A 57671-nucleotide genomic window follows, 5' to 3' on the forward strand; every position below is an offset into this window, starting at 1 on the left:
CGTCGCCACCGAGCAATTGCTGCACGGCGACTTCGCTGAATGCGTACGGCTGGTGCTGGAGGACAACGACCTGCCACCGGAGCGCCTGGAGCTCGATCTCGACGAGAAAGTGCTCGAAAGCGAGAGCCCGGGCCTGCTGGCCGCCTTGAAAGCGCTGTCGGCAATGGGCGTCCGCCTTGCCATCGACGACTTCGGCCGCGGCCTGTCATCGATCCCGCGGCTGCGCCGCTATCCGCTGAACGCCGTCAAGCTGACGCCCGGGCTCGTCCAGGGCGTGGGCCACAGCGAAGACAGCGAGGCCGTCGTCGAGGCGATCGTGAGCCTTGCAGGCACGCTGGGGCTCGAAGTATTTGCCCGCGGCGTGGAAACGCCCGCCCAGCGCGATTTTCTGAGCGCCCTCGCCTGCCACCTGCAACAAGGCCCCTTGTTCGGCCAGCCGATGACGGCCCACGAATTCTCGCGCTTTTCCGCCTGATACCGACCTGCGTTCGAAGCGGGATTCAGTAGTCGAGCAGCGTCCGGCAGTCTTCGTCGCGCCCGGTCATGGCACTGAAGCGGTTCAGCCGCTCGCGCACGAAATCGTCCGGCACGCGCACATTGGCGCAGAACTCCCGCAACTGCATCGCATAAGCGAGGTTCTGCATGTCCTCGACCGTCTTTGCCACGGCGGGAAAGCGGTAGCCGTCGGTTTTGCGCCATTCGGGCACTTCCGGCTTCGCCGCGGCGGACGCCGGCGCGCCTTCACTCGCCACGGCCGCCGGCTGCTGCGCGGCGGCCGGCAGCAGGACGAAAAACAGGCTCAGGAAAAGCAATGCACGCATGAAGGACATCGGGCCGCAAGCAGGGGTACATTCTCCTGCTTACGGCCCGATGAAGCCAGGCTTTAGCCGGCCGGCGGCTGCCGGCCGGAAACCGCCCGGATCAGGACTCCAGCGCCTTGACGTGTGTGATGACCTGGGCGATCGCTTCCTGCGCGCTGCCGTAGAGCATGCGGCAGTTGTCCTTGTAGAACAGCGCGTTCTCGATGCCCGAGTAGCCCGCGCCCTTGCCGCGCTTGACGACGATGACGTTGTGCGCCATATCGACGTTCAGGATCGGCATGCCGTAGATCGGGCTGCTCTTGTCGGTGCGGGCGACCGGATTGACCACGTCGTTGGCACCGATGACCAGCGCCACGTCGATCTGCGGGAAGTCGGCGTTGATCTCTTCGAGGTCGAAGATCTTGTCGTAGGGCACCCCGGCTTCGGCCAGCAGCACGTTCATGTGGCCCGGCATGCGGCCCGCCACCGGATGGATCGCGAACACCACCTCGACGCCGCCCTCTTCGAGCAACTGCGCCATTTCCCACACCTTGTGCTGCGCGCCGGCCACCGCCATGCCGTAGCCCGGCACGATGGCGACCTTGCTGGCGTAGCGCATCACCGAAGCGGCATCGAGCGCGGAGAACTCCTTCATCGTGCCTTCGATCGCCTCACCCTCGCCACCGGCCGCGCCGCCGCTGAGCGGGGTGAAGATGACGTTGGTAATCGGACGGTTCATCGCCTTGGCCATCAGCTGCGTCAGCAGCGTGCCCGAGGCGCCCACCACGATGCCGGCGACGATCAGCGCCGGATTGCCCAGCACGTAGCCCTCGAAGCCCACCGCCAGGCCGGTGAAGGCGTTCAGCAGCGAGATCACCACCGGCATGTCGGCACCGCCGATCGGGCTGGTCAGGATCGCACCCAGCGCCAGCGCCAGCACGAAGAACAGCACGATCAGGGTCGAGGACGGCGCATCGGCGACGACGATCGCCAGCCCCAGCACCGCGGTCAGCACGGCCAGGCCGATGTTGACCAGGTTCTGGTTGGGCAGCCGGAAGGCGTTCTTCATGATGCCCTGCAGCTTGGCGTAGGCGATGCACGAACCGGAGAAGGCCACCGAGCCGATCAGCGCACCGAGCACCGCCAGCGTCGCCACCACCGGATCGTTGATTTCGCCGCGGGCGAACTCCAGCGCCGCGATCGCCGCCGCCGCGCCCCCGCCCATGCCGTTGTAGATGGCGACCATCTGCGGCATGTCGGTCATCTTGACCGTCTTGCCGCTCCACCATGCCACTGCGCCGCCGGACACGATGGCCAGCACCATCAGGCCGACGTTGTGCAGATCGGGCGTGAAGAAGGTGACGACGGTGGCCGCGACCATCGCGTAGCCCGCCCACACGATGCCCTTGCGCGCCGTCACCGGCGAGCTCATCGCCTTCAGGCCGAGGATGAACACCACGGCAACGATGAAATAGGACGCCTGAATGAACCAGTTCGCCATTTATGCGCCTCCTTCCTTCTTGTTGCCACCCTTGAACATCGCCAGCATGCGCTCGGTGACGACGTAGCCGCCGGCCGCGTTGGCCGCGCCGAGGAACACGGCGACGAAGCCGATCACCAGTTGCACCGGTTCTTCCGGGTCGGCGTGGCCGAGCACGACCATCGCGCCGACCAGCACGACGCCGTGCACGAAGTTCGAGCCCGACATCAGCGGCGTATGCAGGATCACCGGCACGCGCGAGATCACCTCGTAACCGGTGAATGCGGCCAGCATGAAAATGTACAGTGCTGCGTATCCTTCCATCGTGGTCTCCTTACAGCCCCAGGATCTGCTTCACCCCGGCGTGGCGCACTTCGCCCGCATGGGTCAGGCAGGTGCCGGCCACCACCTCGTCTTCCCAGTCCAGCGTCAGCGCGCCGTCCTCGATGAAGGGCGAAATGAAGTTGAACAGGTTCTTGGCATACATCTCCGACGCATGCACCGGCATGCGGCTGGGGATGTTGACCGGGCCGATGACGAGCACGTCGCCGACCCAGCTCTTCTCGCCCGCCACCGTGCCTTCGACGTTGCCGCCGGTCTCGGCCGCCATGTCGACGACCACCGCGCCCGGCTTCATCCTCGCGACCATGTCGGCGGTGACGATGCGCGGCGCGCGCTTGCCGGGAATGGCCGCGGTGGTGATCAGCGCGTCGCACTGCGCCACCGCCTTGGCCAGGCGCTCGGCCTGCCGGGCCTTTTCCTCGTCGGTCAGTTCGCGCGCATAGCCGCCCGTGCCCGCCGCCGACACGCCGGTGTCGACGAACTTGGCGCCCAGCGACTCGATCTGCTCGCGCGTTTCGGGGCGCACGTCGTAGGCCTCGACCATGGCGCCGATGCGCCGCGCGGTGGCGATGGCCTGCAGGCCGGCAACGCCCGCGCCGATCACCAGCACCTTGGCCGGACGGATCGTGCCCGCGGCATAGGTCATCATCGGGAAGAACTTCGGACTGTGGTCGGCCGCGATCAGCGCACATTCGTAGCCCGCCACCGCGCCCTGCGAGGACAGCACGTCCATGCTCTGCGCACGCGAGATGCGCGGCAGCAGTTCGAGCGCGAATGCGGTGATCTGCTTCTCCTGGAGCTGGCGCACGCGCTCGGCGCTGGACCACGGCTGCAGCAGGCCCAGCAGCACGCTGCCCGGCTTGATCGCCGCGATCGTCTCTTCGCTCGGCGGCTGAACGCAGAACACCACGTCGGCCTGCCCGCAGACTTCGGCCGCAGTGTCGGCGAAACTCACGTCGGAGAAGACTTCATCGGGGAAATGCGCAGGCACCCCCGCCCCTTTCTGCAACACTACCTGGGCGCCCTGGCTCAGGTATCTCTTGACCACGTCCGGCACGACAGACAAGCGTCGTTCGCCCGCAGCGGTCTCCGCTAGCACTCCGATCGTCAGAGGCATAGGCCGATCCTCCCTGTTGTTTGACCACATTGCACATTCCGCCGGGCTCACCCGTCGTTATCCTTGTCCTGCAACCTTTCGTTGCAACACCGGCGAACCCCGGACATTAGACGGATTTGCTGCACCACAGCAACAAGGGTGAACCCGAAGTCGACGGGAAATGCGGTGCGGAATTCATCCGCATGCTTTCACCGCGAAGCGTCTGCGGCAGGCGGAACGAGTTTGACGATGGCCAGGGAGATGTTGTCGCCCGCGCCGCCGGCACGCTCCCGCGCCAGCTGGATCAGGCGTTCGGCAGCGATCCGGGGCGGATGCGCCTGGATGGTCGAAGCCATTTCGAAATCGGTGAAGTAGGACCACAACCCATCCGAGCACAGCAGGAAGCTGTCCCCGGCATCGGGCGATTCCGCCACGCCATATTCGATATGCGGCTCGCGTTCGCTGCCCAGGCAGGACAGCAGCACGTTGCGTTGCGGATGCCTGAGCGCGCCCGCCTCGTCGAGCCGCCCCTTGCGCATCAACTCGGCAACCAGCGAATGGTCGCGGCTGCGCGACGCCGTGTCGGTACCGCGGAACCAGTAAAGCCTCGAATCGCCACAATGCGCCCAGTAGGCCTTGCCCTGCTGCAGCAGGAATGCGACGGCGGTGCTGTGCGGGTCCTTTTCGCTGGTGAAGCGGGTGAGCTTGATGACGGTATGCGCTTCGTCGATCACGCTCGCCAGCAGATCCCGCGGCGTCTCGTGCAGCGGCGCGTAGGTTTCGAGGTTCTGCCGGGCGCGCATGATCACCTGTTCGGCGGCCACCGCGCCTCCGCTGTGCCCGCCCATGCCATCGGCCAGCACCGCCAACATGATGCCCGGCCGCTTCGGATGCGCGAAAAGGCCGACGCGGTCCTGCTGTTCCAGGCGGTCGCCGATATGCATGGCGACACAGGTTTCGGCGGAGAAGGGCATTGCGGGCATGCTTGCGGAAGAGACGCTGATCATAGCAACCGCTTTATCACCGCCGCGCGGCACTTCTGCCGGAAACGGCCATTGCCGGCGCATGCTGCGTGACAAAGATCACGCTGGCACGTACGGCGCTGATTGGCATTGACTTTTCCCGCCCGAAAAGCCAGAATGCGCGATTCTTTGCAAACCCATCAACTGGAGCAGCACCATGTACGCGGTGATAAAAACCGGTGGCAAGCAGTATCGCGTTGCCGCTGGCGAAAAGATCAAGGTAGAACAGATACCGGCCGACGTGGGTTCCGAAATCACCCTCGACCAGGTTTTCATGGTCGGCGAAGGCGAGTCCGTGAAGATCGGCACGCCGGTGGTGGCCGGGGCTTCCGTCAAGGCGACCGTGGTTTCGCACGGCCGTCACGACAAGATCAAAATCTTCAAGATGCGCCGTCGCAAGCACTACCAGAAGCATCAGGGGCATCGTCAGAACTACACCGAGCTTCGCATCGAAGCGATCTCGGCCTAAGGCGCAGGAGGTAATCCGACATGGCACACAAAAAAGCTGGCGGCAGTTCGCGTAACGGTCGCGACTCGGAATCGAAACGCCTCGGCGTGAAGCGCTACGGTGGCCAGTTCGTGCTCGCCGGCAACATCATCGTTCGCCAGCGCGGCACCGAATACCACCCGGGCGACAACGTCGGCATCGGCAAGGACCACACCCTGTTCGCGCTGAAGAACGGCACCGTCCAGTTCGCGGTCAAGGGGCCGTCCAAGCGCCGCACCGTGATCATCGTGCCCGAAGCGGCCTGATCGACGGCAGCACGCGCCTTGCAGCATCGAAGCCCTATCCTTGCGGTAGGGCTTTTTCATTTTTGGATCAAGGTTGATCAGGCATGAAGTTTTTTGACGAAGCCCGCATCGAAGTCTTCGCCGGCGACGGCGGCAACGGCGCCGCCACCTTCCGCCGCGAGAAGTTCATTCCCAAGGGCGGCCCCAGCGGCGGCGACGGCGGACGCGGCGGCAGCGTCTATGCGGTGGCCGACCGCAACCTCAACACCCTGATCGACTACCGCTACACCCGCAGCTTCCGCGCCCAGCGCGGCGAAAACGGCGGCAGCCGCGACTGCTACGGCAAGGGCGGCGACGACATCACGCTGCGCTTTCCGGTCGGCACCGTGATCCGCAACCTCGAGACCGAGGAACTGATCGCCGACCTCGACGAAGACGGCAAGAAAGTGCTGATCGCCCGCGGCGGCCGCGGCGGCCTGGGCAACATCCACTTCAAGTCCAGCGTCAACCGCGCGCCGCGCAAGAAGACCATGGGCCAGGAAGGCGAACGCTTCAGCCTGCATCTCGAGCTCAAGGTGCTGGCCGACGTCGGCCTGCTCGGCATGCCCAATGCCGGCAAATCCACCTTCATCCGCAGCGTGTCGGCGGCCAAGCCCAAGGTGGCCGACTACCCCTTCACGACGCTGGCGCCCAACCTGGGCGTGGTGCGCACCGCCGAGAACCGCAGCTTCGTCATCGCCGACATTCCCGGCCTGATCGAAGGCGCTGCCGAAGGTGCCGGCCTGGGCCACCAGTTCCTGCGCCACCTGCAGCGCACCCATGTGCTGCTGCACCTGGTCGACCTCGCACCCTTCGACCCCGAAGCCGATCCTGCCGCCGACGCCAAGGCCATCGTCGAAGAGCTGCGCAAGTACGACGACGCGCTGCATGCCAAGCCGCGCTGGCTGGTGCTGAACAAGCTCGACCTGGTTACGGAAGAAGAACGCGCCGAACGCATCGCTACCTTCCTCGAGGCCTACGGTCCGGTCGAACGCCATTTCGAGATTTCGGCGCTCAAGAGCGAAGGCACGCAGGCGCTGATCTTTGCGCTGCAGGATTTCCTCGACGCCGAACGTGCCCGCATCGAGGCCGAACGCGCCGAACGCCAGGCGGCCGAAGCCGAACGCCTGGCCGCGCTCGATGCCCAGCGCGCCGCTGCCGATGCAGCCTATGCCGCCGAGAGCCTGGATGGTGAAGATGAGGGTGAAGAGGGCGGCCCCATCGACGGCGCTGCGCGCTGACCGCATTCCACCCATCCCATCGTTCTGCCGATCTTTCCCGCCGACCTTTTTCCTTCCGCCGCGACACCATGAGAACCAAGATCCGCAACGCCCGCCGCCTGGTGGTGAAGGTCGGCAGCGCCCTCGTCACCAACAATGGCGCCGGTCTCGACAAGACCGCACTCGACGACTGGGCGCGGCAGATCGCCGCATTGCGTGCCCAGGGGCGCGAAGTCCTGCTCGTCTCCTCCGGCTCCATCGCCGCCGGCATCCAGCGGCTGGGCTGGAACAAGCGGCCGCACGAAATCAGCAAACTCCAGGCCGCCGCCGCCGTCGGCCAGATGGGGCTGGTCGAAGCCTACGAAGAAGCCTTCTCGCGCCACGGCCTGCAGACGGCGCAGATCCTGCTGACGCACGAAGACCTCACCGACCGCACCCGCTATCTCAACGCCCGCAGCACGCTGACCACGCTGCTCGAACTCGGCGTCGTGCCGATCATCAACGAGAACGACACCGTCGTCACCGACGAGATCAAGTTCGGCGACAACGACACCCTCGGCGCCCTGGTCGCCAACCTGATCGAAGCCGACGCGCTGATCATCCTGACCGACCAGCAAGGCCTGTACACCGCCGACCCGCGCCGCGACACCGACGCCACGCTGATCTCGGAAGGACGCGCCGAAGACCGCCAGTACGAAGCCATGGCCGGCGGCGCCGGCAGCGGCATCAGCAAGGGCGGCATGATCACCAAGATCCGTGCCGCCCAGCGCGCCGCCCGCAGCGGCGCCCACACCTGCATCGCCAGCGGACGCGAGCACGACCCGCTGCTGCGCCTGGGCGCGGGCGAAGCCGTCGGCACCCTGCTCTACGCCAGCAGCACCCCGCTGCAGGCCCGCAAGCAATGGCTGGCCGACCACCTGCAACTGGCCGGCGACCTGATCATCGACGACGGTGCCATCGCCGCGCTCCGGAGTGGCCGCAGCCTGCTGCCGGTGGGCGTCATCGCGGTACGCGGCGATTTCGTCCGCGGCGCCGCCGTGGCCTGCCGCAGCGCCGCCGGCGAGGAAATCGCACGCGGCCTGGTGAACTACAGCGCCGCCGAATGCCGCAGGATCGCCCGCAAGCCGAGCGCCGAAATCGAGAAGCTGCTGGGCTACGTCGACGAACCCGAGCTGATCCACCGGGACAACATGGTCGGCCGCTGAAAGCCCCGCGCGCGGCCCACCGGGCCCGGCGAACCCGCCGGGCTCACTTTCGCACGGGATATCCTCCCTGAATAGCGTCTCGTCAGCTAATATTCCCTTTGGCTCGGGGAGCACATCGGCACGCCCTGGCCGGATATCGCGCAAACGCTCCGGCGTGCGCGTGGACAAGCGCCAGCGAGAGAGCAATGCAGAGGACGTCAACCAACTTCGAAGCCCAGGTTTCGAACCCTGGAACCACGCAACACCATCGCCAGCCGGACGGAGCGATCAGCGCCCCCGACGGTGCCCACACCCAGCTTCGGCAAGTCCAGACGCTACCGGCCCTGCTCGACGCACGGGCAGGATCGAACCCGTCCGCGATCGGCTACGTCCATCGCACCGGCAGCGCATCCACGACATTCACCTGGGCAGACATCCAGGCAAGAGTGCGAGCCCTGCAGGGCGGCTTTCAGCATCTGGGCATCGGGCGAGGCGACCGCGCCGCCGTCATGCTGCCCACCACCCCGGAATGGGAGCTCGTCCATCTGGCAATACTGGGACTCGGTGCGGCCATCATCGGGCTCGACGCTCACGACACCTCACGCAACCTCGGACACATCCTGGCGATCGCCCGGCCCCGCATCGTCATCACAGCCGATGCGGCCCAACTCGACAGGCTCGACGCACTCTACCCGGGCTTCGCCATACGGGTCATCGCAGCACCGGATGCCCCTCCGGGCACGCATGCGCTCGGTCCGCTCCATGCATCGCACCCCGCGCCGGCACCCGCCCCCCCACTGCCGACGGATGTCGCAACCATCATCTTCACCTCGGGCAGCACCGGCGAACCCAAGGGCATCGCCTACACCCATGCCCAGATCCTGCTGGCCTGCCGCGTCACCTGCGACGGCTTCCCGTCGATAGGCGTCGGCGATCGCATGGTCTGCTGGCTCCCGCCATCGAGCATGTTCCAGCGCGTTCTCAATCTGTGCGCCATCCTTTTCGGCGCCGAGACGCATTTCGTCGAGCGGCCCGAACAGATCGTGCAACGGCTGCCGGAAATACAGCCCAGCCTCTTCGTGGCGGTGCCGAGGTTCTTCGAGAAACTCCATGCCGGCATGCTCGAGCGCATCGACGCGCAGCCCGCTCCCGTCCGGGTGGGGCTGCGCGCCGCCTGGTCCATCGAAGAACGGATCGCCAAGGCCCGCAGCCTCGGTACCGAAGCGCCGCTGCACCTCCGCCTGCTCCATCCGTTCACCAAGCGGGCCCTGACCCCCCTGAGACGCGTGATGGGCAGCAAACTACGCTTCCTGGTCAGCGGCTCGGCGCCCCTCCCCATCTGGCTGATCGAACGCTTCGGCGCACTCGGCTGGCCGATTCTCGAAGCCTACGGCGTCAGCGAGGACATCGTCCCCATCGCCTTCAACACGCTCGAAGCCTCGCGGCCAGGCAGCGTCGGCCGCCCCCACCCCTCGAACGAGGTGCGCATCGCCGAAGACGGCGAACTGCTCGTGCGCGGCCCTGGCGTCTGCAGCCGATACGAACCCTGCACGCAGGCAGTGTCGCTCAAGATGAGCAAGGATGGTTTCCTCCATACCGGAGACTATGCCCGCCTGGACGAAGACGGATACCTCTGGCTGCTCGGCCGCAAGAGCGAAATCTTCAAGACATCGACCGGACGCCGCGTCACACCTCACCCGATCGAGGCGGAGATCAAGCGCCTGGAGTACGTCGAGCATGCCATCGTCACCGGCAAGGGCCACCCCTTCCCGGTCGTCGTCATCACCCTCGCACAAGGGAAGCCAAGCGGCGCCGGAGCACCGTCTGCCCCGCCCCCGGAGCAGATCGCCGGCGACATCCAGACCGCCTGTGCGCCGCTTCCCGGCCACCAGCGTCCGGCCGCCGTCATCGTCACATCGACACCGCTGAGCATCGAGAACGGCGAGCTCACGGCAAATCTCAAGCTGCGCCGAAAAGTCGTGGAGTTGCGTTTCACCGGCAGCATCGAAGAAGCCTACCGCCGCATCGAAGCCACGCCGGACCACGGCCCCGACTCTCCCCCCATCGTCGTCATCGCGCCATGAACACTTATTTCATCACCGGCGCATCCGGCGCCGTCGGCAGCACCATCGTGCCCATGCTGCTGCAGAACCGGGACACCCGCATCCGCATCCTGCTGCGCGCCGAATCGGACGAACATCTCGCCCAGCGGCTCGAGGCGCTCCACGACTTCTGGCAACTCCCACCCGGCGACGAAACCCGCCAGCGCGTGGAGGCACTGCGCGGCGACGCCACGCTACCGAAGCTCGGTCTGGACGAAACCACCTATGCCCGCCTGTGCGACGACACCACCCACCTCGTCCATTCGGCCGCCAGCGTCAGGATGAACGACCCACTGGACCACGCCCGGCGCTCGGCAGTCGGCTCCGCCGAAGTCATGCTCGGACTCGCACGCACCCTGGCCAGACGGAATACCCTGCAGAAGATGGAGTTCGTCAGCACGGTCGGCATCGCCGGCAAACGGCCGGGCATCCTGCCCGAAACCTGGATCGACGAAGCCCGTGCCTTCCACAACACCTACGAACGATCCAAGGCCGAAGCCGAAACCCTGGTCCGCGCGGCCATCGAGAAAGAAGGACTGCCGATCACGGTCCATCGGCCCAGCATGGTGATCGGCGACTCACGCGACGGCCGCATCATCCACTTCCAGATCTTCTACTACATCTGCGAAATCCTGTCGGGACGCAAGACATCCGGCCTGCTGCCGGATTTCGGCGACGCGAAGCTCGACATCATTCCGGTCGACCATGTCGCGGCGGCCATCGTGGCATCGAGCCAGGGGCGATCGCCCCGGGGACACATCCTGAACCTGTGCTCAGGCCCCGAACGCTCCCCGCGCATTGCAGCGCTGGTCATGCTCGTGCGCCAGATCCTGCAGGAGCGCGGCCAGGAGCTCCCACGCGGCAGGAGCATTCCGCGTGCATGGTTTGCCGCCCTGCCCCGCCTGCTGCGCCCGTTTCTCCCCGCGCCGCAAAAACGCCTGCTGGCGACCTTTCCGATGTACATGGACTATCTTTCGGACCATCAGGCATTCGGCAACGACGTCTATATGAGCTGGCTCAAGGTACGCAACGTACCTCTGCCCGAAAGAGCGGACGAATACGCCCGGCGCGCACTCGACTACTACCTGGGCAGGATTGCAGCACCCAGGAGCCGCAAGCCGTAGGGTCGTTACGGCTCCTCTGTCCGGCACGCTGGATGGACATCGATGATGACCGCGGCGAGCAGCCGGCGGCAGCGAAACCCATGCGCCGAATCCCGGAAGCGCTGGCGCAGCAAACCGATCGAGACGCCATCGCCTCCGAACATATCCAGCGCCGGGGGCTTTTGCGTACCATGCGTGCATTCCTATCGTCACCGCTGTTGCCATGAGCCTGCCCGTCGATGCCGCCTCGGTCACCCACAGCGTCCAGTTGGCGGTGACACCCGTGTCCTTTCTGACGGCGGTGGCCGGCATGATCGGAGCCGTGGCCGGGCGGCTGGCCCGCATCATCGACCGAGCCCGCGTGCTGGACGAGCGTGTGCGAACCAGCGCCGATCAGGAACTCACCAAGCGCTTGCTGGTGGAGCTGACGATCCTGCGCAAGGGGGCATATCGCGAACTTTTCCATCGGCTGTCTGGCGCTGTGCGGCTTTTGCATCGGCATCACCACCGCGCCCCTGCTCCTTGGGCAGGCATGGGAAACACAGTGGCAACTGGTGGTAATGGTGTGCTTCCTGATGGGCGTGCTGTCCTTCCTGGTGGCGCTCGGCTGTTCAGTTGACCACCCACCTGCTGATTCAAAGTGCTGATTCAGGCCACCTCGGCCATGGAGGCCTGTTTGATCATTTATCAGCGCTTCTAAAACGAAACCCCCGTCCAACACGAACATTGGACGGGGGTTTGAACGGTCACTCGATTACAGCCCCTAACAGCGAACCACTTCGAGCTGGTCCGTAAGAGATATCATGCCTTACGGCGACGCATGCTAGCGCCCAAGCCAATCAAACCAAGGCCGAGCAGGCCCAGCACAGCGGGCTCCGGAACCTGCTGCACGATATAGGCATCGCCTGCAGATGCAACGCTGAACAGCGAGCAGGTCGCGCCAGCCTTGAACGAGCACTCACTCAGCCCAAAGCTGTCCGTTACGTTGTTGTTCGTCACAGCTTCGAACAGATACTCACCAGTGGCAAAACCGGGGTTCAACAATCCACCCCCGTTATCATAAAAATTCATGATGCCAGCAGTGCTCAGGATCTGGGCCAGCAGCGTGGAGTCACCATTGGTTCCGCCAATGACGGCAGTGCTGGCTGCATTACCGCCGATCCCGATGATGCTGCCAGAGGCGCTACCGCCGCCAACAGCTTGAATCGTGAAATCGCCGCTGGTGAACGAGTACGCGAAGCCGCCACCGGAGTTCAAGGCAGTCACTTGACCACCCACATTGCTGAAGCTGATCGTGAGCATCGCATGCAGGGGCGACGGCGCGCCTGTATCGCCAGCGCCGACCGTGTTTTCGGCCGTATAGGTGACCGAATAGATGGAGCCCTGTTCCCGGAAGAGTGCCCCAACAAACACGTTGCCGGCGGCATCCGTTTCCTGCTCCACTGTGGCAGTACCGGACACCAGATTCAGTCGCCCGATGTTCGAGGTAATACCGTTCGTCGTCTCGAGCGCCCAGCCATCGAGAACGACGGCAGCCTGGGCTGCACCGCTAGCGGCGACAGTGGCACCAACCGCTGCAATGGCAAGAGCAATTTGCTTGAATTTCATGACCATCTCCTAGGTTTTCTTGAGTAAAACACGCTCTCGCCGAGAGCAGTTCAATTTGGCAGATGCCGCACGGAGACTTAAGCATGTAGTGTGCCAGTCACCGATCAAAACCATAAGCCCATGAAATTAAAGAAGTAGAACCCATACCCGAGAAAGCAGACCACCCACACATAGCCCGGCATGTAAAAAAAATCGACACCGTCATCCTCAAGCGAGCGGGAACATACTCTCTCGCTCCAGCCAATACGGCCTGGTTCAAAGGCCGCTAAACCATCAACTCCGCCAGCTCCTTGCGGATCGACCTCGACACCGGAACGGCGGACTCCCCGACCCGACAGAAAAACACCCCCTTATTACCGAGCATCCGGTCGACCTGCGTACCCACTTCATGCATCGCCGCATTGACATGCTCGTCGGCCGAAACCGGCTGTTCAGCCTGTGCATACCAACCGAAAATCAGTGGCGTCATCTGCGGCTGGAGATGCAAGCCTTGGGCCGCTGCCGTTAGCCATACCCGCTGCATCGCCCGTCCCGCATCCACGAACTCGGGCAAACTTGCCGGAAAAACGTCTCGCTCGACAAGCACGTGCGCGGCGCAGGCCCAGGCCGGCAGAAAATCGAGCATCACTCGCGGCGCAACCGTACCGAAGGCATAGCGGTTCAGCGCATCGACACGTGCCCAGCTTTTCATCGCCCACTGCATCAAACGGGCGGTGAGCGGATCGACGCCGACTGCTCGTTCGGGAATGCGGTCCTTGCTGAACGTGGCGCCCCACTCGATGATCTCCCGGTGCACTTCAAAGGCTTCGGGACATGTCAGGCGGACACGGGCGCTCGTCCACAGCAGGCCTGCTATTTTCAACCGCTCTCCGACAGGCTCGACGAGTCTGACCGAGTAGCCATCTCCCGGCGCAAGACGCAGCGCCTTCGCGGCAGACGGCGCCAATGGCGTGCGGCGCATCATCCTGCGCTGCACCGTGCGTGTGGTGATGAAGGGATGCAACGGATCGACCGCGAGATCGGCTTCAGGCACCAGCTTTACGTCATAGATCGGCGCATGCTCGGGGGTTTCGGCCCGCCAGTTCCATTCTGCACGCAAGCCGAATCGGGTCGCGGCAATCCTCAGGGTTTCGAGCAAGGCGCCATGCGCCATCTGACTCGCCCTCCCGTCCATGTCATAGAGGCACCAGTCCCGGGTGTCATGGCCGTGCACGGCGACATGATCGTCGGCAAGTATTTCGAATTTCCAGGGCTGGGTGTTGTCGCCGCTGGGCGCCCAGCGGGCGAGATTCAGGATTTCCAACAGTGTTTCGCGATTACTCACTTCATGCTCCCGTGGATTTCATTCGGCTCAGTTGCCAACGTGCAATCATCAACCCGAGCCGCTGCAGGGGATTACGGTTGCCACCAGGCCGCCATGTCCGCACGAACCGGTTACGATAGGCATCGAACTGATATCCGCGCGGTGCGGCAATCACCTCCCCTCGCCCCAGCAGTATCTTGGCTGCCTCCGTTGCCGCGACACCCGCGCACAGCTGGCACGCCATGATGGTGGAGGGGCCGCGGCGCTCGGTCAGATTCACCCGGGATGGATCCGCCAGATAGCTTCGCTGCAGCATGGCAGGCGACAAACCGAGCAGGAAGCGAACAGCCATTTCCTCTTCGTCGCATCCTTCCAGGCAGAAATACTCCTCGAACGACATCTGCCCCGGCAGAAATACCAACACAGCAGTTCCCATCCCCAGGGGAGCAGCGGTCACGGCGGGAATCCCCAGGCGATGGCAGGCCGCGAAGGTCGAGCAGCGGGCTTTGAACGAGAAAAAATCCAGGCCATCGACGTAGAGATCGACGCCCGAGAGAAAGTCGTCGAGGTTGTCGTCCGAGACCCCCTGCGGAAATGTCCTGACCTCCACCGTCGGATTGATTTCCGCCGCCATTTTTGCCAGCACGTCCACCTTGGGCTGCCCCAGCGAACCCACTACCGCGCCAGCCTGGCGATTGAAATTGACTATGTCGAAATCATCGAAATCGGAAATGTTGAAACGCCCGATACCCAGACGCGCCAGAGTGAGCAGATGGACTCCACCAACCCCTCCCATACCGGCGATGGCGATGCGCTTGCCACGCAAAGCAGCCTGCTCTTCGGACGTCACCCAGCCGATGTTCCGCGAAAACGCGGCGGTGTAGTCGAAGTCCTCTGTCACCCCTTTCCCCTTCAGTTTCTGCTGGTTCGGCCGCTATCATAGAGAGAGAACCCTGATACGCGAACCCCCAATGAGCCTCCGCGGCATGAGCCACACCCTGACCCTTTCCGCACGGAACCTGCTTCGGCAACGGCGGCGCGCCTTGCTGGCCCTGACCATCGTGGCGGGTGGAGTCGTGGCGTTTCTGCTCGCTAGCGGCTTCATCAACTGGATTTTCCAGGACATGCGGGAGGCGACCATTCATTCTCAGTTGGGGCATGTCCAGGTGACCCGGCCAGGATACTTGCGTGAAGGACTGGGAGATCCATACCAGTACCTGCTGCCAGCCGATACGTCTCCCGTCGCCGGCATCGTCGGGCAGCAGGCCCGCACGGTGACGCCACGGCTGGCCTTCAGCGGCCTGCTCAGCAAGGACGAAGCCACGGTCTCCTTCGTCGGCGAAGGTATCTCGCCGGAACAGGAACAGCCCATCGCGCGCGCGATCACGATCGTCGCCGGCAAGGATCTGACCGAAAGTCCGCCCGACTCCGTATTGCTGGGCGAGGGCCTGGCCGCCAACCTCGATGCCTCTCCAGGGGACCGCGTGGTCCTGCTGGCCACCACGGCCAGCGGTGGCATCAATGCCGTCGAGCTCACCGTCGCAGGCCTCTTCGCCACGATCACCAAGGCCTACGACGATACCGTGCTGCGGGCGCCGATCGATGTCGCGCGCAAGCTGATGCGCGTGGAGGGCGCGACAAGCTGGGTCGTGCTGCTGAACGAGACCGGCGACACCGACAAGGTCGTGGCCGCGTTGCGCGAGCAATTGCCGACGGCCGGATTCGAGATCATCCCCTGGTCCGACCTGGCCGACTTCTACAACAAGACTGTCGAACTGTTCTCGCGTCAGGTCGGCGTCGTCCAGTTGCTGATCGCACTGATCGTCATCCTCAGCATTTCGAATACCCTGTCGATGACCGTCGTCGAACGCACCGGAGAAATTGGCACCTCGATGGCGCTGGGGGTGCGCCGGCACGAAATTCTCAAGCTCTTCGTGACCGAAGGCATCCTGCTCGGCCTTGTCAGCGGCGTGGTCGGCATCCTGCTCGGCCAGTTGCTGGCCCAGTTGATCTCGGCAATCGGCATCCCCATGCCTCCGCCTCCCGGGATGGCACGGGGCTATACGGGAGAAATCGCGATCTCTCCTGCCCTGGCGCTCGAGGCCTTCATGCTCGCCTTCTTCACGACCTTGCTCGCCAGCCTGTTTCCGGCCTGGAAAGCGTCGCGCATGAACATTGTCGACGCGCTGCGCCACCAGCGGTAAAAGCCATGCTCTTCAAACTCGCCTTCCGCAACGTGTTCCGCCAGAAGATCCGCACGGCAATGACGCTCGTGGCGATCGTCTTCGGCGTTTCCAGCCTGATCCTCAGCGGCGGCTTCGTGCAGGACATCTTCGTCCAGCTGGGCGAAGCCATCATCCACTCACAGACTGGGCACATTCAGGTTTTTCGTCAGGACTTCATCGAGAAGGGAAGCCGCCAGCCCGACCGCTTCATCATCGACGATCCAGACGCCGTCGCGCGCGGCATTCTCAGCCAGAACGGCGTGACCGACGTGACTGCGCGGCTGAACTTCTCGGGCTTGCTGAACAACGGCAAGCGGGATCTGGCCATCATCGGCGAAGGCATCGAGCCCGACAAGGAAGCGCGGCTGGGCACCTACGTAAACATCACCGCAGGGCGCCAACTGACGGACGCCGACCACACCGGCATCGTCGTCGGTCAGGGCGTCGCGCACTCGCTCAGCCTGAAACCGGGCGACTTCGTGACGCTGGTCATGAATACCGCGGACGGTGCGCTGAACACGCTCGACTTCGAGATCATCGGCGTTTTCCAGAGCTTTTCGAAGGACTTCGACGCGCGCGCAGTCCGTATTCCACTCGACGCGGCACGGGAACTGATCGGGACGGCCGGCGCGAACCTGCTGGTGGTCTCCCTGGAACGAACGAAAGACACCGACACGGTTCAGGCCCGTATCGACGAAGCGCTCCCCCCTGGCACCGATTCCCGCAACTGGCACCAGCTGTCCGACTTCTACGACAAGACCCTGCAGCTCTATGACCGGCAGTTCGGCATACTCAAGCTGATCATCCTGATCATGGTCCTGCTGTCCGTCGCCAACACCGTGAACATGAGCGCCTTCGAGCGCCTGGGCGAGTTCGGCACCCTGCAGGCTCTGGGCAATACCCGGCGCCAGGTCTTCCGCCTGATTCTGGTGGAAAACCTCGTGCTGGGCCTGATCGGGGCGATACTCGGCGCGGCCATCGGTATTGCGCTGGCCCTGCTGATCTCGGCAATCGGAATTCCGATGCCGCCACCGCCGAACGCCAATCTGGGTTATACCGCTTTCATCCGGATCGACGCGACCACGGTCGCCGTGTCCTGCCTGATCGGCCTGGGAGCAACCGTGCTTGCATCGGTGTTCCCGGCAACCCGCATATCCGCCACTCCCGTCGTGGATGCGCTGCGACAGGGCAACTGACTACCTGGGAGCCACACCATATGTCACTCCTCGACCGCATCAATCTCGGCTACGGCTTCCGGAAATACTTCCGCATCGATGCGGCACATGATGAAGCGCTCCGCGACCAGGTTTACCGCGTCCGCCACGAAGTCTATTGCGAAGAGCTCAAGTTCGAACCAGAACGCCCCGATCGGCGGGAGATCGACGCTTACGATGCCCATAGCCTCCATTGCCTGCTGCGCGGCGTCGACGAACCGCACACACTGGTCGGCTGCACACGCCTCGTTCTGGTCAATCCGGACGATCCCGATGCACCGCTGCCCTTCGAACGCACCTGCGCCGCAACGCTCGACCGCAGCATCATCGACCCGGCCAAAATGCCGAGGGGCCGCATCGCGGAAGTCTCCCGGCTCGCCGTATGCGCACGGTACCGCCGCCGGAAAGGCGAAACCAGGAGGCCCGCCGACATCCAGGACGAGGATTTCGGCAGCAAGGGCCAGCCCCGTTTCCCGTATATCCCGGTGGGTTTGTACATGGGCGCCATCTCGCTGGCCATTCGCCACGACATCGATACCCTGTTCGTGCTGACCGAGCCTCGCCTGGCCAGCCACTTTGCCCGTCTCGGCGTCGATATCAGGCAGATCGGCGGCCCCATCGAACATCGCGGCACACGCGTCCCCTCTGTCATGGACGTGCAGAGCATCGTCCGCAACATGCGCATGATCATGCGCCCGCTATGGCGCACGATCGACGGGGAAATCGCCCGCAGCCTCGAACAAGGTTGAAAGCAGGCGGCCCCACCTGGGTGGGGCCGTCCAGACTGCCGACAGGACCAGGTTATCCTGGTCTTGTCGGTTTTTCAGCAAGAGCGCAGCAGCATCAGCTCTTCAAGGCCTCCTTGATCTGATCCAGCGTGCTCGGATCGTCGATCGTCGTCAGGTCGCCTGCATCGCGGCCTTCGGCCAGGGCCTGGATCGAGCGGCGCAGCATCTTGCCCGAACGCGTCTTGGGCAGCCCGCCGATGAAGTGGACACGGGCCGGACGCGCGATGGCACCCAGGCTTTCGTCGACCTTCTTCATTACTTCCTTCTCCAGCGCAGCGCGCTTTTCGGGCGTATCGACGTCGGCGGCATTCTTCACCACCGCGAAGGCCATCGGCATCTGGCCCTTGACCTCGTCCGCCACGCCGACCACGGCGACCTCGGCGATCGCCGGGTGCGACTGCACGGCTTCCTCGATCTCGCGCGTGCCGAGGCGGTGGCCGGCGACGTTGATGACGTCGTCCATGCGGCCGAGGATGGTGTGATAGCCGTTCTCGTCCCTGATGCCCCAGTCGGACGAGGAATACACCACCGGGTCGGAGAAAGTGCTGAAATAGGTCGACACGAAGCGGTCGTCCTGGCCCCACACGGTGGACAGGCAGCCCGGCGGCAGCGGCGGGACGATGCCGACGATGCCTTTCTCGTTGGCGCCGCATTCGCTGCCGTCCTCGCGGAAGATGCGCAGGTCGTAGCCATACACCGGGAAGGCGGGCGAACCGAGCTTGATCGGGCTCTGCTCGACGCCGCGGCAGATCGCCAGCATCGGCCAGCCGGTTTCGGTCTGCCAGTAGTTGTCGATGACCGGGATGCCCAGTTCTTCCATGATCCACCGGTGCGAGGTTTCGTCCAGCGGCTCGCCGGCCAGGAACAGGTGCTTGAGCGAGGACAGGTCGTACTTCTTGAGGAAGGCCGGGTCCTGCTTCTTCAGCACGCGCACGGCGGTGGGCGCGGAGAACATCACGCTGACCTTGTACTTCTCGACGATCTGCCACCAGATGCCGGCATCCGGGCGCAGCGGCGTGCCTTCGTACATGATCGTGGCCACGCCGGCGATCAGCGGGCCGTAGACGATGTAGCTGTGGCCGACCACCCAGCCGATGTCGGAGGTCGAGAACATGGTCTCGCCGGCCTCGCCGGTGAAGATGTGCTTCATCGACGCCGCCAGCGCCACCGTGTAGCCGCCGGTGTCGCGCTGCACGCCCTTCGGCTTGCCGGTGGTGCCGGAGGTGTAGAGGATGTAGCTCGGCTCGGACGATTCGAGCCATTCGACCGGCACCTGGTCGTCCATGTGCCTGGCGCGCAATTCGGCGTAATCGACGTCGCGGCCTTCGACACGCGGGAAGTCCTTGTCCAGGCCACGGTCGACGATCAGCACCTTGGCCGGCGGGAACTCGGCCAGTTTGCAGGCCTCGTCGACGAGGTGCTTGTAGGGCACCGGCCTGCCATTGCGCATGCCGGCATCCGAGCTGACCATCAGCACCGGCTTGGCGTCGTCGATGCGGGTGGCGAGCGAGCCGGCGGCGAAACCACCGAACACCACCGAATGGATGGCACCGATTCGCGCGCACGCCAGCATGGCGAACGCGGCCTCGGCGATCATCGGCATGTAGATCAGCACGCGGTCGCCGCGCTTGACGCCGAGCTCCTTGTAGATGGCCGCCATGCGCTCGACTTCGCGCTGCAGCTCGGCAAAGGTGTAGACCTTTTCCTCGTTGGTCTCGGTCGAGATATAGACCAGTGCGCGGTCGTTCGGCCGCGCGGCGGCATGGCGATCCACCGCGTTGTAGCAAAGGTTGGTTTCCCCCCCCTTGAACCACTTGACGAACGGTGGCCTCGAAAAGTCGCAGATCTGTTCGGCCGGCTTGTTCCAGTGGATGAGCTGGGCCTGTTCGGCCCAGAACCCGTCACGATCCTCGATCGAGCGGCGGTGAAATTGCTGGTAATCCGTCATTGCTTCCTCTCCCTCTCATTCCCTCATTGGCGGATGACAAGCCGCCCATGCCGACGCGCCGGGAAAGCGCCTTCGCCACGAGCGGCAATTTACGACTCAGATGGTGGTTTGGATGCCATCCATCCCGCCACTGCCAGCGTCCGATCCATGTTGGTATCGTTCGAGCTGCTCGATCGGCAACCCGCAGTGGAGTCGAGATTCTATCAATTCGAATAGCGGCATAAGCGCGCCGATGATGTCGGGCAGGCGCGCCTCGACTTCCCCGATCGCGCCGGCACGCAGTTGACGCAGCGCTGCATCGACACTGCAAATCCGCTTGGCATGGCGCTCCACCCATCCGGGCTCGACCTTGCCGTGGTCCGCGAAGACGCAGTTGCCGCCCGCTTCGTGTCCCTGTCGCACGCGCTCCTGGGCAATGTCCAGCAACTCGCTGACCTTGCCATGGCCATCGACCGCGGAGTTGGCCACGCCGATCGTCACGGTCACGCGGATGTGCTCTTCACGATAGGCGAGCACCAGCTTTTCGAAACTGCTCCGCAGACGGAGCGCGAAAGCGCAGCTCGACACCACGTCGATGCCAGGCGACAACAGCGCAAACTGCGTCGCCGAATGTTGCGACACGCTGTCTTCGGTGCGAATCCGCGCCGTGACCATCTTGGTCAACCTGCGCACGATCAGTTGAACGACATGCAGACCATGGCGCCCGAGCAAGGTTTCGTAGTCGTCGAGTTCGATCAGCATCACCGCGATGCCGGTCTGTCGCCGCTGGGCTTCGGCCAATGCCTGCTCGCCATGGTGCTCGAGATAGGCCCGGCTGACCAGGCCGCTTTCCGGATCCTTCGGGCTGTTGCTCGCGAGCGCTTCCCGGCTGCGCTCGAGTTCGGTCTGCGTCTGCGACAGACGTACCAGTGAATCGAGCGTCGCCAGCAGTTCCACGCTGCCCATGCCCTTGGCGATGAAACCATTCGCGCCGAGCGCGAGGGCGCGTTCGCGCGCATGCTCGTCCTCATCGCCCGAAATGATCACGACCGGCAGGCCGCGCACTCGTGCCACTTTGGACGAGCGGATCCGTTCGAGCAGGCCGAAGCCGTCGAGGCGCGGCATGCCGATGTCGGTCAGGACCAGATCGATCGCGGGGTCGACCAGCAAGGCCTCCCAGCCCGCTTCGCCATCAACCTCTTCGCGCGCCTCGAAGCGGCCCCGGACACTCTTCAGGATGGACGCCCGCACCATGCGCGAATCGTCCACCACGAGAATCCGGGGGAGTTTGCCGTCCACGGTCATTCCCGGAACGCCATCGCCCCGCAAGCGGGCCTGACGCCCGCCTGCCGGTCGATCACAAAAGCGTTGAAAAGCTTCACTCGGGCTTCTCCTGCCGGTGGAATGTCACAGACCGTCTCAGTGTGATTCGCCATAATTATAGCGCCATAGAAAGAAAGGCCGCCCCGGCAGGTGGCTTCAGTTTGAACGACACCGGCCGATAGCCATTCCGAACCCCGGATTTCCAAGCATGCCCATGAGCACCCTGCATTCCCCTCTGCCCTCGGTGGACGCCTACGTGGCGTACTTCACGCAACGGCCGCTGCCAGTGCTGCGCCAGACGGCACGCGAGTTGGAGGCGCTGCACCGTGACCCGGAGCATGCCGGGAGCCGCCGGCTTGCCGCCACCGTGCTGGCCGATCCGCTGATGACGATGCGCCTGCTCACGCACCTGGAAACGCATCGCCGACAGTCCCAGAATCACGATGTCACCACGATCGAACACGCGCTGATGATGATCGGTATCGAGCCATTCTTCCGCCTGTTCGGCACGCTGCCGACCGTGGAGGACACGCTCGGACAGAATCCGCGTGCGCTGGTCGGCGTGCTGCGGGTCATCGTCCGCGCCCGCCGCATCGCCGGGCTGGCGCGGGAGTTCGCGATCGTGCGGCACGACCTCGACGTGCAGGAAATCACCGTCGCCGCGTCGCTGCACGAAGCGGCCGAAATCGTCTGCTGGATCCATGCGCCGGCGCTGACCGAACAGGTCTATGCGCTGCAGACCGCCGATCGCCGCATGCGCTCGGCGGATGCCCAGCGGCAGGTATTCGGCATCACGGCCAATGAACTCCAGCTCGGTCTGATCCGCGCATGGCGCCTGCCGGCGCTGCTGACGCAATTGCTCGACGACAGCCAGCAAAGCGACCCGCGGGTCAGGACAGTGAGTCTGGCGGCGCGCCTGGCCAGGCATCTCGCCCGCGGCTGGGATGACCCCGGCCTGCCGGACGATCTCGCCGAACTCGACACCTTGCTGCGGATTCCGCGCGAAACCCTGCTCAGGCGCCTCGGCGCCCCCGAGGAAGCCTTGAATCGCCTGACCACACATTGACCGGACAAACTTTCTGGAGTCGAACACATGAACACCTTCAGCGCACTGGTAATGGGCGTACTCGTCCTCGGGCTGGTCTATGGCGTGCTCGTCTATAACGGGCTGGTCAATCTCAAGCACAACATCGCCAAGGCCTGGGCCAACATCGACGTGCTGCTCAAGCAGCGCCACGACGAGTTGCCCAAACTGGTCGAGGTATGCCGCCAGTACAAGCAGTTCGAGCAGGCCACGCTGGCGCGCGTCACCGAGGCCCGCGCACGCGTGGCCGCGGCACGCGAAACGCACGATGTCGGTGCCCTGGGCGCGGCGGAGAGCGTGCTGCGCGCTGGCCTGGGCCAGATCTTCGCCGTTGCCGAAGCCTATCCGGAACTGAAGGCGAACGAACACTTCGCGCAGTTGCAGAGTCGCATCAGCACGCTCGAGAACAGCATTGCCGACCGGCGCGAGTGGTACAACGAGGCGGTCAACCGGCATAACGTGCGCATCGAACAATTCCCGGATCTCATCGTCGCCCGCCTGTTCGCCTTCAGCGCCCAAGCCCTGCTGCAGTTCTCCAGTGCCGAAAAAGCCGATGTCGATCTGAAGGCACTGTTCAAAGGCTGAACCGGCCATACGCAGCCGATCCTCGCATGCTTGTCCGCCTCATCCACAGCCGGCTGGACGCAGCGCTGCCGCTGCTTCAGTTGGGCGTCGCCACCGGTCTGTTCCGGGCCGGGACAGGATGGCACGCCGCCGCGGCGCTGGCCTTTCTGGCCGCGACCGGCCTGTATGGCTGGGTGCGCGCGCTACGGCATTCGCGGCTGATCGCCGACACGCCGACATCGCGGATCGCCTCGGCGGCGCAAGGCTACGTCGAACTGCGCGGCAGGGTCCGGCCGCTCGACGGCAGCCCACTCCATTCGCCGATGAACGGCCTGCCGGTGCTGTGGTACCGCGTGCAGACCGAACGCCGCCAGACCAAGGGCACGTGGCAGATCGTCAGTACGGTCGAAAGCGACACTTCGTTCTTGCTCGACGACGGCAGCGGCACATGCGCGATCGACCCCGAAGGCGCCGACATGCTGGTGCGGCGCCGGGATGTCAGCACGGTCGGCGACATGCGCTACACGCAATGGTCGCTGATCCGCCACGACACGGTGTATGCGCTGGGCGATTTCGCCACCCTCGGCGGAGCCTGCCCAAACTTCGACAGCCGCACACAGACCCGCGACTTGCTGGCCAGTTGGAAGCGGGATCGAAAGACGCTGCTGCAACGCTTCGACCTCGACGGCAGCGGCGAACTCGACCTGCACGAATGGGAGCTGGCACGGCAGGCGGCCAAGCGCGAAGTCCAGCGCCAACGGCAGGAACTGATGGCCGCGCCCGAAGCGCATGTGATGCGCAAACCGGCGGACGGCCGGCTCTACCTGATTTCGGATCTCGACCCGGACCGGATCGCACGGCGCTACCGCTGGCTGGCGGCATTCCACGCCGCCGTGTTTCTCGGCGCCGTGGGTGCCTCGGCCTGGCTCCGTCAGGCCGGTGACTTCTGACGGCGCCTGCGGCCCATCGCGCAGCGCACTCGACCGTCAGGATGCAGCACGCGACTCCAGTTCTTCCCAGCGCAGCATGGCGGCCTCGATCTCGGCTTCGAGGGTTTCGAGACGGGCCTTGATCTGCGCCACGTCCTGCGGCGCTTGCTGGTACAGCGCGGGATCGGCCATGCGCGCATGCAGGGCCGTCTGCTCGTCCTCCAGCGCTGCGATCCGGTCCGGCAGCGCCTCCAGTTCGCGCTTGTCGTTGAAGGACATTTTCGCCGGACGCTTGGCCGTCCCGCTCTCCGGCCTGGCTTCGGCTGCCCGCTGCTTGTCGGCAGGGGCAGCCGAAGTCCGTTTCGCACTATCGCGCCTGGCCTGCTCCTCCTCCCGCGCCCGTTGCACTCGCTGCCAGTCGGCATGGCCGCCGGCATATTCGCCCCAGCGGCCGTCGCCTTCCGCAGCGATCACCTGGGTGACGACATTGTCGAGGAAAGCGCGGTCGTGGCTGACGAGAAAGAGCGTGCCGTCATAGCCGGCCAGCAGTTCTTCCAGCAGGTCCAGCGTTTCGATGTCGAGATCGTTGGTCGGTTCGTCCAGCACCATGACGTTGGCCGGGCGGGCGAACAGCCGCGCCAGCAGCAGGCGGTTGCGCTCGCCGCCGGACAGCGACTTGACCGGGGAACGCGCACGCTGGGGCGCGAACAGGAAGTCGCCGAGGTAGCCGATGACGTGCTTCTTCTCGCCGCCGATCTCGACGTAATCCGAGCCCGGGCTGATGACTTCGGTCAGCGGCAGCTCGGGATCGAGCTGGGCACGCAACTGGTCGAAGTAGGCCACGGTCTGGCGGGTTCCGCGCCGCACCATGCCTTCGTCGGCCTCGATCTCGCCGAGGATGAGCTTGAGCAGCGTGGTCTTGCCTGCGCCGTTGGGGCCGATGAAGCCGATCCGGTCGCCGCGCATGATGCGGGTGGAAAAATCGCGCACCACCACACGATCGCCATAGCGCTTCGAGACGTGTTCCAACTCGGCCACCATCTGGCCGCTCTTTTCGCCGCGGTCGACAGCCAGGCTGACGTCGCCGAGGCGATCGTGGCGCGCGGCGCGCTCGCGGCGCAAGGCTTCGAGACGGCGCACCCTGCCCTCGTTGCGCGTGCGCCTCGCCTCCACGCCCTTGCGGATCCAGACCTCTTCCTGCGCCAGGAACTTGTCGAAGCGCGCCGCGGCCTTTTCCTCGGCTTCCAGTTCTTCTGCCTTGCGCCGCTGGTAGTCGGCAAAGCGCCCCGGATAGCTCGCCAGCCGGCCGCGATCGAGCTCGATGATGCGGGTCGCGATGTTGTCGAGGAACACGCGGTCGTGGGTGATGACGATGACCGCGCCGCGAAACTCGCGGATCAGGCCCTCGAGCCAGAGGATGCCGTCGAGGTCGAGATGGTTGGTCGGCTCGTCGAGCAGCAGCAGATCCGGCTCGGCCACCAGCGCGCGCGCCAGCGATACGCGTTTGACCCCGCCGCCCGACAGGCTGGAAACCTTGGCGCTCGCATCCAGTCCGAGCTTGGCGAGCATGTGCTCGACACGCTGGTTGAGGCGCCAGCCGTCGGCCGCCTCGACCTCGTGCTGGAGCGTATCGAGCCACGCCAGCGCCTCGGGCGTCGCCTGCTCGGCCACCGCCATCATCGCGGCATGGTAGTCGACCAGCAGGCGGGCGGCATTGCCCAGACCATCGGCCACGGTCGCAAACACGTCGCGCTCGAGATCGAAGTCGGCCTCCTGCGGCACATAGGCCGTCACCAGCCCGGTTTCGCGCCACACGATACCGTCGTCCAGCGCGGCCTGCCCGGCCACTGCCCTCAGCAGGCTGGACTTGCCCGAGCCGTTGCGCCCGATCAGCGCCACACGTTCACCAGCGTCGAGCTGGAAGCAAACCTTGTCGAGCAGGTCGACATGGCCGAAGGCAAGGCAGGCGTTTTCTACGGACAACAGGGGCATGGCGTGAGATCGGCCGGGTCTCGGCCAGCAGCAGACAATCCCGAATTCTAGCCGCCCGCTCGCAGTTCGGACACTTTGCCCGATAATGCAGCGCCGTCCGGCCATGCTGGACGATGCGCGACCGCCACGCAGGGAACACTTGATGGAAGATATTCTTCAACGCTTTGCCAACACCGATGAAGATCCGGTTGCCCCATGGGTAGCATTGGTCGATCGTCTGCGCCCCCGGCACTCAACCCAGATCGACAAGGCCACCGAAAACCTCCGCACCCTGACGCACTGCCTTGCACGCCGGCCGGAACTGCTTGCCCAGGTACGAGCGGCGCTCATGCAGCTGTTTGCCGAGCGCAAACAGGTGTCACTCTACGTTTCCTCCGGCCTGCTTCCCTCCACCGGCTTCTTCACCGAGACGGCGAACCGCATCTCGCACCGCCTGCTGCCCGAAGTACGCGACACGAGCTACCTCAAGGATCTGCTGTCGATCGTGTTCCACCGCAGCGACGACGAAATCTGGGTCAACGGCGTCAGCGACGAAGTCTGGCTGGATCTGATCGCAGTACTGGTCGGCGATGAGCAGCCGATGGCCGAAGAGGATGCGGGCCCGTTGCCGCCGGCAGTGGGGGAGATTCTCGAATCGCTCCGGGTGCTGTCCTATCACGTCTCGGCCATTGGCCTGGACCCGGAGCTGGTTCGCATCGATCCGAACCTGGAGGAGTACGAATCGCCCTTCCTGGCGCAGAACGCCGAACTGCTGGTCTATATCGACCACTACAGCGACTGGTGGGCCACCCCCGGAGCACTCGTCACCGACGATCTCCACCTGACCGTGATGCTGGGCCAGTGCGACGAAGTGCTGCAACGGGTGCGCAAGCGCGCGACCAAGCTCGGCACCAGCCTGACACTGACCTTCAAGCTCGAACGCTTGCGCCAACACCTCGACCGCATCGACGAGTTGGTGTCGATGCTGAACGAACTGCGCAAGCGCCGCATGCTGGCCGACGTCGCACCGCGTGCGGTACGCCTGTTCAAGACCCTGGTGTGGGCGGAATGCCGCAAGAACAATCTGACCGACTACTGGAGCCAGAACGTCGAGATCCTGTCGCTGCGCATGACCGAAAGCGCCAGCAAGACCGGCGAGAAATACATCACCAGCACACGCAGCGAATATTTCGGCATTCTTCGTTCGGCCATGCTCGGGGGCGTCATCATCGCGTTGATGTCGGGGATGAAGCTCGTGCTGGGCGCGCAAGGCATGGCGCCGCTGAACGCCGCCCTGGCCTTCTGCCTGAACTACGGGCTCGGCTTTACCCTGATCCACATCCTTGGCGGCACCGTGGCCACCAAGCAGCCGGCGATGACCGCCAACGCCATCGCCGCCTCGATCGGCGAAGCGCGCGGCAGCACACGCGACCTCGAAGCCCTGGCAGACCTGATCGCACGCACGGTTCGCAGCCAGCTTGCCGCGATCCTCGGCAACCTCGGCACTGCCATTCCGATGGCGATCCTGGTCGGCACGGCCATCCATCATGCGACGGGTGCGCATTTCGTCGATCCGGACAAGGCACATCATCTGCTTGCGGAAATCGACCCGCGCAGCGGTGCGCTGTTCTTTGCCGCCGTCGCAGGCGTGTGCCTGTTCCTGTCGGGCCTGATCGCGGGCTACTACGACAATCTCTGCGCCTACTACCGCATACCGGAGCGCCTGCTGCAGTTGCGGTGGCCGCGGCACTTGTTCGGCGAGGCCCGGATGCAGCGGATCGCCGGCTACGTCGAGAACAATCTGGGCGCGCTGGCCGGCAACTTCTTCTTCGGCTTCCTGCTGGGCGGTACGACAGCGCTGGGGATGCTGTTCGGGCTGCCGCTCGACATCCGCCACATTGCCTTTTCCTCAGCCTATCTGGGTTACGCCTCGGCAGCGCTCGACTTCGCGCTGTCCTGGCAAGCGGCGATGCTGGGACTGTCCGGCGTGCTGCTGATCGGCCTGGTCAACCTGGTCGTCAGTTTCACGCTGACCCTGACCGTCGCCATGCGGGCACGCCGCATCAGCTTCGCCCAGGGCCGCAGCCTGGGCCGCATGCTGTTGCAGCGCCTCGCCCGCCGCCCGCAGGACTTCCTGCTGCCGCCGCTTCGCAATACGGCCGCCCCTCTTGGTGAGCCGCCGCCGAACGGCTAGAATGTGCGGTTCGTCGGCTCGTCATAGTTCAATGGATAGAACGGGCGCCTCCTAAGCGCCAGATCCAGGTTCGATTCCTGGTGACGGGACCACTTCAAAGCACCGAGCAGCACCCGGAAGCAGCACAAACCCGCGCAGCCACTGGCCCCGCGGGTTTTTGTTACGCCTGCCGCCACAGATGCAGCCCGGCATCGTTCAGGGGGCGTTCCCCAGCAGCCTGTGCAGATACTCCACGGGAATCGCATAACTGATCCCCGAGGGATCGGACAGCACGCTTTCCTTCGTCGATTTGACGAACACCATGTTGATGACGCCGATGACCTCCCCTGTCTTCGGGTCGAACACAGGGCTACCGCTATTGCCGGGATAAGCCGTGGCATCGAGTTGATAGACGCGGAACACGTCGTTGGCGAGCCGCCGGATGAGGGCGGGATTGAGATCGCGTGAATTGCCCTGGGGAATGCCGATCGGCGTGATCGCGGAGACGATGCCGCGATGCGTGACCGGCGTCATGCCTAGCACGGCACCGATGGGGAAGCCGGTAAATGCGATCTCCTGCCCTTCCTGCACCCGCTCCCGCGCAGCCAGCTTCAGGGCAGGCAGGGCCTCACCGCCTTCGAGCCGGAGCACGGCAAGGTCGCGGCTGCGTTCGCTGGCAACGCGGCTGACCTGCCGAACCGTCCCCTGCTGGTCCTTGCCGGGGACGACGATTACCAGCATTTCCATGTTCTCGCTTGCGATCGCTTCCGGAAGCACATGGGCATTGGTTGCAATCATGCGCCCATCGCCGACGACGAAGCCCGTGCCGCGAAACTGGAAGGCGGGGCTGCGGGTACGCTGATAGGTGCCGACCGCAACGACGGAAGGCTTGATGCCGGGCAGGATATCGACCAGATTAGCCCGCGCAAGCGCAGGAAATGCCGTCAGCGCAGCGAACGTACAAACCGATTGCAGCACCCGCCGGCGAATCCCGGCGTGCGCTGCGCGCTGCTGCTCAGCACTCATGTGCCGCTCCCTTTCTGTGCGGCCAGGCGCAGGTTGCGCAGCATCCGGCTGGGTGAGACGACGCTGCGGTCGTAGGGGTGATGTGCCTGCCCGACGTGGCGAAGGATACGTTCGACATATGCCTGCGTCTCACGATAAGGCGGCACGCCGCGATGGCGGTCGACCGCCCCTTCCCCCGCGTTGTAGGCAGCCGCGGCAAGGGCGACATCGCCTTCGAAATAGGCCAGCAACCAGCGCAGATAGGCCAGACCGCCACGAATGTTCTGCTCGGGATCGTAGGGCTTGCTGACGTTGAATCGCTCGGCGGTCTCCGGAATCAGTTGCATGACGCCCATCGCGTTCTTGGGCGACAGGGCCTGCGGATTCAGTGCCGACTCGGTCAGGCCGATGGCCAGCGCCAGTGCGGGCTGGATGCCGTACTTCGGCGAGAGCTCCGACAGCAGGCGGGCGATTTCGCGTCGCTCCGGCGACAGGCGTGCGATGAGGCCATCGATCGGCCAGCGCTCCCGCACCACGTCTGCCGGCCTGCGCAGGCATTCGGGCTTCGCGCGCGTGTCATCTCCCGTGTAGCGCAGCATCTTCCTGGCATGCTCGTGGCCCTTGCGGGCTGCCTGGGCAAACAAGGCACCAGCATAGGCGTCGTTGCGCTCGACGCCACGGCCATTGGCATACATCCAGCCCAGGGAGTACATCGCTTCGACGTCGCCCAGGCGAGCTGCTTCGCAATAGAGTCGGGCTGCGTAGGGCTGGTCACGCGGAACCCCTTCGCCATGCTCGTAGCTCAGGGCTTCTCGCGCCAGATAGCGGGCCTGCTCGGCAAGGCGCTTGTCGATGGCAAACGCAGTTGGCACAGGCAGCGCGATCAAGAGTCCGAGCACCCATTTCATGCCATTCCAGAAAAATCCGGGATGGCCAAAACTGGAGCGGATCACTACGGACTGCTTCGTCATCGCTGCCTCCCCGATACGATGGCCCTTACAGGCGCCAGACAACTGCCCCTGCGGCCTCGAGCACCGCCGGATCGTAAGCCGATTTTACGTCGCTGAACACGCCACCGGGCGAGAGTTTTTGCAACAACTCGGCAACGGGCATGTCCAGGTACTGCTGGTGCGCCACCGCTGCCACGATGGCTTGCGCCTGCGGCAGCGTATCCCACGTGCAGAGGCTTACGCCGTATTCATGCTCGGCTTCGGCAGATTCGGCCACCGGGTCATGGACGTGGACCTTGCAGCCGTAGCTCTGCAGCTCGCGGATGACGTCGATGACCTTGCTGTTGCGCAGATCGGGGCAGTTTTCCTTGAAGGTCAGGCCGAGCACGACGACATCGGCGCCCTTGATGCTGGAGCCCGCGGCAATCATCTTCTTGACCGTCTGCTCGGCGACGTACTTGCCCATGCCATCGTTGATCCGGCGGCCGGCAAGGATGACCTGCGGGTGGTAGCCGAGCATTTCGGCCTTGTGCGTCAGATAGTAGGGATCGACGCCGATGCAATGGCCGCCGACGAGGCCGGGCCGGAACGGCAGGAAATTCCATTTGGTACCGGCCGCCTTGAGCACTTCCAGCGTATCGATGCCGATCTTGTGGAAGATGACGGCCAATTCGTTCATCAGCGCGATGTTGAGATCGCGCTGGGTGTTTTCGATGACCTTCGCCGCTTCGGCAACCTTGATCGAGCTGGCCGGGCAGACGCCGGCGGTGATCACCGAACCGTATACCTGCGCCACCGTCTCCAGCGTCCGGGGCGTGTCGCCGGACACGACCTTGACGATCCTGGTCACCGTGCGTTCCTTGTCGCCCGGATTGATGCGCTCGGGCGAGTAGCCGACGAAGAAGTCCTTCTTCCATTCCAGGCCGGATTCACGTTCGAGGATGGGAATGCAGACCTCTTCGGTGGCGCCGGGATAGACCGTGGACTCATAGACCACGATCGCCCCGCGCTTCATGTTGCGGCCGACGGTTTCGGACGACTTCACCAGCGGCGTCAGATCCGGCTGGTGCGCATCGTCGACCGGCGTGGGCACGGCGACGATGATGAAATCCGCTTCCTTCAGCACCGCAGGATCGGTATGGCAGCTCAGTCGAGTCGCCGCACGCAGATCTTCGGTGGCGACTTCGCCGGTCGGATCGATGAAATCGCGGTAGGCCGCAACCTTGTCGGCGGATAGATCGAAGCCGAGGGTTCTGTGCTTCTTGCCGAATTCGACGGCGAGCGGCAGTCCGACATAGCCGAGCCCGACGACAGCAATGGTGGTCATGAACAGATTCCTTGTTGCAAGGTATTCAAATCAAACGAAAAGGATCGTCAAAGCGAGTTCAACAGTTCGATCGCTTCCTTGTGCAGGGCGGTATTTTCCTGCAATTTGGGCATCAGCATGTCGAGCTCCTTGCGGGCGTCGTCCTTGCGGCCCAGCTTCGCATACGAGCGCGCCAGGCTCAGCCGCAACTGAGCGAGATCCGGAGCCAGCGACACCGCGCGCTGCAGGTTGGCCAAACCCTTGTCGGCCTGGCCATGATCGATCTGGATCACGCCCAGGGTATCGAGGATGGCGGCGTTGTCCGGTGCGAGGCTTAGTGCCCGCTCCGCATATTCGAGTGCCTTCGGATCCTTGACCTGGTTGGCGGCCCAGGCCAAGTTGTTGAGCACCATCGGGTTGTCGGGCGATATCTTCCTCATCACCTCGAAGCCATCGACTGCATCCGCATAACGGGTTTCGCTCAGTGCACGCTCGGCCAGATAGCCTCTCATCACCAGGTCCTCCGGCTGACGCTGCAGCCAGTCGGCGGCGAACTTGTCGGCCTCGCCTTTGCGCTCTGCGCGCATCAGCGCGGAATGCAGGCGAGCCGCGACATCGCCACCGCTTCTGCGCTCGAGGGCCTGGCGATATGCCGACGCAGCCTCGGCCCAGCGATTGCCGGCCGATTCGATCTCCGCCTCCAGCACGTAGCCGGCCGGGTTTTCGGCATGTTGCTTCTGCACCGCCTTGGCGACTTTCAGCGCGTCCTCACGCGCGCCGCGTTCGAGCATCAAACCTGCGAGCCGCTGCTGAGCATCGATCGAATCCGGCTGCACCGCCAGCGCCCTGCGCAACGCCTGTTCGGCTGCAGCATTGTCCTTCGCGCCCCGGTGCACGTCGGCCACCATGATCAAGGGTACTGCGGATTGCGGACGCAGCGTGGCCAGCCGGTTCAAGGAGGCTATGCCTTGCTGGGTTTCATTGGCCGCCAGTTGAGCACGGGCGAGCGCTTCGACCGCACGAACGTCGTTCGGGTTTGCTGCACTGAGTTTTTGTGCAGCAGCGAGCGCTTTCGGGAACTCCCTGTTGCGCAAGTGATGCTGGATGATCGCCAGGGCGGGCGCCATGGTTCCCGGCGCAGCCGCTTCTGCGCGTTCGAGCGTGGCAAGCACGTCGGCGGGTGCGGCACCGGTTGCGACCTGCAGGTCCGCTAGCGCGAGACGGGCCTCGGCGTTCTTTTCATTGCGATCGGCAATCGCGCGAATCCGTGCCAGCGCTTCCTCCGTCTTGCGCTCGCCGAGATCCAGGCGCGCAAGATTCACTGCAGCAGCGAGGAAATCGGCATTGAGCGACAAGGCTTTCTCGAACGCAGCCCGCGCGGCAGGAATGTCCTGCCTGGCCTGCATCACCCCGCCACGCAGGTTATACACGAGCGGATTCTGCGGCTGCTTGCGCTCCAACTCGGCCTGGGCCTCGAGCGCCTTCTCGGTGTCACCGCGCCGCAGGTAGGCTGCGACCAGGGCCAGGTCCGCCTGGATGGCAGAATCGTCCATCGTCGATGCGCTTTCGAAATCAGCCAGCGCGCCCTCTGCATCGCCACTGGCCAGACGGGCCGCGCCGAGACGCAAGCGGGCCCGAGGATCCTCTGGCGCAGCCTTGGCTGCACGCTCCAGGTAATCCTCAGCCTTGGCCAGATCGCCATTGGCGAGAAATACCTGTCCGGCCAATCCCAGCGTGCGTGCGTCGGCTGGCTGCGTCTCGAGCAGCGGCTGCAGCAGTTCGAGTGCGCGCGATGCTTCGCCCGAGGACAGATGGGACGTGATCAACAAAGTACGTGCCAATTGCTGGCCAGGGGCACGGCTGAGTACGGTGTTCAGGTGATTGCGGGCCTGCGCCTGGTCGTTGAGTTGCAGCAGCACCGAGCCGGCGAGCAGTTGCGCGGGCAGGAAGTTGGGCGCCTGTCTCAGCACCTGCGTCAGCAAATCGCGCGCTTCGGCCAGGCGGCCCTCGCGCGCATCCATGAAGGCCTGGAGATAGCGGGTCGACGGGTGGCTGGGTGCCGCCTTCTTCATCGCCTCGAAGTGCTTCACCCCTTCTTCGTATCGGCCGCTGCGAAACAGCAGCGAAACCAGCGCATAGTGATAGCCGACCTGGTTGGGGCTCAGGCGCACGGCCTCTTCCAGGGCTTTGAGCGCCTCTTCCTGCTTGCCTTGTGCCAGCAGGATGTCGGACAAGGCGGCCAACACATCGCCATTGTCGGGGCTGTGCGCGACGACGGCCTTGATGGCCTCCTCTGCTCCAGTCGGGTCGTTGCTGAAAAGACGGGCGCGCGCCAGGCCGATGCCGGCCTCGACATCGGCCGCGCGCAGCGTGAGCGCCTGTTGATAGGATCGAATGGCTTCCTGAACATTCGCCTTGCCGAAATGGGCATCGCCCACGGCCCCCAGCAGGCGCCCCTGCGCGGCATCCTCATCCAGTTTCACGTCGGCAAAATCGGCCAGTACGCGATCGAACTCGCCGGCACGGACTCTGGCCCTCGCCAGCAGAGGGACGACTTCGGTTCTGGCGTAGCCGAGATCGAAGGCATGCTGCAGCTCCTTGATCGCTCCCGCCGTATCGCCTTGCTGCAGATTGATGCGTCCCAGGAGAAAGCGAGCCTCGGCAAGGCTTCCATCCTCCTGCAGGGCATTCTTCAATTGAATGACTGCTGCATTGGTATCGTTGTTGGACAGATAGCCTTTCGCCGAAGCAAGCATCTGCTCCGGGCTGTCGCTGCAGGCACTCAACAAGGCGGCGGAAACCAGCGCCAGCGCCAGGCCCCGGGAACGCCCTCCCCAGGCCGAAATCCGCCCGCCCTCTGCAGTGTTGTTCACGATCCGTTCTCCTTCTTCAAACCGAAGCGATTCATCAAGTCGTAGAGTGAAGGACGGCTGATTCCAAGGACTTCAGCCGCCCGGGCAATGTTGTTGTTGGTTCGCGCGAGGACCCGCAGCACCGCCCGGCGCTCGGCCTCATCGCGGACCTGTCGCAGGTTGAGATGCCCGAGATCCTCCTCGACCGTCTCGAAGCCGAGATCGTCCGCGGTGATGCGGTTGCCATCGGCCATGATGACCGCGCGCTTGAGGCAGTTTTCCAGCTCCCGCACATTGCCGGGCCATGGATGAGCCTCGATTGCGTTGATCGCATCGTCGGTCAATGTCATCGAACCGCGCCCGTTCTCGCGCGCATAACGCTGCACGAAGGCATGGGAAAGTAGTACGGCATCGCCTTCCCGTTCACGCAACGGGGGAATGTCGATGATGATCTCAGCAAGGCGGTAATAGAGATCCTCACGGAACGCACCCGCCTTGATCTGCTCCTTCAGATCCCGGTGCGTGGCACACACGATCCGGACATCGACCGGAATTTCGTCGCGCCCTCCCACCCGCTCGATGACCCGTTCCTGCAGGAAGCGCAGCAGCTTGGCCTGCAAGGGCATCGGCAAATCACCGATTTCATCGAGGAACAGAGTGCCCTTGTTGGCAGTCTCGATCTTGCCGAGCGTCTGCTTCACCGCTCCGGTGAATGCGCCCTTCTCGTAGCCGAACAGCTCGCTTTCCAGCAAGGTTTCCGGAATGGCTGCGCAGTTGATTGCCACGAAACGCTCGGCAGAGCGCGACGACAGCGCGTGCAGAGCACGCGCAAGCACTTCCTTGCCGGTTCCACTTTCGCCCAACAGGGCGACGGTGACCGATGCCGAAGCAAGCTTCTCGATCGTGCGGCAGATCTTGAGCATCCCGGGATCGCGCGTCAGCAGGCCGGACAGGGGGCTGGTCCCCATTGCCGACAGGCGTGCATTCTCGAGCTGCAGGTCGTGCATCCGAAATGCCCGCTCGATGGTGAGCGACAGCAGTTCGGGTTCGAAGGGCTTGGCGAAGAAGTCGTATGCCCCCAGCCCGATCGCCTTGACCGCATTCTCACGATCATGCTGGCCGGTCAGCACGATCACCTTGGTGTCCGGCGCCAGCACGAGGATTTCGCGCAACAGCCGAAACCCTTCGGTGACATCGTCAGGCGCTGGCGGCAGCCCCAAATCCATGGTCACCACTGCGGGTTCATGGCGACGCACCTGCGCAATCGCGCTTTCCCTGTCGTCTGCAACGACGGTTTCACAGGCATCGAAGGCCCAACGCATCTGCTTCTGCAGCGCAGGATCGTCCTCGACGATCAATAGCGTCCGCTGCTTTTCAGGCATGAATTTCACTGGCTCCGTCTTGTAGATCCTGCCTCCCATCCGACAAGCATGGTAACAGGATGGTTGCTCGCGTCCCCCGTCCGACTTCGCTTTCGAACTGGAGGTCGCCACCGATCTCGTTCAGATACTGGCGGGTCTCGAACACGCCTATGCCCATGCCGCTGGCTTTGGTCGTCTGGAACGGACGGGACAGGCGGTCGCGAAGGAAATCGGCTGACATGCCGCACCCCGTATCTGCAATCACCAGACTCGCCCTGCCGTCACCGGCAAGACTGAGCTGAGCGGTCACCTTACCATCCTCATTTGTGGCATCCAGTGCATTTTGCACGACATGGCCGATGATTCTCTCCAGACGCTCGCGATGAGCCAGCACCATCGCCTGGCGGGGAAGCGGGTCGAGCAACTGGACCACGGGCGACTGGCAGCGCTTCGATTCGCAGACGCTGCGCAGAATCTGCACGATGTCGACACCACGGGGCGAATCGATCGGGCGCTTCTCCTGCAACTGCGTCATCAGCCCCCTCATCCGCGACTCCACATGCGAAACAGTCTCGAGCATGTCCTGCTGGAATTCGGGCTTGTGTCCGTGGCGCTCCGCGTTCTTGAGCATCAGCGACAGTTGCGCGACGAGATTCTTCAGATCGTGCACGATGAAGGCCGACATTCGATTGAAGGAGTCGAACTTGCGGGCTTCGAGCAGGGCCTCCGCAGCAAGCATCCGCTCGAGATAGCCTGCGGCCTGCCGCTGGGCCGTCTTCAGCAGGTCGAGCACCTCCCAATCCACATCGAATGGCGCACGAGGCGTTGCCAACACGACGAAACCGAGCAGCGAATCCGTGCTCCTGAGGGGGATGACGAGCCACGCATCCGGCAAGCTGGAGAGCCAGTCCGGCAACACCAGGCCGTCGTAGTGCCGGGGACGACTCCGGTACTCCTCGAGATCGATGATCCATTCGCGTTCATCGAGAAAGCGGCACAGTTCAGAATCCATCGACTCGATGACATCGGCCGCCGGACGGTTAAGGCGAGCATAAGGCGCGAATTTGCCGTAGCTGTCGCGCAGCCACAATGCTCCACCGGGGCTCTCGACCAGATCCGACAGTGCCTTGACGACCGACTGCCCGAGGTCGAGCCCCTTGTCCGCCGAAGCCAGAGCCTGGGTGAAACGCAGCCATTCGGTACGATAGTCGTAGCGATACGGGAAAAGGTGCTTGCTGAGCAGAACTTTCAGGCGCGCCCGCTGTGATCCGGAAAAAAGCAGCGCCCCGAGCAGCACGAGGCCGCCGAAAAGCAGGGCCATCTGCAACGCCCGCCCCCAGCTCTCTCCAAAATAACGTACGTAATAGGCCACCCCGGCGATCACCAGCAGATAGATCCCGGCAGCGGCGAGAGCTGCAGAATGGAACACGACTTCCCGCGACACTGCCATGCGCAGCGTCCAGGTCGGACTGCGCGTTCCCGAAAGCGCGATCAATGGTATCAGCAGAGCATGCGCCACACCCCGAACCGCAATGACATCAACATCGATCCGATTGAACAAGGCCGCATCGGCAAACAGGTACAGCTCGAAGATGTATCCGGCTCCAAGTCCGATGCACAGGGGCTTGATACCCCATCGGGATGCATCGGGAAGCGCCCGATAGAGGTGCTCGATGAACATCAGCCCCACTACCGCATGCGCAAGCCAGGCAACCAGGATCGGCCGAATCGGCAGCACGATACCCGGCATGAACACTTCGAAAGCCAGTGAAGCCAGTTGGCTTCCAACAACCCCTGCGGCGAGATACGCAGGCCATCTCACGCGTGTGCCCCACAAGGGGCGCATCAGGACGATGAGAAAGACGAACCATGCAGCACCGCGAAGGCAGTCGAGCAGAACACCCAGCACCGGCCATGGGGCATCCGTAAAATAGACGGAACTCGCTTCGGTCGCCGCCCACAGGCAGGACAGCACGACCGCAACCAGGAGAACGCCTCCCGGAAGCCCTCCTCGCCATGCGAAGAAGACATAAAGCCCGAAGAAAAAGAAGGCCAGCGCCGCAGTGCCGTACCCCCAAAAGGCAAGCTGCAGCACTTCAGATCTCTCGTTTCAGATCGGCGACAGCCAATACGCCTTCGCCTTCAACCGGAGTACGCCCGGTGCATCTCAATGGGCCCCCTCGCCCGTCAGAACGACGCGAACCGTTTCGAAAAGCACGAGGATGTCGAGAACGAGCGTATGGTTCTTGACGTAGTAAAGATCGTACTGAAGCTTCTCCATCGCATCATCGACAGAGGCACCATACTGGTAACGAACCTGGGCCCAACCCGTCACACCAGGCTTGACGCAATGCCGGACGTTGTAGAAAGGGATTTCCCGTGCCAACTGGTCGACGAAGAAGGGGCGCTCGGGCCTCGGCCCGACCATGCTCATGTCGCCGACAAGCACATTGAACAGTTGAGGAAGTTCATCGATCCGCAGCTTGCGGATCACACGCCCGACCTTGGTCACACGGTCATCATTGGACGTTGCCCAACGCGGCTTGCCGTCCTTTTCCGCATCACGACGCATGCTGCGAAACTTGGTTACGCGCACAATCCGGCCACCCAGTCCGACCCTCTCCTGACGATAGAACACCGGAGCGCCATCCTCGATGAGGATGAGCAGCATCGTCACGAGCATGATCGGCATGGCCAGGATCAGCAACAGCAAGGCTGCACAGATGTCGAACACACGCTTCACGAAGGTGCGGATCAAACCCTGCCGGAAACCGTCACCATAGATCAGCCAACTCGCCCTGAGCGAATCGAGCTTCACCTGCCCCTGGACCCTTTCGAAAAAGGATGACAGATCGGCAATGCGGACGCCTTCGAGCTTGCAGTCCAGCAGTTCACGAAGAGGCAGCACACCGCCGCGCCGCTCGCGCACGGCAACGATGATCTCATTGACCTTCAAGGTTCTGACGACATCGAGCAAGCCCTGCACCGGCAGGACCTGCCTCGCATCGACTTCGAGCTTTTCGTCCCCGCCGCTGCGCAGAAAGCCGACGACTTCGACGCTACGCTGCAACGGGCGAGTCAGGTCGCGATAGACCTGGGCAGCATCAGCCCCGGTACCGATGATCAGCACACGCGGAGAAAACAGGCCGGAAGCCTGCCTCTGGTTGATCAAGCCCCGCATCAGCAGCAAGGAGGACAGCAGCAGCACGACTGTCCATTGCAGGGAATGCGGCGCCATCTCGGCCCAGGGCAGCAGCCCGAAAACGCCATAGGCCACAGGGATGCTGACCAGCAGCGACAGGGCAACACGGGCAAACGCCTGCCGCTTGCAGCGCTGCAGTACAGGACGATAAAGCCCCATTGCGGTATTCAGCCCGACCATCAGCAACGCAAAGATCAAGGCGGATGGAGCAAAGACAGCCCAATCGGGAACCCCGGGCGGCGCAAGCAAGATGACCGTGCCCAACACGACGAGAAACAGCAGCAGGGCATCGAACAACACCTGTTGTAGCGTGTGAGACGGAAGATAGTGACTGAAGATCTTCAGCATCGTTTACCCCAGACTGAACCCATTCACTTTGGAGCTCCCTCGCACCCGACATGAGCGCAAGCAGCTTCTTGACAGACTATCCGACTGACACCCTACAAGCACGTTAAACCCATCACATCTACGGCATCACAGACCATGCCAAGAGCCATGAATGCAAAGCAACTTTGCATGTTATCACGACATTTCAACGCCCCTCAGTCAGCGGGTCTCCAGTCGCTGTTTCCGGTCATAGGCTGGCCAGCCAGTTGACTGGGCAGGTTTTCCAGCCATGTGGCGCACGCAAGTGCCTCGAAGTGTGGGGCCGTAGACGCACGAACGCCCGAGAGTGTGTTGAGTTCTCGGGCGTTGTTGCGCATGGATTAGTCTGACGATGACCTACTTTCACGAGGGCGTGCCTCACTATCATCGGCGCGTTTGCGTTTCACGGTCCTGTTCGGGATGGGCAGGGGTGGTTCCACAAAGCTCTGGTCGTCAGACTGTGACTTGTTGCCTGCGCGTGCTGTCGGGCAGCGTGAGCGCGGGCCAAAGTGAGAAGAAGTGCGTGTGAGTTGTGTGATGTGCAACGAGTTCTAGTGTGCATTCAAGGTTATAGGATCAAGCCACACGGGCAATTAGTATCGGTTAGCTCAACGTGTTGCCACGCTTCCACACCCGACCTATCAACGTTGTGGTCTTCAACGACCCTTCAGGGGGCTCGGGGCCCCGGGGAAGTCTCATCTTGAGGCGAGTTTCCCGCTTAGATGCTTTCAGCGGTTATCTCTTCCGCACATAGCTACCCGGCGATGCGACTGGCGTCACAACCGGTACACCAGGGGTGCGTCCACTCCGGTCCTCTCGTACTAGGAGCAGGCCCTCTCAAACTTCCAGCGCCCACGGCAGATAGGGACCAAACTGTCTCACGACGTTTTAAACCCAGCTCACGTACCACTTTAAATGGCGAACAGCCATACCCTTGGGACCGACTACAGCCCCAGGATGTGATGAGCCGACATCGAGGTGCCAAACTCCGCCGTCGATGTGAACTCTTGGGCGGAATCAGCCTGTTATCCCCAGAGTACCTTTTATCCGTTGAGCGATGGCCCTTCCATACAGAACCACCGGATCACTATGACCTGCTTTCGCACCTGCTCGACGTGTGGGTCTCGCAGTCAAGCCACCTTTTGCCATTGCACTATCAGTACGATGTCCGACCGTACCTAGGTGACCTTCGTACTCCTCCGTTACCTTTTGGGAGGAGACCGCCCCAGTCAAACTGCCCACCATGCACGGTCCCCGACCTGGATTCACAGGCCTGGGTTAGAACCTCGACGACACCAGGGTGGTATTTCAAGGATGGCTCCACCGGAACTGGCGTCCCGGTTTCATAGCCTCCCACCTATCCTACACAAGTCCCGTCAAAGTCCAATGCAAAGCTACAGTAAAGGTTCATGGGGTCTTTCCGTCTAGCCGCGGGGAGATTGCATCTTCACAAACATTTCAACTTCGCTGAGTCTCAGGAGGAGACAGTGTGGCCATCGTTACGCCATTCGTGCAGGTCGGAACTTACCCGACAAGGAATTTCGCTACCTTAGGACCGTTATAGTTACGGCCGCCGTTTACCGGGGCTTCGATCAAGAGCTTGCACCCCATCACTTAACCTTCCGGCACCGGGCAGGCGTCACACCGTATACGTCCACTTTCGTGTTTGCACAGTGCTGTGTTTTTAATAAACAGTCGCAGCCACCGATTCTCTGCGGCCCCTTCGCCCTTCGGATGTGCTCCTACAAGCTAACGGGGCATACCTTCTCCCGAAGTTACGGTATCAATTTGCCGAGTTCCTTCTCCTGAGTTCTCTCAAGCGCCTGGGTATTCTCTACCAGCCCACCTGTGTCGGTTTGCGGTACGGTCGATTCTAGACTGAAGCTTAGAGGCTTTTCCTGGAAGCAGGGTATCAGTTGCTTCGGCTCCTAAGAGCCTCGTTATCACGCCTGAGCTCAGCCCGGCGGATTTGCCTACCGGGCACGCCTACACGCTTGAACCACCTATTCCAACAGATGGCCAACCTAACCTTCTCCGTCCCCCCATCGCATCTAGAACCGGTACGGGAATATTGACCCGTTTCCCATCGACTACGCATTTCTGCCTCGCCTTAGGGGCCGACTCACCCTGCGCCGATGAACGTTGCGCAGGAAACCTTGGGCTTACGGCGAGGGTGCTTTTCACACCCTTTATCGCTACTCATGTCAGCATTCGCACTTCCGATACCTCCAGCATCCCTTACGAGACACCTTCGCAGGCCTACGGAACGCTCCCCTACCACGTGTCAAAGACACATCCGCAGCTTCGGTTCATGGCTTGAGCCCCGTTACATCTTCCGCGCAGGACGACTCGACTAGTGAGCTATTACGCTTTCTTTAAAGGGTGGCTGCTTCTAAGCCAACCTCCTAGCTGTCTATGCCTTCCCACCTCGTTTGCCACTTAGCCATGCATTTGGGACCTTAGCTGGCGGTCTGGGTTGTTTCCCTCTTGACACCGGACGTTAGCACCCGATGTCTGTCTGCCGTATATCACTTTGCGGTATTCGGAGTTTGCTATCGCGGGGTAGATCGCAGTGACCCCCCCAACGATTACAGTGCTCTACCCCCGCAAGTGTCCGTACGACGCACTACCTAAATAGTTTTCGGGGAGAACCAGCTATTTCCGGATTTGTTTAGCCTTTCACCCCTATCCACAGCTCATCCCCTAACTTTTCAACGTTAGTGGGTTCGGACCTCCAGTGCGTGTTACCGCACCTTCATCCTGGCCATGGATAGATCATCCGGTTTCGGGTCTACGCCCAGCAACTACGACGCCCTTATCAGACTCGCTTTCGCTACGCCTCCCCTATTCGGTTAAGCTCGCTACTGAACGTAAGTCGCTGACCCATTATACAAAAGGTACGCAGTCACCCCTGCACGATGGACTCTCGACGAGTCCATCGTGCAGGGGCGCCTTTCGTCTCGCTACGCGAGCCGAAGTCACCTTCTACACTGATGAACTCATCAGGATCTATTTCATCTTTGAGTTCTTTTGAGTCGCGCTGCGCGCGCCTCGAAAGAACCGAAAGCCCATTGTGCAGGGGCTCCCACTGTTTGTATGCATGCGGTTTCAGGATCTATTTCACTCCCCTCCCGGGGTTCTTTTCGCCTTTCCCTCACGGTACTGGTTCACTATCGGTCGATCACGAGTATTTAGCCTTGGAGGATGGTCCCCCCATCTTCAGACAGGATTTCTCGTGTCCCGCCCTACTTGTCGCACGCTCAGACCCGCCACCGGCTTTTCGCATACGGGACTATCACCCTGTATCGTCGGACTTTCCAGACCGTTTTGCTGAGCTGATGGTTTAGTCGTGCAGGCTACTCCGCGTTCGCTCGCCACTACTTGCGGAATCTCGGTTGATTTCTGTTCCTGCGGCTACTTAGATGTTTCAGTTCGCCGCGTTCGCCTCCTCTGGCCTATGTATTGAGCCAGGGATGACCCTTGCGGGCCGGGTTTCCCCATTCGGACATCGTGGGATCAAAGCTCTATTGCCAGCTCCCCCACGCTTTTCGCAGGCTTACACGTCCTTCATCGCCTGTGATCGCCAAGGCATCCACCACATGCACTTAGTCGCTTGATCCTATAACCTTGGTGCCTCCAAAGAAGCACCCCGTCACAGGTCGAACTCGTTTGTGCGGTCCAGACTGTGCTGACAACGCAGCCTGAACCAATGCAATCACACAACTGCAGTACGCACCGGCTACAGTACGCACTGCACTTCTTCCACTTTGTTAAAGAGCAAACCTCAAACCGGCTTCTCGCCGATCAAGAAGTCAGAGATGAGACCTGAGCCCAAACCCCATCTCTGACTTCCCGAAACACGCATGACCTGGTGGAGCTGGTCGGGATCGAACCGACGACCTACGGCTTGCAAAGCCGCCGCTCTCCCAGCTGAGCTACAGCCCCCTTGTCTTCATCAACCAAGCCATCAAGCAACCCTGACATCCTGGTGGGTCTGGTTGGGTTCGAACCAACGACCCCCGCCTTATCAAGACGGTGCTCTAACCAGCTGAGCTACAGACCCTCTTCTCATGCACCTTCGAGGCTCTTCGCCTGAACAACCGATAAGTTGTGGATACTTGGCCGCTGCGGCCCTCTTCTCTTGAAAGGAGGTGATCCAGCCGCACCTTCCGATACGGCTACCTTGTTACGACTTCACCCCAGTCATGAATCTCACCGTGGTAAGCGCCCTCCCGAAGGTTAAGCTACCTACTTCTGGTGAAACCCACTCCCATGGTGTGACGGGCGGTGTGTACAAGACCCGGGAACGTATTCACCGCAGCATGCTGATCTGCGATTACTAGCGATTCCGACTTCACGTAGTCGAGTTGCAGACTACGATCCGGACTACGATCGGCTTTTTGGGATTGGCTCCACCTCGCGGCTTGGCAACCCTCTGTACCGACCATTGTATGACGTGTGAAGCCCTACCCATAAGGGCCATGAGGACTTGACGTCATCCCCACCTTCCTCCGGTTTGTCACCGGCAGTCTCACTAGAGTGCCCAACCAAATGATGGCAACTAGTGACAAGGGTTGCGCTCGTTGCGGGACTTAACCCAACATCTCACGACACGAGCTGACGACAGCCATGCAGCACCTGTGTCCAGGCTCCCGAAGGCACGCTCGCCTCTCAGCAAGCTTCCTGGCATGTCAAGGGTAGGTAAGGTTTTTCGCGTTGCATCGAATTAATCCACATCATCCACCGCTTGTGCGGGTCCCCGTCAATTCCTTTGAGTTTTAACCTTGCGGCCGTACTCCCCAGGCGGTCGACTTCACGCGTTAGCTGCGTCACTCAGTGCATTGCTGCTCCGAACGACTAGTCGACATCGTTTAGGGCGTGGACTACCAGGGTATCTAATCCTGTTTGCTCCCCACGCTTTCGTGCATGAGCGTCAGTACAGGCCCAGGGGGCTGCCTTCGCCATCGGTGTTCCTCCACATCTCTACGCATTTCACTGCTACACGTGGAATTCCACCCCCCTCTGCCGTACTCTAGCCTGCCAGTCACAAGCGCAGTTCCCAGGTTAAGCCCGGGGATTTCACGCCTGTCTTGGCAAACCGCCTGCGCACGCTTTACGCCCAGTAATTCCGATTAACGCTCGCACCCTACGTATTACCGCGGCTGCTGGCACGTAGTTAGCCGGTGCTTCTTAGTCCGGTACCGTCATCCACATCCTATGTTAGAGAATGCGATTTCTTCCCGGCCGAAAGAGCTTTACAACCCGAAGGCCTTCTTCACTCACGCGGCATGGCTGGATCAGGGTTGCCCCCATTGTCCAAAATTCCCCACTGCTGCCTCCCGTAGGAGTCTGGGCCGTGTCTCAGTCCCAGTGTGGCGGATCATCCTCTCAGACCCGCTACAGATCGTCGCCTAGGTGGGCCTTTACCCCACCTACTAGCTAATCTGACATCGGCCGCTCCAATCGCGCGAGGCCCGAAGGTCCCCCGCTTTCTCCCTCAGGACGTATGCGGTATTAGCACATCTTTCGATGTGTTATCCCCCACGACTGGGTACGTTCCGATGCATTACTCACCCGTTCGCCACTCGCCGCCAGGCCGAAGCCCGCGCTGCCGTTCGACTTGCATGTGTAAAGCATGCCGCCAGCGTTCAATCTGAGCCAGGATCAAACTCTTAAGTTCAATCCTACAAAGTACTCAAAATACTGACTTGCAGTATGAGCACCCAATCATTGTGAAACCGTGGCACAACGCCACTGGACCACAACCACCAAGCACCCACACTTATCGGTTGTTCAAGTTGTTAAAGATTCGTGCCGTCAGCACAGAAGCGAAATTATGATCAACAAACAAAACCTTGTCAACCTCCCGAACCGCTTCCCAAAAAACACAATCACGGAAAACGCCGGAAAAACCTCACCCCCAATACCGCCGCAAACCCCGCCGCACCCGCCAAACAACCACCGGCGCCGCGAGAAAGATCGGCATTATAGACAACAAAAATAAACCGTCAAGGCAAAACTTCAACAGAAATACTGATCAGCCCATGAAACAAAAACACACCAATCCATGAACAAGCAATCCGCTCGCCCGCCCCCCCAGGCACGCAGGCCCGTCACGCCGCCACTACGCCGCAGACACCACCGCCAGCCTGAACCACAGCGCGTAAAGCGACGGCACGAACAACAGCACAAGTAGGATGGGTAGAGCCTAGCGAAACCCATCATTTGCGGGGCGCAGAGGTGATGGGCTTCGCCTGCGGCTCCACCCATCCTACCCTGGCCGCCCTCCTGTACAGCCACTCCAGGAGCCAGCACCTTTCTCGTCACACGATCCGCCAAACACACGGACGGGACCCGGACGCCCCCCATGCTGCTTGCCCCAGAGCCGCGGAGTGGGTAATGAGGGTGATGTACCATCTCCATTTATTTGCCTCCCCTCAAACATGCGACAGTACCTAGACCTCATGCGCCACGTGCTCGAGCACGGGGACCGCAAGACCGACCGCACCGGCACCGGCACCCTGTCCGTCTTCGGCTGGCAGATGCGCTTTCCGCTGAAGGAAGGCTTTCCGCTGCTGACGACCAAGAAGCTCCATACGCGCTCGATCATCCATGAGCTGCTGTGGTTCCTGCAGGGCGATACCAACATCCGCTACCTGAAGGACAACGGCGTCTCGATCTGGGACGAGTGGGCCGACGAAAACGGCGACCTCGGCCCGGTGTACGGCAAGCAATGGCGGCGCTGGGAAAACAAGGACGGCACGACCGTCGACCAGATCACGAAGCTGATCGACGGCATCAGGCGCAGCCCGGATTCACGCCGGCACATCGTCTCTGCCTGGAACCCGGGCGAAGTGGACACGATGGCACTGCCGCCCTGCCATGCACTGTTCCAGTTCTACGTCGCCAACGGCCGCCTCTCCTGCCAGCTCTACCAGCGCAGCGCGGACATCTTCCTCGGCGTACCCTTCAACATCGCTTCCTATGCCCTGCTCACCCACATGGTCGCGCAGGTCTGCGAGCTGGAAGCCGGCGACTTCATCTGGACCGGCGGCGACTGCCATCTCTATCTGAACCATCTCGACCAGGCGCGCGAACAACTCTCGCGTACGCCGCGCACATTGCCGACATTGAAGATGAACCCCGAAGTGAAGGATATCTTCGCCTTCCGCCTCGAGGACTTCGGCATCGGCGGCTATGATCCGCATCCCCACATCAAGGCACCGGTGGCTGTATGAGCACGACTCCTGAAATCACCCTGATCGCAGCGGTCGCACGCAACGGCGTGATCGGTCGCGACAACGGACTGCCCTGGCGACTCAAGGCCGACATGCAGCATTTTCGCGCGATGACCATGGGCCATCCAGTCGTGATGGGACGCAAGACCTGGGAATCACTGGGTCGGCCCTTGTCCGGCCGCCGCAACATCGTCGTCACCCGCGACACGCAGTTCCGCGCGGAAGGCGCCGAGGTTTTCCACTCTCCGGAGGCCGCACTCGCCGCTGCCGCGGACGCCGAGCGCATTTTCGTGATCGGAGGCGCCCAGCTTTACAACACCCTGCTGCCCCGCGCCGACCGCCTCGAACTGACCGAAATCTGGGCCGACGTCGAGGGTGACGCCCATTTCCCGCTCTTCGATCGTTCCGATTTCGTCGAGGAGCGGCGCGATGCGCGCACCGCCGATGCGGACAACGACTTCGACTTCGATTTCGTCAGCTACCGCCACCGCTGAGCACAGGCACCGCATGACGCAACGAGGGCCGCTGATCGCGGCCCTCGTCGTTTCTCATGCCGGCACAGCCAGCCTCGATCAGTCCTTCACGCAATCGACGTGATAGCGGCCGTCCTCACCCTTCACAAGACCATGGATGTCGGTTTCGAAGCCTGGGAAGCGGGAGTTGAAATCGCGTGCGAACTTCAGGTAGCGCACGATCGTGGCATTGAAGCGCTCGCCCGGGATCAGCAGCGGGATGCCCGGCGGATACGGCGTGACCAGCATCGCGGTGACGCGGCCTTCGAGTTCGTCCAGCGACACACGCTCGATCTCTCGGTGCGCCATCTTGGCGAAGGCATCGGCGGGCTTCATCGCCGGCACCATGTCCGATAGGTACATCTCGGTGGTCAGGCGGGCGATGTCGTGGGCCTTGTAGAAGCTGTGGATCTGGTCGCACAAGTCCTTCAGCCCGACCCGCTCGTAGCGCGGGTGCTTGGCGATGAACTCCGGCATCACGCGCCACAGCGGCTGGTTGCGGTCGTAGTCGTCCTTGAACTGCTGCAGCTCGGTCACCATCGTGTTCCAGCGGCCCTTGGTGATGCCGATGGTGAACATGATGAAGAAGGAGTAAAGCCCGGTCTTCTCGACGATGATGCCGTGCTCGGCCAGGTACTTGGTGACGATCGCCGCCGGAATGCCGGTATGTTCGGCGAAGTCGCCGTCCATGTTCAGGCCCGGGGTGATGATCGTCGCCTTGATCGGGTCGAGGATGTTGAAGCCTTCGGCCAGGTCGCCGAAGCCGTGCCAGCTTTCGCCGGCCTTCAGCGTCCAGTCCTCGCGGCTGCCGATGCCTTCCTCGGCGAGGAATTCCGGCCCCCATACCTTGAACCACCAGTCGTCGTCGCCGAACTCGGCATCGACCTTGCGCATCGCGCGACGGAACTCGACTGCTTCGCTCAGCGATTCGTTCACCAGCGCGGGGCCGCCCGGCGCTTCCATCATCGCCGCCGCCACGTCGCAGGACGCGATGATCGCGTACTGCGGCGAGGTCGAGGTGTGCATCAGATAGGCCTCGTTGAAGATGTCGCGGTCGAGCTTGCGCGTCTGCGAGTCCTGCACCAGGATCTGCGAGGCTTGGCTCAGGCCGGCCAGCAGCTTGTGGGTCGATTGGGTCGAGAACACCATCGACTCGCGGCAGCGCGGACGATCGGCACCGATGGCGTGGTAGTCGCCGTAGAAGTCGTGGAAAGCCGCGTGCGGCAGCCAGGCCTCGTCGAAGTGCAGCGTATCGATCTCGCCGTCGAGCATCTCCTTGATCGTCTCGACGTTGTACACCACGCCGTCGTAGGTCGACTGCGTGATCGTCAGGATGCGCGGCTTCTTGCTCTTCGCATTGCGCGCGAAGGGGTTGGCCTCGATCTTCTTCTGGATGTTCTCCATCGAGAACTCTTCCAGCGGGATCGGCCCGATGATGCCGTAGTGGTTGCGCGTCGGCGTCAGGAACACCGGCACCGCGCCGGTCATGATGATCGAGTGGAGAATCGACTTGTGGCAGTTGCGGTCCACCACGACGATGTCGCCGGGCGCCACGGTGGTGTGCCACACCATCTTGTTCGAGGTCGAGGTGCCGTTGGTGACGAAATACAGGTGATCGCAGTTGAAGATTCGCGCCGCATTGCGCTCCGAGGCCGCCACCGGACCGGTGTGGTCGAGCAGTTGGCCCAGTTCGTCCACCGCGTTGCAGACGTCGGCGCGCAGCATGTTTTCGCCGAAGAACTGATGGAACATCTGTCCCACCGGGCTCTTCAGGAAGGCGACCCCGCCCGAGTGCCCCGGGCAGTGCCAGGAATACGAGCTGTCCGCCGCATAGTGGGTCAGCGCGCGGAAGAAAGGCGGCGGCAGCGATTCGAGATAGTTCTTCGCCTCGCGCACCACATAGCGGGCGATGAACTCCGGCGTGTCCTCGAACATGTGGATGAAGCCGTGCATCTCGCGCAGCACGTCGTTGGGGATGTGGCGCGTGGTGCGCGTCTCGCCGTGCAGGAAGATCGGGATCTCGGCATTGCGGAAGCGGATCTGCTCGACGAAGGCGCGCAGATCGGCGATCGCCTTGGCCGAAGCCTCGGGCGACGAGAACTCTTCGTCATCGATCGACAGGATGAAGGTCGAGCCACGGCTCTGCTGCTGGGCGAAGGAGGTCAGATCGCCATAACTGGTGATGCCGAGCACTTCCATGCCTTCGTCTTCGATCGCCTTCGCCAGCGCGCGAATCCCCAGGCCCGAAGAGTTTTCCGAGCGGAAATCCTCGTCGATGATGATGATGGGGAAATGGAATCTCATCCTGATCGTCTCCAGCGGGGTCCTTGCGGGACGGAAAAAGTGGAAGAGTAAGCCCTCGATCTTGCGCGGGCATTACCGGAATTGAAGCGGGAAAAGCACAAGGGGCCGTCAGGCGGCCCCATATTCACGGTTGTCGGCGTCAGCGGCCAGGCTCGATCAGATCTTCGGCAGCGTGACGCCGGTCTGGCCGAGGTACTTGCCGCCGCGGTCCTTGTACGAGGTCTCGCACACCTCATCCGACTCGAAGAACAGCATCTGCGCCACACCCTCGTTGGCGTAGATCTTGGCCGGCAACGGCGTGGTGTTGGAGAACTCCAGCGTCACGTGGCCTTCCCACTCGGGCTCCAGCGGCGTGACGTTGACGATGATGCCGCAGCGCGCGTAAGTGCTCTTGCCCAGGCAGACCGTCAGCACGCTGCGCGGAATGCGGAAATACTCGACGGTGCGCGCCAGCGCGAAGGAGTTCGGCGGAATGATGCAGACGTCGCCGGTGAAATCGACGAAATTGCGCGCATCGAAGTCCTTGGGGTCGACGATGGTCGAGTTGATGTTGGTGAATATCTTGAATTCATTCGCCACGCGCACGTCGTAGCCATAGCTCGACGTGCCGTAGGAAACGATGCGGCCGCTGTCGTTGGTGCGCACCAGTTCCGGCGCGAAAGGCTCGATCATGCCGGCCTCTCGGGCCATGCGGCGGATCCACTTGTCGGACTTGATGGACATGGGCACGGGTTCCAGCGGGTGCGTTGCGACCGTCAGCGGTCGGGAAAGCCGCGTAGTGTAGGACAAGCACCCCGCGGACGAAAGCCTCCGCGCCACAGTTTTTCAGCCGGGGCACGAGCCTGCGCCGACGCGCTGCCCCCCGAGCCGGGCGCGGCAGTGCGCCCGGGGACACTCAACTATTCTTGATGACGATGTTCGGGAACTTGTGCGTCATGTCCTTGGACTTCTCGGCGATGCGCACCGCCACCTTGCGCGCGATCTGCTTGTAGATCGCGGCGATGCGCCCGTCGGGATCGGCGACCACGGTCGGCGTGCCACCGTCGGCTTCGGAACGGATCTGGATGTCCAGCGGCAGCGCCCCCAGGAAAGGAATGTTGTAGTCGGCACACATCTTCTCGCCACCACCCTGGCCGAAGATGTGCTCTTCGTGGCCGCACTTCGAGCAGATGTGGATGCTCATGTTCTCGACCACGCCGAGGATGGGCACGCCCACCTTCTCGAACATCTTCAGGCCCTTGCGCGCATCCAGCAGGGCGATGTCCTGCGGCGTGGTGACGATGACCGCACCCGTCACCGGCACGCTCTGCGAAAGCGTCAACTGGATGTCGCCGGTGCCCGGCGGCATGTCGATCAGCAGATAGTCGAGATCCTGCCAGGCCGTGTCCTTCAGCATCTGGTTCAGCGCCTGTGTCGCCATCGGGCCGCGCCACACCATCGGCGTATCCTGCTCGATCAGGAAGCCGATCGACATCGCCTGGATGCCGTGGGCTTCGAGCGGGATCATGGTCTTGCCGTCCTCGGACACCGGCCGCTGGCCGCCGATGCCCAGCATCTGCGGCTGCGACGGGCCATAGATGTCCGCATCCAGCAGGCCGACGCGCGCGCCTTCCGCTGCCAGTGCCAACGCCAGATTCACCGAGGTCGTGCTCTTGCCCACGCCACCCTTGCCGGAAGCCACGGCAATGATGTTGCGCACCCCCGGCAGCAGCTTCACGCCGTGCTGCACGGCATGGGCCACCACCTTGCTGTTGACCGTGACATCGATGCGGCCGACGCCCGGCACCGCCGCCAGTGCTTCCACCAGCAAGGCGCGGATGGGTTCGTGCTGGCTGTTCGCCGGGTAGCCGAGTTCGACCTCGAAGGCGACATTGCTGCCTTCCACCACCAGATTGCGGATGCAGCGGGCAGAGACGAAATCTTTGCCGGTATTCGGATCGATCACCGACTTGAGCACGTCGGTTACGGTTTGCTGGTCGAGACTCATTGCGTATTTCCTCGATGATCGGAACGCCCGCAGCCGGGCGGAAACGGGGGAATCATACCGGAGCCTCCGCCAACGCTCACCCGCGCTACCATTGGGGGTTTCCTGCCGGCACGGATCGGCAGTGGCTGACCCGCCAGCCTGCGCGCCCGAATTTCGTATGCTTTCCACCCTCGGCAGAGCCTCTGCCCCATCGACGTATTTCCGGCAATGAACATCTCCGCCTCCCTCCGCTCCACGCTTCTCATCCTCGGCACCGCGCTGCTGGTGCAGGCTTGCGCCACCACCGGCACGGCCGACGCGCCAGCCGCGCCCGCCGACGACCCGATCCACCTGCATGCTCTCGTCCGCCAGACGGCACCGGCGCCCGATTGGCCCGCCCTGCGGCAGGCGATGAACGAGGCCACGCGCAGCACACCCGGCATCACCATCGGCACGGCCGACGCGCAAGGCTTCAGGATCGAGATCCCGGTATCCGACGGCTTCACCTCGGGCAGCACCGCGATCCGCCCACCGCTCGCCGCCGCCCTCGATGCGATCGCGCCGCTGCTCGCCGCCGAACCCGGCGTCGCGGTCAAGGTCGTTGGTCATACCGACAGCCAGGGCAGCGAAATGGTCAATCTGCGCCTGTCGATCGAGCGCGCCGAGGCAGTCGCCGCCCATCTCGCCGAACGCGGCATCGCCTTCGAGCGCCTGAGCGCCGACGGCCGCGGCGAAGCCGACCCGCTCACCAGCAACGCCACCGAGGAAGGCCGCGCCCGCAACCGCCGGGTCGAGCTGCTGCTGCGCGAAATGCACTGAGGACTCGACTCGGTCGCCGCCGCTGGAATCGGGTGCGGACGCAAGCGCCACAAGCGGCAGGCCGGCACTCGCGCGCTTTGCTAAACTTGCATTCTTTTGTTTCACACCCGACACCACATGCCCCGCAAGATTCTCGTCACCAACGCCCTGCCCTATGCCAACGGCGACATTCACCTCGGCCACCTGGTGGGTTACATCCAGGCCGACATCTGGGTGCGCTACCAGCGCATGCGGGGCCATTCGGTGCATTACGTCTGTGCGGACGACACCCATGGCACGCCGGTCATGCTGCGCGCCGAAAAGGAAGGGCTGACGCCCGAGCAACTGATCGAACGCGTGCACGGCGAACACCTGCGCGACTTCACCGCCTTCGGCGTCGCCTTCGACAACTATCACTCCACCCACAGCCCCGAGAACCGCGACTACGCCGCGGACATCTACGGCAAGCTGCAGGCCGCCGGCCTCATCGACACCCGCGAGATCGAGCAGTACTACGACCCGGTCAAGGAAATGTTCCTGCCCGACCGCTTCATCAAGGGCGAATGCCCCAAATGCGGCGCCGCGGATCAGTACGGCGACAACTGCGAAGCCTGTGGCGCCGCCTATGCCCCGACCGAACTCAGGAACCCCTATTCGGCGGTATCCGGCGCCAAGCCGGTGCTTCGCACCTCGACGCACTACTTCTTCCGCCTGTCGGACGACCGCGCGATCGCCTTCCTGCGCCGATGGACGCGCGGCACCAACGCCCAAGGTGCGCGCCGCCTGCAGATGGAGGCCGCCAACAAGATGAAGGAATGGCTGGGCGAAGAGGGCGAGAACAAGCTGTCCGACTGGGACATCTCGCGTGACGCCCCCTACTTCGGCTTCGAGATCCCCGGCGCCCCCGGCAAGTACTTCTACGTCTGGCTGGATGCGCCGATCGGCTATCTCGCCAGCTTCCGCAACCTCGCCGACAAGCGCGGCGACATCGTCGTCGAGGACTACACCGACGGCGCACGTGCCGCTGCGGCCGGCACCGAGATGGTGCACTTCATCGGCAAGGACATCCTCTACTTCCACGCCCTGTTCTGGCCGGCAATGCTCGAGTTCGCCGGCTACGCCACGCCCAGCCAGCTGTGCGTCAACGGCTTCCTGACCGTCGACGGCGCCAAGATGAGCAAGAGCCGCGGCACCTTCATCACCGCGCACTCCTACATCGCGCAGAAGCTCAATCCCGAGTGGCTGCGCTACTACTTCGCCGGCAAGTCGAACGGCACCATGGAAGACGTCGACCTCAACCTCGACGACATGATCGCCAAGGTGAACTCCGATCTCGTCGGCAAGTTCGTCAATATCGCCAGCCGCTGCGCCGGCTTCATCGGCAAGCGCTTCGACGGCAGGCTGGGCGAAACCGACTTGCAGGCCTGCGCCGACTTCGCCGCCGCCTGGGCCGACGGCAGCATCGCCACCGCCTACGACGAGCGCGACTACGGCCGCGCGCTGCGCGAGATCATGCGCCTGGCCGACCTCGCCAACCAGTACGTCAACGATCACAAGCCGTGGGAACTGGCCAAGCAGGAAGGCCAGGAAGCCCGCCTGCACACCGTGTGCAGCACCGCGCTGAACATGTTCCGCGACCTCGCCCGCTTCCTGAAGCCGGTGCTGCCGGCGCTGGCGGCCCAGGTCGAATCCTTCCTGTCGATTCCGGCGCTGGACTGGCAGGGCGACTGGGCCGCGCTGCCTGCCGGCCACGCCATCCAGCCCTACAGCCACCTGATGACCCGCGTCGAGCGCAAGCAGATCGACGCCCTGCTCGAAGCCAACCGCGAATCGCTCGCGCCGGCCGCGCCGGCAGCGGACGCCAAGACCGCATCGTCCCAGCAGCGCCATGCCGAGCAGCAGCAGCACGCCGCCCAGGCGGCGGAGACAGCCTCACCGCACATCTCGATCGACGACTTCACCAAGGTCGACCTGCGCATCGCCAGGATCGTCGCTGCGGAACACGTCGACGGCGCCGACAAGCTGATCCGCCTGCAACTCGACATCGGCGAAACCGACGAAGCCGGCGAGCCCAAACCGCGCCAGGTCTTCGCCGGCATCAAGTCGGCCTACGACCCGGCCACGCTCGTCGGCCGCCACACCGTCATGGTCGCCAACCTGGCACCGCGCAAGATGAAGTTCGGCCTCAGCGAAGGCATGGTGCTGGCCGCCTCGGACGCCGAAGGCAAGAGCGCCGGGCTCTACATCCTGTCCCCCGACGCCGGTGCCACACCCGGCATGCGGGTCAAGTAAGCCATGCCGCTGACGCCCTCGAAACGCTGGATCATCCTGCATCATGCAGGACGAGGGCGACCGTCTCCGTAATGCTGCCCGAAGGGGCAGCCAGGTTTGCCTCGTTCAGACTCGCAGCGGAGACGACATGAAGATCCAGTTCCGACCCAAACTCCTCGACACCCTGCCCGGCTACGGCCGCGCAGGTTTCGCCCAGGACCTTTCCGCCGGCATCACCGTCGGCGTGCTCGCCCTGCCGCTGGCGATGGCCTTCGCCATCGCCTCGGGCATGACCCCCACCGCCGGCATCTGGACCGCGATCGTCGCCGGCCTGCTGATCTCGCTGCTGGGCGGCTCGCGGGTGCAGATCGGCGGCCCCACCGGCGCCTTCATCCCGATCATCTACGCCATCGTCGTCGATCACGGCGTGCAGAACCTGCTGATCGCGACGATGATGTCGGGCATCCTGCTGTTCGCCATGGGCGCGCTGAGACTCGGCAGCATGATCCGCTTCATTCCGCTGTCGGTGGTCATCGGCTTCACCAACGGCATCGCGGTCGTCATCTTCATCTCGCAGATCAAGGACTTCCTTGGCCTGCAGATCGACAATCTGCCTGGCGAATTCTTCGCCAAGATGGTCGCGCTGTGGACCGCGCTGCCGACCATCGACCTGCCCACCGTCGCCGTCGCCGTCGCCTCGCTGGCGGTGCTCGTCGTCTGGAACCGTCAGGCGAAGAAAGTGCGCTGGATGGCACGCCTGCCGGGACCGCTCGCAGTGCTGATCGTCATGACCGCGATCAACGCCCTGTTCGCGCTGCCGGTCGACACCATCGGCAGCCGCTTCGGCGGCATCCCGCAGGAACTGCCCACCTTCGGCCTGCCGGAACTGAGTCTGGGCACGCTCGGCAAACTGGTGACGCCCGCGCTCACCATTGCCCTGCTCGGCGCCATCGAATCGCTGCTGTCGGCCCGCGTCGCCGACAGCCAGATCGACGACCGCCACGACCCCAACCAGGAACTGATGGCACAAGGCATCGCCAACGTCGCCGCGCCGCTGTTCGGCGGCTTCGCCGCCACCGGCGCGATCGCCCGCACCGCCACCAACATCCGCACCGGCGGCCGCACGCCGGTCTCCGGCATCCTCCATGCACTGGTACTGCTGGCGATCGTGCTCGCACTGGCGCCGCTCGCCAGCGCCATCCCGCTCGCCACGCTGTCGGCCATCGTCGTCGTCGTTTCGATCAACATGGGCGAATGGCACGCCTTCGCGCCCAAGGTGCTGGCGCGCTATTCGCTGAGCTACCGCACCATCCTGCTCAGCACCTTCTTCCTCACCGTGGTGTTCGACCTGACGCTGGCGGTGGAACTCGGCATGGTGCTGGCCAGCCTGTTCTTCATCTACCGCATGTCCGACCTGACCCGCATCGAACGCGTGCCGCTGGAAGACTACTACGGCAACGAAGCGATGCAGCGCGAGGACGGCACCCCGCGCATCCTCGCCTACAAGATGTTCGGCAGCCTGTTCTTCGGCGCCGCCAACAAGCTCGAGAACCTGCTGCTGATGCAGCACGGCCACCCCGACGTGGTGATCCTGGATCTGGACAAGGTCATCAGCCTGGATACCACCGGGCTGGACATCCTGCAGACCCTGCACCGCAACCTGCAGAAGCGCGGCGCCCACCTGATCCTGTGCGGACTGAACTCGCAGCCGGGTTCGCTGGTGTTCCGCTCGGGCTTCATGGAAAGCCTGGGCGACGAGAACATCGCCGCCAACATCACCGACGCCCTGCTGCGCGCCCAGTGGCTCAGCGGCACCCGTCCGGAAGTCGCCTATGCCTGAACGGGGCGACCCGCAGCCAGCCGCCCGCCTGCTGCGCATCCACGGCAAGGTCCAGCGTGTGTGGTACCGCGCCAGCGCGCAGGCCGAAGCCACCCGGCTGGGTCTGCGCGGCTGGGTGCGCAACCGGCTCGACGGCAGCGTCGAAGCGCTGGTGATCGGCGCGCTGCCGGCTGTCGAAGCCTTCATCGGCTGGGCGCACAAAGGACCGCCGCAGGCCAGGGTCACGCGCATCGACGTCAGCGCGGCCGACGACGAAGCCACGGACGGATTCGAACAACGGCCGACGGCCTGAAGGCAGCCGCCTCCATTTCCTCCTTGCCCGATCGGCAGCCAGATCAACGGGCAGGCCGGAACCGGCCAACGACGTGAGCTCGCACTGCTGCCGTGCAGGCAGGCAGCAGCTTGCACGTACTTGCCCGGCGCCTGAAGCCTGCTGCGGCCCGAATGCCGCAGGTTCACGTTTTCTGCACATTTCCCTGACGTTTCGGCGACGCCGTCCGGCTCATAGTGCCGGCCGATGAACACCGCCAGCGCCTCCCCCGCCCCCTCCATCGCCGCTTTCCACCGCCCAGCCCGTTTTGCCCTGGCCGGCGGAGCGGCGACGCTCGTCCATTGGCTGTGCATGAGCGCGATGCTCGCCGCCGGCATCGATGCCCATGCCGCCACCGCGGCGGGCGCGATGGCGGGCGCCGCGGCCAACTATCCGCTGCAGCGCCGCCATACCTTCGCCAGCCGCAGGGCCCACCGCCGCGCCCTGCCACGCTACCTGGCGAGCTGCGCGCTCGCCTGGCTGGCCAACCTGCTGCTCTTCGCCGTGCTGCACGGCCCCGCCGGCTGGCCGCCCGCCCTCGCCCAGGCGGGCACCAGCGGCGCGATCGCCGCGCTCAACTACCTGCTCTACGCGAGGATGGTCTTCGATGAAGCCACAGATGCTCAAACGCCTGCCTGAACGGCACGCCCTGCCCACGCTCAGCATCGTCGTGCCGTTCTACAACGAACGCGAGGTGTTGCCAGCCTGCGTGGCACGGCTGGAACAGGTCCTCGATACGCTCGACCTGGACGCCGAACTGGTGTTCGTCGACGACGGCAGCCACGACGGCTCCGCCGATCTGCTGGCCGCCATGCAGCCGCGCCGCGCCGACCTCCGCCTGCTGCGCCTGAGCCGCAACTTCGGCAAGGAAGCAGCGATGAGCGCCGGCCTCGCGCATGCGCGCGGCGCAGCGGTGGTCGTGCTCGACGCCGATCTGCAGGACCCGCCGGAACTGATCCCCGACATGCTGGCCCAGTGGCGCGCCGGCGCCGACGTGGTGCAGATGCAGCGCCGCAGCCGTGCCGGCGAAAGCTGGCTCAAGCGCGCCAGCGCCCACGCCTTCTATCGCCTGCTGGCACGGCTGAGCCCGGCGCCGATTCCGCTCGACACCGGCGACTTCCGCCTGATGAGCCGCCGCGCGGTGGATGCGCTGCTGCGCCT

45 protein-coding genes, 3 tRNA genes and 3 rRNA genes (2 of these 51 cut by a window edge) are annotated in these 57671 nt (G+C 63.4%); 25 read left to right on the top strand and 26 right to left on the bottom strand.

The window, feature by feature from the left end; all coding sequences use genetic code 11:
- A protein-coding gene (locus ACNQFN_RS17320) for an EAL domain-containing protein (RefSeq protein WP_418647073.1) crosses the window boundary here: on the top strand, positions 1-475 show its 3' end. It extends 821 nt beyond the left edge of the window; the window shows 475 of its 1296 coding nt (coding positions 822-1296); its start codon lies off the left edge, out of view; it ends in the stop codon at positions 473-475.
- Between the two features lie 25 nt (positions 476-500).
- Here ACNQFN_RS17320 and ACNQFN_RS17325 read toward each other — a convergent pair whose 3' ends face one another.
- The 5 genes from ACNQFN_RS17325 to ACNQFN_RS17345 all read right to left on the bottom strand — a co-directional run bounded on the left by ACNQFN_RS17325 (position 501) and on the right by ACNQFN_RS17345 (position 4692).
- Positions 501-821, bottom strand: a complete 321-nt coding sequence (locus tag ACNQFN_RS17325) for a hypothetical protein (RefSeq protein WP_418647074.1) — start codon at positions 819-821, stop codon at positions 501-503.
- Positions 822-921: 100 nt separating this feature from the next.
- Positions 922-2301: an NAD(P)(+) transhydrogenase (Re/Si-specific) subunit beta gene (locus tag ACNQFN_RS17330; RefSeq protein WP_418647075.1), complete on the bottom strand. Its 1380-nt coding sequence runs from the start codon at positions 2299-2301 to the stop codon at positions 922-924.
- Positions 2302-2604, bottom strand: a complete 303-nt coding sequence (locus ACNQFN_RS17335; protein WP_068637123.1) for an NAD(P) transhydrogenase subunit alpha — start codon at positions 2602-2604, stop codon at positions 2302-2304.
- 10 nt (positions 2605-2614) lie between these two features.
- A complete protein-coding gene (locus tag ACNQFN_RS17340) occupies positions 2615-3739 on the bottom strand; it encodes an NAD(P) transhydrogenase subunit alpha (RefSeq protein ID WP_418647076.1) in 1125 nt (374 codons plus the stop codon).
- Positions 3740-3927: 188 nt separating this feature from the next.
- The gene (locus ACNQFN_RS17345; RefSeq protein WP_418647077.1) at positions 3928-4692 is read right to left on the bottom strand and encodes a PP2C family protein-serine/threonine phosphatase; all 765 of its coding nucleotides are present in this window, start codon (positions 4690-4692) and stop codon (positions 3928-3930) included.
- Between the two features lie 205 nt (positions 4693-4897).
- Here ACNQFN_RS17345 and rplU point away from each other — a divergent pair, with 205 nt between their 5' ends.
- The 8 genes from rplU (at position 4898) to ACNQFN_RS17385 (ending at position 11739) form a co-directional block, all read left to right on the top strand.
- Positions 4898-5209, top strand: a complete 312-nt coding sequence (gene rplU, locus ACNQFN_RS17350; RefSeq protein WP_068637126.1) for a 50S ribosomal protein L21 — start codon at positions 4898-4900, stop codon at positions 5207-5209.
- Between the two features lie 20 nt (positions 5210-5229).
- Positions 5230-5493: a 50S ribosomal protein L27 gene (gene rpmA, locus ACNQFN_RS17355; protein ID WP_068637127.1), complete on the top strand. Its 264-nt coding sequence runs from the start codon at positions 5230-5232 to the stop codon at positions 5491-5493.
- Positions 5494-5576: 83 nt separating this feature from the next.
- On the top strand, positions 5577-6752 hold the full coding sequence (gene cgtA, locus ACNQFN_RS17360; RefSeq protein ID WP_418647078.1) for an Obg family GTPase CgtA: 1176 nt from the start codon (positions 5577-5579) through the stop codon (positions 6750-6752).
- A gap of 68 nt (positions 6753-6820) precedes the next feature.
- Entirely contained in the window at positions 6821-7936 is a 1116-nt protein-coding gene (proB, locus tag ACNQFN_RS17365) for a glutamate 5-kinase (RefSeq protein WP_418647079.1), read from the top strand.
- 185 nt (positions 7937-8121) lie between these two features.
- On the top strand, positions 8122-9999 hold the full coding sequence (locus ACNQFN_RS17370) for an AMP-dependent synthetase/ligase (protein WP_418647080.1): 1878 nt from the start codon (positions 8122-8124) through the stop codon (positions 9997-9999).
- The gene (locus ACNQFN_RS17375) at positions 9996-11141 is read left to right on the top strand and encodes an SDR family oxidoreductase (RefSeq protein WP_418647081.1); all 1146 of its coding nucleotides are present in this window, start codon (positions 9996-9998) and stop codon (positions 11139-11141) included. The genes ACNQFN_RS17370 and ACNQFN_RS17375 overlap by 4 nt, the downstream gene beginning before the upstream one ends.
- A gap of 32 nt (positions 11142-11173) precedes the next feature.
- Positions 11174-11347 (top strand): hypothetical protein, encoded by a 174-nt coding sequence (locus ACNQFN_RS17380; protein ID WP_418647082.1) that lies wholly within the window; start codon positions 11174-11176, stop codon positions 11345-11347.
- The gene (locus ACNQFN_RS17385; RefSeq protein WP_418647083.1) at positions 11344-11739 is read left to right on the top strand and encodes a DUF2721 domain-containing protein; all 396 of its coding nucleotides are present in this window, start codon (positions 11344-11346) and stop codon (positions 11737-11739) included. The genes ACNQFN_RS17380 and ACNQFN_RS17385 overlap by 4 nt, the downstream gene beginning before the upstream one ends.
- 182 nt (positions 11740-11921) lie before the next feature.
- Here the strand turns inward: ACNQFN_RS17385 and ACNQFN_RS17390 are convergent, their stop codons facing one another.
- From ACNQFN_RS17390 to ACNQFN_RS17400, 3 genes are all read right to left on the bottom strand, one after another.
- Positions 11922-12728 (bottom strand): PEP-CTERM sorting domain-containing protein, encoded by an 807-nt coding sequence (locus tag ACNQFN_RS17390; protein WP_418647084.1) that lies wholly within the window; start codon positions 12726-12728, stop codon positions 11922-11924.
- Between the two features lie 265 nt (positions 12729-12993).
- Positions 12994-14052: a nitroreductase family protein gene (locus ACNQFN_RS17395; protein WP_418647085.1), complete on the bottom strand. Its 1059-nt coding sequence runs from the start codon at positions 14050-14052 to the stop codon at positions 12994-12996.
- Position 14053: 1 nt separating this feature from the next.
- Complete coding sequence (locus ACNQFN_RS17400; RefSeq protein WP_418647086.1) at positions 14054-14932, bottom strand: ThiF family adenylyltransferase; 879 nt, start codon at positions 14930-14932, stop codon at positions 14054-14056.
- 85 nt (positions 14933-15017) lie between these two features.
- Here ACNQFN_RS17400 and ACNQFN_RS17405 point away from each other — a divergent pair, with 85 nt between their 5' ends.
- From ACNQFN_RS17405 to ACNQFN_RS17415, 3 genes are read left to right on the top strand one after another with little or no spacing between them, the layout of a single operon-like run.
- Positions 15018-16235: an ABC transporter permease gene (locus ACNQFN_RS17405; RefSeq protein ID WP_418647087.1), complete on the top strand. Its 1218-nt coding sequence runs from the start codon at positions 15018-15020 to the stop codon at positions 16233-16235.
- A gap of 5 nt (positions 16236-16240) precedes the next feature.
- Complete coding sequence (locus tag ACNQFN_RS17410; RefSeq protein WP_418647088.1) at positions 16241-17452, top strand: ABC transporter permease; 1212 nt, start codon at positions 16241-16243, stop codon at positions 17450-17452.
- 20 nt (positions 17453-17472) lie between these two features.
- Entirely contained in the window at positions 17473-18219 is a 747-nt protein-coding gene (locus ACNQFN_RS17415) for a PEP-CTERM/exosortase system-associated acyltransferase (RefSeq protein ID WP_418647089.1), read from the top strand.
- A gap of 94 nt (positions 18220-18313) precedes the next feature.
- Here the strand turns inward: ACNQFN_RS17415 and ACNQFN_RS17420 are convergent, their stop codons facing one another.
- The gene (locus ACNQFN_RS17420) at positions 18314-20206 is read right to left on the bottom strand and encodes a propionate--CoA ligase (protein WP_418647090.1); all 1893 of its coding nucleotides are present in this window, start codon (positions 20204-20206) and stop codon (positions 18314-18316) included.
- Between the two features lie 96 nt (positions 20207-20302).
- Entirely contained in the window at positions 20303-21490 is a 1188-nt protein-coding gene (locus tag ACNQFN_RS17425; RefSeq protein ID WP_418647091.1) for a response regulator, read from the bottom strand.
- Positions 21491-21722: 232 nt separating this feature from the next.
- Between ACNQFN_RS17425 and ACNQFN_RS17430 the strand changes: the two genes are divergently transcribed.
- The 3 genes from ACNQFN_RS17430 to ACNQFN_RS17440 are packed head-to-tail and all read left to right on the top strand — an operon-like array spanning position 21723 to position 24106.
- Positions 21723-22574: an HDOD domain-containing protein gene (locus tag ACNQFN_RS17430; protein ID WP_418648931.1), complete on the top strand. Its 852-nt coding sequence runs from the start codon at positions 21723-21725 to the stop codon at positions 22572-22574.
- A gap of 27 nt (positions 22575-22601) precedes the next feature.
- Complete coding sequence (locus tag ACNQFN_RS17435) at positions 22602-23177, top strand: LemA family protein (RefSeq protein WP_068637140.1); 576 nt, start codon at positions 22602-22604, stop codon at positions 23175-23177.
- Between the two features lie 26 nt (positions 23178-23203).
- Positions 23204-24106 (top strand): hypothetical protein, encoded by a 903-nt coding sequence (locus ACNQFN_RS17440; protein ID WP_418647092.1) that lies wholly within the window; start codon positions 23204-23206, stop codon positions 24104-24106.
- A 36-nt stretch (positions 24107-24142) separates the two neighbouring features.
- On the opposite strand, the gene ACNQFN_RS17445 is transcribed toward ACNQFN_RS17440, so the two are convergent.
- Positions 24143-26077 (bottom strand): ATP-binding cassette domain-containing protein, encoded by a 1935-nt coding sequence (locus ACNQFN_RS17445; protein WP_418647093.1) that lies wholly within the window; start codon positions 26075-26077, stop codon positions 24143-24145.
- Positions 26078-26219: 142 nt separating this feature from the next.
- On the opposite strand from ACNQFN_RS17445, the gene ACNQFN_RS17450 reads away from it, so the two are divergent.
- Together ACNQFN_RS17450 and ACNQFN_RS17455 are read left to right on the top strand one after the other, a co-directional pair.
- Complete coding sequence (locus ACNQFN_RS17450; protein ID WP_418647094.1) at positions 26220-28250, top strand: site-specific recombinase; 2031 nt, start codon at positions 26220-26222, stop codon at positions 28248-28250.
- Positions 28251-28267: 17 nt separating this feature from the next.
- Positions 28268-28342, top strand: a tRNA-Arg gene (locus tag ACNQFN_RS17455).
- 103 nt (positions 28343-28445) lie between these two features.
- Here ACNQFN_RS17455 and ACNQFN_RS17460 read toward each other — a convergent pair.
- The 12 genes from ACNQFN_RS17460 to ACNQFN_RS17515 form a co-directional block, all read right to left on the bottom strand.
- A complete protein-coding gene (locus ACNQFN_RS17460) occupies positions 28446-29255 on the bottom strand; it encodes a S1 family peptidase (RefSeq protein WP_083953607.1) in 810 nt (269 codons plus the stop codon).
- Positions 29252-30142 (bottom strand): lytic transglycosylase domain-containing protein, encoded by an 891-nt coding sequence (locus ACNQFN_RS17465; RefSeq protein ID WP_418647095.1) that lies wholly within the window; start codon positions 30140-30142, stop codon positions 29252-29254. The genes ACNQFN_RS17460 and ACNQFN_RS17465 overlap by 4 nt, the downstream gene beginning before the upstream one ends.
- An 88-nt stretch (positions 30143-30230) precedes the next feature.
- On the bottom strand, positions 30231-31511 hold the full coding sequence (locus ACNQFN_RS17470; RefSeq protein ID WP_068637153.1) for a nucleotide sugar dehydrogenase: 1281 nt from the start codon (positions 31509-31511) through the stop codon (positions 30231-30233).
- Between the two features lie 47 nt (positions 31512-31558).
- Positions 31559-34363, bottom strand: a complete 2805-nt coding sequence (gene prsT, locus ACNQFN_RS17475; RefSeq protein WP_418647096.1) for an XrtA/PEP-CTERM system TPR-repeat protein PrsT — start codon at positions 34361-34363, stop codon at positions 31559-31561.
- Positions 34360-35724 carry a PEP-CTERM-box response regulator transcription factor gene (gene prsR, locus ACNQFN_RS17480; RefSeq protein ID WP_068637155.1) on the bottom strand — a complete coding sequence of 455 codons (1365 nt, stop codon included), beginning with the start codon at positions 35722-35724 and terminating at the stop codon, positions 34360-34362. The genes prsT and prsR overlap by 4 nt, the downstream gene beginning before the upstream one ends.
- Positions 35717-37798 (bottom strand): XrtA/PEP-CTERM system histidine kinase PrsK, encoded by a 2082-nt coding sequence (prsK, locus tag ACNQFN_RS17485; RefSeq protein WP_068637156.1) that lies wholly within the window; start codon positions 37796-37798, stop codon positions 35717-35719. Before prsK ends, prsR begins: the two co-directional genes overlap by 8 nt.
- Positions 37799-37870: 72 nt before the next feature.
- On the bottom strand, positions 37871-39253 hold the full coding sequence (locus ACNQFN_RS17490; RefSeq protein WP_068637157.1) for a TIGR03013 family XrtA/PEP-CTERM system glycosyltransferase: 1383 nt from the start codon (positions 39251-39253) through the stop codon (positions 37871-37873).
- Between the two features lie 362 nt (positions 39254-39615).
- A 5S ribosomal RNA gene (gene rrf, locus ACNQFN_RS17495) occupies positions 39616-39729 on the bottom strand.
- A gap of 114 nt (positions 39730-39843) precedes the next feature.
- Positions 39844-42890: ribosomal RNA gene (locus tag ACNQFN_RS17500) — 23S ribosomal RNA — on the bottom strand.
- 250 nt (positions 42891-43140) lie between these two features.
- A tRNA-Ala gene (locus ACNQFN_RS17505) sits at positions 43141-43216 on the bottom strand.
- Positions 43217-43257: 41 nt separating this feature from the next.
- A tRNA-Ile gene (locus ACNQFN_RS17510) sits at positions 43258-43334 on the bottom strand.
- An 81-nt stretch (positions 43335-43415) separates the two neighbouring features.
- Positions 43416-44951 (bottom strand): 16S ribosomal RNA (locus ACNQFN_RS17515).
- Together the 16S, 23S and 5S rRNA genes with 2 tRNA genes alongside form the textbook arrangement of a ribosomal RNA operon.
- Positions 44952-45714: 763 nt before the next feature.
- Between ACNQFN_RS17515 and ACNQFN_RS17520 the strand changes: the two genes are divergently transcribed.
- Positions 45715-46509 carry a thymidylate synthase gene (locus tag ACNQFN_RS17520; RefSeq protein ID WP_418647097.1) on the top strand — a complete coding sequence of 265 codons (795 nt, stop codon included), beginning with the start codon at positions 45715-45717 and terminating at the stop codon, positions 46507-46509.
- Entirely contained in the window at positions 46506-47003 is a 498-nt protein-coding gene (locus ACNQFN_RS17525; RefSeq protein ID WP_418647098.1) for a dihydrofolate reductase, read from the top strand. The genes ACNQFN_RS17520 and ACNQFN_RS17525 overlap by 4 nt, the downstream gene beginning before the upstream one ends.
- A gap of 78 nt (positions 47004-47081) precedes the next feature.
- Here the strand turns inward: ACNQFN_RS17525 and ACNQFN_RS17530 are convergent, their stop codons facing one another.
- The 3 genes from ACNQFN_RS17530 to apbC form a co-directional block, all read right to left on the bottom strand.
- Positions 47082-49325: an Orn/Lys/Arg decarboxylase N-terminal domain-containing protein gene (locus ACNQFN_RS17530; protein WP_418647099.1), complete on the bottom strand. Its 2244-nt coding sequence runs from the start codon at positions 49323-49325 to the stop codon at positions 47082-47084.
- A 156-nt stretch (positions 49326-49481) separates the two neighbouring features.
- Positions 49482-50048, bottom strand: a complete 567-nt coding sequence (dcd, locus tag ACNQFN_RS17535; RefSeq protein ID WP_068637550.1) for a dCTP deaminase — start codon at positions 50046-50048, stop codon at positions 49482-49484.
- Between the two features lie 172 nt (positions 50049-50220).
- Positions 50221-51312: an iron-sulfur cluster carrier protein ApbC gene (gene apbC, locus ACNQFN_RS17540; protein WP_418647100.1), complete on the bottom strand. Its 1092-nt coding sequence runs from the start codon at positions 51310-51312 to the stop codon at positions 50221-50223.
- Between the two features lie 207 nt (positions 51313-51519).
- Between apbC and ACNQFN_RS17545 the strand changes: the two genes are divergently transcribed.
- From ACNQFN_RS17545 to ACNQFN_RS17570, 6 genes are all read left to right on the top strand, one after another.
- On the top strand, positions 51520-52110 hold the full coding sequence (locus tag ACNQFN_RS17545) for an OmpA family protein (protein WP_418647101.1): 591 nt from the start codon (positions 51520-51522) through the stop codon (positions 52108-52110).
- A gap of 117 nt (positions 52111-52227) precedes the next feature.
- Positions 52228-54381 (top strand): methionine--tRNA ligase, encoded by a 2154-nt coding sequence (metG, locus tag ACNQFN_RS17550; protein ID WP_418647102.1) that lies wholly within the window; start codon positions 52228-52230, stop codon positions 54379-54381.
- Between the two features lie 127 nt (positions 54382-54508).
- On the top strand, positions 54509-56200 hold the full coding sequence (locus tag ACNQFN_RS17555) for a SulP family inorganic anion transporter (protein ID WP_418647103.1): 1692 nt from the start codon (positions 54509-54511) through the stop codon (positions 56198-56200).
- Entirely contained in the window at positions 56193-56492 is a 300-nt protein-coding gene (locus ACNQFN_RS17560) for an acylphosphatase (protein WP_418647104.1), read from the top strand. Before ACNQFN_RS17555 ends, ACNQFN_RS17560 begins: the two co-directional genes overlap by 8 nt.
- 225 nt (positions 56493-56717) lie before the next feature.
- A complete protein-coding gene (locus ACNQFN_RS17565) occupies positions 56718-57149 on the top strand; it encodes a GtrA family protein (protein ID WP_418647105.1) in 432 nt (143 codons plus the stop codon).
- A protein-coding gene (locus tag ACNQFN_RS17570; protein ID WP_418647106.1) for a glycosyltransferase family 2 protein crosses the window boundary here: on the top strand, positions 57118-57671 show its 5' portion. It continues 460 nt past the right edge of the window; the window shows 554 of its 1014 coding nt (coding positions 1-554); the start codon lies at positions 57118-57120; the stop codon falls past the right edge of the window. Before ACNQFN_RS17565 ends, ACNQFN_RS17570 begins: the two co-directional genes overlap by 32 nt.

The sequence above is a fragment of the Thauera butanivorans genome (assembly GCF_048398245.1).
Taxonomy (GTDB): domain Bacteria; phylum Pseudomonadota; class Gammaproteobacteria; order Burkholderiales; family Rhodocyclaceae; genus Thauera; species Thauera butanivorans.

What these genes read in the sequence shown, in the direction of transcription:
- ACNQFN_RS17325 (WP_418647074.1), bottom strand. Translation starts at nt 821, where the DNA reads ATGCGTGCATTGCTTTTCCTGAGCCTGTTTTTCGTCCTGCTGCCGGCC.
- ACNQFN_RS17330 (WP_418647075.1), bottom strand. Translation starts at nt 2,301, where the DNA reads ATGGCGAACTGGTTCATTCAGGCGTCCTATTTCATCGTTGCCGTGGTG.
- ACNQFN_RS17335 (WP_068637123.1), bottom strand. Translation starts at nt 2,604, where the DNA reads ATGGAAGGATACGCAGCACTGTACATTTTCATGCTGGCCGCATTCACC.
- ACNQFN_RS17340 (WP_418647076.1), bottom strand. Translation starts at nt 3,739, where the DNA reads ATGCCTCTGACGATCGGAGTGCTAGCGGAGACCGCTGCGGGCGAACGA.
- ACNQFN_RS17345 (WP_418647077.1), bottom strand. Translation starts at nt 4,692, where the DNA reads ATGCCCTTCTCCGCCGAAACCTGTGTCGCCATGCATATCGGCGACCGC.
- rplU (WP_068637126.1), top strand. Translation starts at nt 4,898, where the DNA reads ATGTACGCGGTGATAAAAACCGGTGGCAAGCAGTATCGCGTTGCCGCT.
- rpmA (WP_068637127.1), top strand. Translation starts at nt 5,230, where the DNA reads ATGGCACACAAAAAAGCTGGCGGCAGTTCGCGTAACGGTCGCGACTCG.
- cgtA (WP_418647078.1), top strand. Translation starts at nt 5,577, where the DNA reads ATGAAGTTTTTTGACGAAGCCCGCATCGAAGTCTTCGCCGGCGACGGC.
- proB (WP_418647079.1), top strand. Translation starts at nt 6,821, where the DNA reads ATGAGAACCAAGATCCGCAACGCCCGCCGCCTGGTGGTGAAGGTCGGC.
- ACNQFN_RS17370 (WP_418647080.1), top strand. Translation starts at nt 8,122, where the DNA reads ATGCAGAGGACGTCAACCAACTTCGAAGCCCAGGTTTCGAACCCTGGA.
- ACNQFN_RS17375 (WP_418647081.1), top strand. Translation starts at nt 9,996, where the DNA reads ATGAACACTTATTTCATCACCGGCGCATCCGGCGCCGTCGGCAGCACC.
- ACNQFN_RS17380 (WP_418647082.1), top strand. Translation starts at nt 11,174, where the DNA reads ATGGACATCGATGATGACCGCGGCGAGCAGCCGGCGGCAGCGAAACCC.
- ACNQFN_RS17385 (WP_418647083.1), top strand. Translation starts at nt 11,344, where the DNA reads ATGAGCCTGCCCGTCGATGCCGCCTCGGTCACCCACAGCGTCCAGTTG.
- ACNQFN_RS17390 (WP_418647084.1), bottom strand. Translation starts at nt 12,728, where the DNA reads ATGAAATTCAAGCAAATTGCTCTTGCCATTGCAGCGGTTGGTGCCACT.
- ACNQFN_RS17405 (WP_418647087.1), top strand. Translation starts at nt 15,018, where the DNA reads ATGAGCCACACCCTGACCCTTTCCGCACGGAACCTGCTTCGGCAACGG.
- ACNQFN_RS17410 (WP_418647088.1), top strand. Translation starts at nt 16,241, where the DNA reads ATGCTCTTCAAACTCGCCTTCCGCAACGTGTTCCGCCAGAAGATCCGC.
- ACNQFN_RS17415 (WP_418647089.1), top strand. Translation starts at nt 17,473, where the DNA reads ATGTCACTCCTCGACCGCATCAATCTCGGCTACGGCTTCCGGAAATAC.
- ACNQFN_RS17420 (WP_418647090.1), bottom strand. Translation starts at nt 20,206, where the DNA reads ATGACGGATTACCAGCAATTTCACCGCCGCTCGATCGAGGATCGTGAC.
- ACNQFN_RS17425 (WP_418647091.1), bottom strand. Translation starts at nt 21,490, where the DNA reads ATGACCGTGGACGGCAAACTCCCCCGGATTCTCGTGGTGGACGATTCG.
- ACNQFN_RS17430 (WP_418648931.1), top strand. Translation starts at nt 21,723, where the DNA reads ATGAGCACCCTGCATTCCCCTCTGCCCTCGGTGGACGCCTACGTGGCG.
- ACNQFN_RS17435 (WP_068637140.1), top strand. Translation starts at nt 22,602, where the DNA reads ATGAACACCTTCAGCGCACTGGTAATGGGCGTACTCGTCCTCGGGCTG.
- ACNQFN_RS17440 (WP_418647092.1), top strand. Translation starts at nt 23,204, where the DNA reads ATGCTTGTCCGCCTCATCCACAGCCGGCTGGACGCAGCGCTGCCGCTG.
- ACNQFN_RS17445 (WP_418647093.1), bottom strand. Translation starts at nt 26,077, where the DNA reads ATGCCCCTGTTGTCCGTAGAAAACGCCTGCCTTGCCTTCGGCCATGTC.
- ACNQFN_RS17450 (WP_418647094.1), top strand. Translation starts at nt 26,220, where the DNA reads ATGGAAGATATTCTTCAACGCTTTGCCAACACCGATGAAGATCCGGTT.
- ACNQFN_RS17460 (WP_083953607.1), bottom strand. Translation starts at nt 29,255, where the DNA reads ATGAGTGCTGAGCAGCAGCGCGCAGCGCACGCCGGGATTCGCCGGCGG.
- ACNQFN_RS17465 (WP_418647095.1), bottom strand. Translation starts at nt 30,142, where the DNA reads ATGAAATGGGTGCTCGGACTCTTGATCGCGCTGCCTGTGCCAACTGCG.
- ACNQFN_RS17470 (WP_068637153.1), bottom strand. Translation starts at nt 31,511, where the DNA reads ATGACCACCATTGCTGTCGTCGGGCTCGGCTATGTCGGACTGCCGCTC.
- prsR (WP_068637155.1), bottom strand. Translation starts at nt 35,724, where the DNA reads ATGCCTGAAAAGCAGCGGACGCTATTGATCGTCGAGGACGATCCTGCG.
- ACNQFN_RS17490 (WP_068637157.1), bottom strand. Translation starts at nt 39,253, where the DNA reads ATGCTGAAGATCTTCAGTCACTATCTTCCGTCTCACACGCTACAACAG.
- ACNQFN_RS17520 (WP_418647097.1), top strand. Translation starts at nt 45,715, where the DNA reads ATGCGACAGTACCTAGACCTCATGCGCCACGTGCTCGAGCACGGGGAC.
- ACNQFN_RS17525 (WP_418647098.1), top strand. Translation starts at nt 46,506, where the DNA reads ATGAGCACGACTCCTGAAATCACCCTGATCGCAGCGGTCGCACGCAAC.
- ACNQFN_RS17530 (WP_418647099.1), bottom strand. Translation starts at nt 49,325, where the DNA reads ATGAGATTCCATTTCCCCATCATCATCATCGACGAGGATTTCCGCTCG.
- dcd (WP_068637550.1), bottom strand. Translation starts at nt 50,048, where the DNA reads ATGTCCATCAAGTCCGACAAGTGGATCCGCCGCATGGCCCGAGAGGCC.
- apbC (WP_418647100.1), bottom strand. Translation starts at nt 51,312, where the DNA reads ATGAGTCTCGACCAGCAAACCGTAACCGACGTGCTCAAGTCGGTGATC.
- ACNQFN_RS17545 (WP_418647101.1), top strand. Translation starts at nt 51,520, where the DNA reads ATGAACATCTCCGCCTCCCTCCGCTCCACGCTTCTCATCCTCGGCACC.
- metG (WP_418647102.1), top strand. Translation starts at nt 52,228, where the DNA reads ATGCCCCGCAAGATTCTCGTCACCAACGCCCTGCCCTATGCCAACGGC.
- ACNQFN_RS17555 (WP_418647103.1), top strand. Translation starts at nt 54,509, where the DNA reads ATGAAGATCCAGTTCCGACCCAAACTCCTCGACACCCTGCCCGGCTAC.
- ACNQFN_RS17560 (WP_418647104.1), top strand. Translation starts at nt 56,193, where the DNA reads ATGCCTGAACGGGGCGACCCGCAGCCAGCCGCCCGCCTGCTGCGCATC.
- ACNQFN_RS17565 (WP_418647105.1), top strand. Translation starts at nt 56,718, where the DNA reads ATGAACACCGCCAGCGCCTCCCCCGCCCCCTCCATCGCCGCTTTCCAC.